This is a genomic window from Primorskyibacter sedentarius (assembly GCF_004342065.1).
GTDB lineage: Bacteria > Pseudomonadota > Alphaproteobacteria > Rhodobacterales > Rhodobacteraceae > Primorskyibacter > Primorskyibacter sedentarius.
This window is the reverse complement of sequence record NZ_SLZU01000008.1, coordinates 114,792-172,462: the sequence shown is the minus strand read 5'-3', so window position 1 is coordinate 172,462 and position 57,671 is coordinate 114,792. Positions and strand designations below refer to the sequence as shown.

Below are 57,671 nucleotides of genomic sequence, written 5' to 3'. Positions count from 1 at the left end.
CCGGCGATACGATGAGCCCGCAGGTCCGGGGCTTTCTTGACGGCGTCGGGCGACCATTCATTGAAAAACCCATCGCGCCTTCGGACCTTCGCAGGTTGACCAGCAGGATGCTCAACATGAAGGTCCAGCCATGAGCGACCATATCATTATCTGTGATGATGAGGCAGAGATCCGCGAGATGCTGGCGGAATACCTTGTCAAACGTGGCTTCGAAGTCCAGATGGCGGGCAATGCGGTTGAACTCCGCACGCTGCTTGAGGCCAATAAGACCGACCTCATCCTTCTCGACATCAACATGCCCGGTGAAGACGGGCTTTCGGTCCTGCGGTCCTTGCAGGGGCCGGACCGGCCGTTTGTGATCATGCTCACCGCCGTCGGTGACGTGGTCGACCGGATCGTGGGGCTGGAGATGGGTGCTGACGACTATCTGGGCAAGCCGGTTGACCTGCGAGAGCTTGCGTCTCGGATCAAGGCCGTCCTGCGCAGGCGCGAGGTTGCCGCCGCCCCGCAGCCACCGCGTGAACGCTTTCGTTTTGGCAAGACTTTGCTGGACCTCGATGCGGCAAAGCTGCTGGACGAGGACGGGGCCGAGCTGCCGCTGACATCGATGGAGTTCAACCTGCTGAAGCTTTTTGCGCGCAACAAGGGGCGTGTGCTGAACCGGGATCAAATACTTGAGGGCGCGCATGACCGGTCGTGGGATCCGTTCGACCGCTCCATAGACATCCGAATCTCGCGGATCCGCAAGAAGATCGAAGTGAACCCCCAGAACCCAGAGGTGATCCGCACCGTGCGCGGCGTCGGATATATCTACGATCCCGACTGAAACAATCGAAACACCGTCCCTGCCCTGACGACATCGCATTGATACGGGAGCGGCAGATACCGGTGGCATCAACCGCAACAATGGATGCCCCCGATGACCCTTCCAAACGATACAGCTGCGCTGATCCATGAAAGCTGGGCAGTTCTTGCACGCGACCCGGATGCGCTCACCGCCGGGTTCTACGAAGAGCTTTTCCGCATCGCACCCCACTTCCGTTCGATGTTCGCAGGAACCGACCGGCCGGTGCAACGCAAGAAGCTGGCCGCCGCGCTGGCCCTAATCGTGCGCAATGCTGAAGACCTGGGACCGGTGACCACGTCGCTGCAAGAGATGGGCCGCCGTCATTCCGGCTACGGCGTCAGAGATGACGACTATGCCATCGTCGGTGCTGCGCTGCTGACCACGATTGAACGCCTGCTTGGCCCGATCTTCAACGCCGATGTCCGCGCCGCATGGGCCACCGCCTATGGCGCCGTCGCCGCTGCGATGCAATCGGGCGCCGCAGTTCCGAAACGCAGCGTCGCCTGAAGAGCCACGAGCGAGGCATCCCACCGACATCTTCCCCCTCAAAGGTTGCCCGTATTCTGGGTGGCCTGCCTGAACTCCCTGTCTTTCCGCAGCGCCCGCTTTTCAAAGTCATCCGACAGGCTTGCGGATCATCAATCAAGTTTTCCATTGAAGGAATGAAACCATGAAACCCATCCACGACTCTATCCTGTCCACCATCGGCAATACGCCGGTTATCCGCCTGAACGCCCTTGCACCGGACGGCGTAGAGCTATTCGTCAAGGTCGAAAGCTTCAATCCAGGCGGTTCGGTCAAGGACCGCCTGGCACTTGGAATCATCGAAGCCGCCGAACGCGATGGAACGTTGAAGCCCGGTCAGACCGTAATCGAGGCGACCTCTGGCAACACGGGTATCGGCCTTGCGCTGGTCTGCGCCGCCAAGGGCTATCCTCTGGTCGTCACCATGGCAGAAAGCTTTTCAGTAGAACGGCGCAAGCTGCTCCGGATGCTGGGCGCCAAGGTCGTGCTGACCCCGGCGTCTGAAAAGGGCACGGGCATGCTTGCCAAAGCCGCTGAGTTGGCGGAAACGCACAGCTGGTTCCTTGCGCGCCAGTTCGAGAACGAGGCCGGTCCCGACTTCCACTCCGCCACCACGGCGAAGGAGATCGTGACCAACTTCGCAGATGCGCCGCTTGATTACTTCGTGACGGGATTCGGAACGGGCGGCACGCTCAAGGGCATTGCCCGGGTGCTGAAGGCAACCAGCCCGTCAACCAAAGTGATCGCCGCAGAGCCGGATAACTCGCCGCTGCTCGGTTCGGGCATTGCGCAGGGCTATCAAGCGGACGGATCGCCATCCGCCAGCCATCCTGCCTTCCGTCCGCACCCCATGCAGGGCTGGTCACCTGACTTCATCCCGAAACTGGCAGGCGACGTGATTTCTGCGGGCCATATCGATGCGATACAGCCGGTAAGCGGCGACGATGCCATCCGCTGCGCTCGTGATCTGGCCCGGAAAGAAGGTCTGCTCGTCGGCATCACCGCAGGCGCGACGCTGGCGGCTGCCATCGCGGTCGCAAGGACCGCCCCGAAAGGCGCGCGGATTCTCGCCATGCTCCCGGATACTGGCGAGCGCTACCTCTCAACCCCCTTGTTCGAGGGCATCTCGGAGGAGATGAGCGAAGACGAGAAAGCCATCGCTTCATCAACCCCTCGGTTCCGCTTCGACGCCGCGCCATCAACGCCCGCACCTGCTGCTGCCCCGGTAGCGGCCAGTACTGCGGCGGTTGCCCATGTTGATGCAATTGTCGCAGACAAGGCGCAGCCGGTCGTCCTCTTCGCGATGGAGTGGTGCGAGTTCTGCTGGTCTGTTCACAGGCTCTTTGCCAAGGCCGGTATCGCTTACCGGACGGTGAACCTTGATGGACCGGACTACCGGGATGCTGATTGGGCCGCAGATGTGCGCCGCGCCGTCGGGGAACGATCCGGCGCGCCGACGATCCCGCAAATCTTCATCGCCGCCCGTCACCTTGGTGGCGCGACTGAAACCTTCGACGCCTGCAACGACGGGACTCTTGCGGCACTGCTGACCGAGATTGACCAAAATGCGGACACGGACAGCCTCGGCAATGCCTACGGTTTCCTGCCCAAATGGCTTCACCCACGTGGTGCCGCCGCTGCCCCCAAACCCGCGCCCGATCAGGCCGCCTGAGAACGAGAAAGGATGCCTCCGATGCCTACCAATACACCGCGCTACCGCTGGGTGATCGTCGCGATTTCGGCGCTGATGCTTGCGATCGCCATGGGGCAGCTTGTCAACGGGCTGTCAGCCTTTGTCCTGCCGCTCGAGGCCGAATTCGGCTGGACCCGTGCGGAGATTGCGCTGATCAACACCATTGGGCTGATCGGTCTTGGGCTGGGCGGTATCCTCATGGGCCGCGTTGCCGACCGGATCGGCGCCCGCAGCGTCGTGATCTGCGGGTCAGTTGTGACCGGCGCGGCCGTACTTGCCGCCTCCCAGGCCACCGCCCTGTGGCAGCTGTACGTTCTGTTTTTTGTTGCTGGGGCGTTCGGTGGGGGCGCGCTTTTCGCGCCGCTTCTGGCGCTTGTCGGTGGCTGGTTCAACTCTGGCGCGGGCCTTGCCATAGGCATCGTCGCGGCAGGCCAGGCGGCGGGTCAGGGTGGCCTCCCCCTGCTCTCGACCCTGCTGATCGAAGCGATTGGCTGGCGCGGAGCCTTTGCCACGCTCGGGATCCTCTCGCTCGCCATTCTGGTGCCACTTGCCCTGCTGGTCCGTCAGCCGCCGACTGTGCTTGCCTCCGGAACACGGGCGACCGACGGCGCGCGCACGCTCACTGCCGTATCATCCGTTTTTGTCATGGGAGCCGCAGTGCTGATGTGCTGTTCACTGATGTCCGTCCCGCTGATGCATCTCGTTCCCTTTGCGCAGGGCTGCGGCATCCCCGCGACCGAAGCGAGCGGTATCCTTGTGGTGATGATGTTGGCCGCCATCGCCGGGCGCATTGCTTTCGGGCAGATTGCCGACTGGATCGGAGCGATCCCGGCATACCTGACAGCCTCGGCCTGGCAAACTGCACTGGTGTTCCTGTTCACTCGGTTGCACAGCCTCGACCAGCTCATGGCCTTCGCCCCGATTTACGGCTTCGGCTACGCTGGCGTCATGACCGGAGTGCTTGTGACGATCGGCCGGGTCACGCCTGTCGCCGCGCGCGCGACCTGCACCGGGTTCATCATGGCCTTTGGTTGGGCTGGTCACGGTCTGGGCGGTGCTGTCGGAGGATACCTCTATGACATGACGGCGACCTATGACCTTACATTTGCCGTTGCCGCGCTGACCGGAGTTGTCAATCTGGCAATCATCGGGGCTCTGGGACTGTACTTGTCGCAACGCAGATCACACATCAGATGCGTCGACCTCGTCTCGGTGCAAAACTGATCCGTACGCGACTTCAGTTCCCACGTATCACAGCGACCCGGGCCCGGAGTGGGACCGGGTCTTCAGGTGCAAAACATGCAGAAAAACGCCTTGTTGTGAATAGGTTATGCCAAGTCCATTGGCATGGACGGAAAGAACCCGATTGACACTGCATCAATCTATTCCTTCCGTAGTGTATAATTCCCGCAGGATGTAGGCGTCCGATACGGCGTGGCGACCAGTTGGAGATCTAGTTGAACCCACGAGACAGCCGCGCATATCGGTAGGCACCAACCATTGAACAAGTTCCCAAGAACCGCATGGTGCTGCGCATTGAAAACTGGCGGTACGATCTTTTTTTGACGGCACAGCGCTTTCTCCAAGCCTTAGGCGGCTGCCCGCCCAAAAGTACAAATCAATGCGGGCAAGCATTTTTATCTTGTCCGAAACGGCAGCTAGTTGTCGTGTGATTGAATGAAGCTCACCGGCCCGTACCTTATTATCCTAGCCACTTTGATGACTGACGCCATCGGCATCGGTATCGTGTTTCCGATCCTGCCAGAGCTGATGGACAGAGTTGGCGCGGCCAGCACGGCTGAAGGCGCGTTCTTGGGCGGCATCTTGATGTCGGCTTATGCCGCCGCCATGTTCCTGTTTGGCCCCATCGTGGGCAGCCTTTCGGATGCGTACGGACGCAAACCGATCCTCATCGCGGCATTGGTCACGCTGATGGTGGACTACATCGTCATGGCGTTGGCTCAGACCTATTGGGTGCTTCTGGTGGGCCGCATCCTCGCTGGTATTGCGGGCGCCACATATATCACCGCGACTGCCTATATCGCCGACATGGCCAAACCGGCAGAGCGAGCAGCAGGTTTCGGCATGATTGGCGCGGCCTTCGGCATTGGCTTCGTCCTCGGGCCCGCCATTGGCGGAATCGCGTCAGGCTGGCATGTCACCGCGCCGTTCTGGGTTGCGGCCGCCCTTGCCGCGCTCAACGTGACATTCGGTGCCTTCGTATTGCCAGAATCCCTGAAACCGGAGAACCGGCGCCCCTTCGGCAGGCGCGACATTAACCCGTTCGGAACGATCGCGAAGGCTTTCGCTCTTCCCGGTCTTGCCATCCCACTTGTTTGTATTTTTGCGTTTGAATTCGCCAACATGGTCTATCCGACGCTCTGGGCATTCTGGGGGCGCGAGGTCTTTCGCTGGGACGGCTTCATCATCGGTTTGACACTTTCGGCCTATGGCGTCCTGATCGCGGTGGTGCAGGCCGGGATACTGCCGCAACTCACCAACCGACTGGGCGAGTACCCAACGCTACTGATTGCGGCCTCGGCTGCGGTGATCGCGATGGTTGGGTTCGGGTTTTCTTCGGCGGTCTGGGCCGTCGTGGTCTTTCTGCCGCTTGCGGCGCTGTCGGACATGGCGCCCCCGCTGATGACGGCCTTCGCAGCCAACCGGGTGGGCGAGGATCAACAGGGGCTCGTGCAGGGCGTGATCGCGTCCCTGTCGTCTGTCGCAGCGGTAGCGGCACCGCTGGTCATGACCAGCGTCTTCGAACGGTTTGTCAACACCGCAGGTCTCTATCTGCCTGGCGCACCGTTTCTGGTCGCAGCGCTGCTGGTCGTAGTAATCGTCCCATTGATCTTGCGCCTGCGGCCTTGATCACAGAATCTGTCACCCTCATTCCCATGCTCACCAATGCAATAAGCGTGATGGTACGGCGAGCCAAAAAACCGACCGCGCTTCCGGATGGTCGCAGTTGCAAGCGGCAAGTGTTGAAAGGGGCGCCAGGTCTGTGAACTTCATATCAACATCCGAAATCGAGGAGACGTGTACGAAACTGCCGTTATTCTTAACTGGCTTGACGCATATAATAATCTGGGTAGCGTCCGGCGGGGTCATCTGCCCGCCGAACGCCTTCTCTTGGCCAAACACACTCAGTTGCTCGCCGTCTTGGCGGGAAACTCCATTTGCAGCCGAACACCGTAGCCATCGCTCATTCCGAGCAGGACCTGACGTATCTGGGCCGGTGCATCGACGTAGTCACCGGTGCCGCCGGTGACAGCCCGCACCACCGCCACATCTACATCGGCCAGTTCAGGCCCATGGCTGATCAGCAGATCGCCATCAGTGAACTCGATGATCTGGCGCGTGATAACGATGTTGCCGGTCTCGGTGCGCATGCCGTCGCCCACGAGGAACCCGTCACAGGTCCAGGTGCCGATCACCTTCTCCGGAAAGGCCGGGCCGCCGTCGGCGAGCGTACCTTCGACACCTCCATCGAGCGTGCCCGCAGGGTAGACATAGCCCTGCGTGATAAACGGATTGCCATAGGCGGGCATCCCGTCTTCGAACACCGGCGCTTTGGCAAAGACAAAGCGGCTGATATCCTCGGCCACGTCAAAGGCCGAAAGTGCGCCGCCCGCGTCTGCGGCGAAGGGGGTTACGGCCAGTACTGCAGCCAGCACGATATTGAAGCGTTTCATTGGGTAGTCCTTCTGTGGGTTCGTGTTTGGGTTTGCGGTGTGCGCCTTGCGGCGCGTGTCGCTCGGTGTCGGCCAGCGGATCACGTCGGCCGGTCATCAAATGAAGTTCTGTCTGGCAAATGGGTCGCGGCCTTCTGCCCGGCCCTGATTTACCGAATAGGTAATCAGGCCCTCGCAGCCGATGTCGCGAAGCAGGTGCACCGGAAGGCGAGACAGGTCTATCGCTTCGCGACGGCTGAACCTGTAAGCCCTGTAGCTTTCGAACCAACGCCTGAAAGCCAGCAAGCGGTGTGACGCCGAAACGATGGGCTTGGCTAATGAAATATTCATGTCATGTCCTTTCCTTGAAAGAAGCGCTTGTCTGAGACTGGTTAGTCAGGTCAGGCGCGCCAATTTTTGAGTTTGAGTTTTGAAATCAGAGGCAGCCGCGGCAGCAGCATCGGGACCCGGTTGCGATAGGCTGCGTAATCCTCGCCAAACTCGCGCAGCAGAGCGCGTTCCTCGAACCGCAGGCCGATCAGCATGTAGGCCAGCATAACCCCGGCAAATAGCAGCCCGTCCGCCGTCATCTGCGGTACAGAGAAAACGACGAGCAAGATGCCCAGTTGCAGCGGATGGCGCACGATCCGATAGGGCAGAGGCGTGCGGAACTGGGGCTTTGTTGGCATCTGCCCAGTCACGTTGGACCACGCCTGCCGCAGGCCCGTGAACTCCCAATGATCGAGCGCGAAGGTGGCGATCACTATCAACACAAACCCGCCAAAGAACACGGCAATCAGCGAGTTGGCCAACATGCCTTCGGCGGACCAGATCGTCACCGGGATCGGCTGCCAGAACAGCATGATCACCGCCAACAGGACCGAGGACTGCAACACATAGGTCGCGCGTTCGGCAGCCTCGGGGATGATCCGCGTCCAGCGCCGTTTGAACGCCGGACGCGCCATGACACTGTGCACCAATCCGAACATCGAAATCAGCAGGATGTCGATTGCTGCAGCCTGCGCCCAAGGCGTGTCGGCACCAGAGGTACGTATGGTTCCGATATCCAGCAAAAAGCCCGCCAGCCAAACGGAGACGGCCAGGAACACGACATAGGACTTGATGGCATAAGCCATAATGAGGACACGCGACATGGCGGTCTCCTTGAGATGAGATTTGGGTACGGGGGCGCAGGGCGCCGCCCGTTTTAACGATGGCGATCAGGCCGGCTGTGTAACCGCCTCGCAAATCCGCGCTACGTGCCGATGGTCGGTCCCGCAACATCCCCCGAACACATTGAGGTTCGGCAACATGTGCCGGATTTCGGCGTATTGCGCCCCAAGCTCATGCGGATCGCCATCATCCAAGGTCTCACACTCATCCAGTTCAGCATGTGACATGCGCGAGGCATTGGCGCGAAGGCCATGGATGCGCCGGATCCAGTCGCCGCCAGTCCAAAGCGTGTCGGCCAAGTGATCCGGATGCACGCAGTTGATCATGTAATAGGCGGGCTTCACGGCACAGGCAGCATCGACCTCGGCAATCGCTGCACCCAGCCGCTCACCCGTGGGCAGGCGCCCGTCGGTCTCCAGCGTAAAGCTGATGACGCAAGGCACACCTCGGTCGCCCGCCGCCCGCGCGATGCCGATCGCTTCTGGCACGTTGGTCATCGTCAACGCTGACACCATATCGACGCGCGCATCCGCGAAAACTCCGACCTGAAAACCGTGGTACACCTCGGCCTCCTCGATGCTCATAACCGTCGCGGGGTCATAGCCGTCGCCGCGCGGCCCGATCACACCGTTCACCAGCACGTTCACCCCCGCGCCATGGTCGTGGCGCAGCATATTGGCGAAGGACACGGCGTTACGGTTGATTGCGGCAAGGTCATTGAGATCGTGCCCCAGAAGCCGACCCCAATCGGGATTGGCCCGCCAGGTATTGGTGTCCAGGATATAACCCGCGCCACTGTCGCGCGCGGTCTTGATGAAGGGCACGAAATAGTCCTCCATCGCGTCGCGCCCTTCCTCGGTGTCGAGCATCGGGTAGAAGGCGAAGTGCTCCATGTCGAAGCCCTTGTGAAATAGCATCGACGTCTCAAAACCCGCGTCGGTGACGAACATCCCGTTGCTCTGGTGTGGCAGTTTCTTATGATCGTGGTGTTGCATATTGCTCTCCTGTCTTTTCGATAGAAGCGCTTATGCAATGCAAGCGTGTGAGCCTGCGTTGTAGCGAACGTTTGAATTGCCTAAGTTGAGCGTGTTTATTTCAGCGCGTTGGCGTGGTTTTCATGACCCATCCACTTACGATCACACTTCAAGGCGAATTGACGGTCACAGCCGATGGCCAAACCGTGGCTCTGCCCGCTTCACGCAAGGCGCGCGCGGTGCTGGGCTATCTTGCGGCCACCGGACGCCCGGTGCGGCGTGAACGCCTGTGCGAGATGTTCTGGGATTTGCCCGACGATCCGCGCGGATCGCTGCGATGGGCCCTGAGCAAGCTGCGGCAGGTTGTTGACCATGACGGCACCCGCCGGATCATCGCCGATAGAGAACGCGTGGAGCTTTGCCTCGACGCGACGCAAGTTGCCCTGCGCGATATCTGGGTGCGCTTGTTCGACGATCCTCCGATCATTCCGCCGCCAGAGTTGCGCGCCATGGCCGAACATTTCGAACGCCCGTTCCTTGAAGGTCTCGACGCCGCCGGCACAGAAATCTTCCAAAGCTGGCTGGCATCGGAACGCGACAACGTTCACGTCATGCATCTCAATATCCTGCGCCGCCTTGCGCTTCACCCGGAGATCACGCTGGACGAAGCGGTCAGATGGGCGCGGCTGTGGCAGGACCACGCGCCCCTCCAGACAGATCCGGCGCGCGGGCTGGCTCAGACGCTGGCACGGTCCGGACGACTGGAGGAAGCGCGCGCGTTCGAGAAGGCGTTCACTGATGACATGCTTCAGGCCGGGCTGATCATTGACGGCCCGCTGATGCCCACGGACCTCTCCCCTGAGCTGACTGATGCGCGCAGCCCGGAACCGCGCGAACCCGCGTCTCGCAGGATGCTGCGCAAACAAACCATCGGGTTTTGCCGCACCCCGGACGGCGTGCGTATCGCACATGCCAAAGTTGGGGACGGACCGCCTCTGGTAAAAGCCGCCAATTGGCTGAACCACCTGGAACTGGACTGGAACAGCCCGATCTGGGGCGGCACTTTCGAGGCTTGCGCGGCAGGCCGGACCTTCATCCGCTATGATGAGCGCGGCAACGGCCTGTCGGATTGGGATGTCGACGAGATCAGTTTCGATGCCTTTGTGCGCGATCTTGAAACCGTCGTGGATGCCTATGGGCTGGAACGGTTTCCGTTGTTGGGCATCTCGCAAGGTGCCGCAGTCTGCGTTGAATACGCCGCGCGCCATCCCGGGCGTGTGTCGGGACTGGTCCTCATTGCGGGCTACGCCACCGGATGGCGGATCGGTGCCAGCACCGAAGAGCAGGCCCGCCGCGAAGCTGTCCTGACCCTGACTCGTCACGGCTGGGGCACTTCTAACCCGGCGTATCGACACATCTTTTCGCAAACCTTCATGCCGGATTCCGCGCCTGAGGATCTTGCCTGGTTCGACGAATTCCAACGCCAGTGCACCTCGCCCGAAAACGCAGTCCGGTTTCAGGAAGCCTTCGGCGATATCGACGTGCGTGAAAGCCTGTCCAAGGTGACCGCGCCGACAATCGTCTTCCATGCGCGCAACGATCACCGCATCTCAATCGACCAAGGCCGCGAGCTGGCCATCGGCATCGCAGGGGCGGAATTCGTCCCGCTGGACAGCAAGAACCACATTTTGCTGGGCCACGAACCAGCCTGGCTGGAATGCGTCCAAAAGACGGACGCGTTTCTGGAAGCGATCGCGGATTGACGCGTTCTGGGATACATAGGCGCCAATTCGGAATATGAAATATTATGGTATACTGTACGAAATGTTTGCTTCCTGGGGCCCGACAATGCGTACATTCATTCTCGGATCATGTCTTTCGCTCTCCATGTCCACAGTCGCTGCGCATGAGTTTGGCGACGTGTCTGATATTTCAGCACTCAATGCGCCAGAATTGAATCGACGTTGCGTGGCTTTGATGTCGTTTTTCAGCGGTGGCCTTCGTTTGGACACGGTCGTGTTTGATTTCAATTACCCGGGAGGAACCGGGCCGGATGTGAAGGCTATGATACTCGAAAATCTTGGCGAGGCCTTTCAGTACCATGCCTTTGGCGTGGCGGCCGACCTTCATGCGACCGAGGGTCCAACGCCTGAAGGGGACGATATCGGAGTGCGTATCCGAGCAAAGGTCGATCCCGAAACGGAAATGTACCGGAATGCGCTTGCAGGTGCAGGGCCGAAAGATTCAAGTGGGCTCCTGCCAATGCGACAAGAGGCTGAAGCACGAAAATTGCTGAGCCACGACCTTCAACACTGCTGTTTTGAGTTTGCTGCATCACAGCTGCTCCGTTGAAGTTATAGACTTACGCTGTTGCCCAACACGCAATGCGGACAGCCGAAAAAACCTGCGATCCGCAGTCCCGCCTCAAGACAAGATCCAGATGCGACAGCACCGCGCCCGACATAAACGTCACATCTTGAAGGGTTTCGACCCGCATGGAAGTGACCCAGAACGGTGGACGAGGTAGTTGGTCAAAGACGTTGCAGGCAGAGTTCTTTCTACAGCGCCCTCCTGTCGCGGCGGTTATTGCGCCAATTTTAGTTACTAACCGCCCCGCATTTCAGCGCAATACTATGTCCAATAAGTTTGCATTATCGGGCATGGATGGAGGCCCCTCTTCCCGCTGAGCTGTCGCTTTAGATTCATGGAGCTGTGTCGGGAGACCGGAGTTCGTGAGATTCAAGCATTTCCCTATAAAACGAGTCGGGGTCCATGAGATTCTGTGCCGGAATTTATGAGACTGGATGAGTCGATTTTTGTGAGACTGGCGCTGTCTCGCGTCAGCAAAATATGGGTACGCCCATGATCAGCACATCGCGGATGAAGCCTAGACGCTCGACATTTGGCAATCCGTTCGGCTGCGATTTGGTCTCATGAACTTCGCCACATTATCCTGCCACTCTCAAAGATAGCGACTCAGCCTCAATAATGCCGTTTCTGCAAGCCATTGAAATCACTTGGTATGGAGTCACGGAAATTCTGGAAGTCCGACATCATGAGCGGACTCACCCAAAATCAGCCCTCTCGCCATCGAAGTTTCCACTCCATCGCTGGGCTGGGTTCTTGATCAATCTCTGGACTCGGTCGCTGCAAAAGAGAGTAGCGGACACGTACAACACCTTCCGCATGCATGAGTCATCAACAACTCGAATCCTTCTTCTAGTCTCGCTCGACCAGCAGTTTTCTGAAATCCATCTCTGAACTTAATGTCCAAGACCGAAACAAGAACATGCATTCAATAATATCAGTGTTTCAGTCCAAGAATGGACCAAGAACGACACTTCAAAATTTGCGTTTTTTTTGGAAAATTACGGGGTTGAACGCGGACAAATTGACGGTAGCGCTCTCTGATAGCCCCAATGAGGCGCAACGCGATGCAATGACTCTGCCGCCAGTAGCGACCGGCGTAGACGTCTTTTAACCGCCCCGGGTTTACCGGAGGGTAAAACACTCAAAGGTGTTGTCACGTAAACTCGGCGTCGGTTGTCGGTGTGCCGACATCAGCGTAATTGAAATGCATGATCCAACCCTCCATCAACTACAAACGCCACCGCTTCCCGCCAGAGATCATCGCTCACGCGGCCTGGCTGTACGTCCGTTTCAATCTGAGCCTGCGCGAGGTCGAGGAGATGATGCTGAAACGTGGCATCGATGTTTCCTACGAAACGGTCCGCCGTTGGACCCGCAAGTTCGGATCGCTGATTGCGCACAACTTACGCCCCCGACAGGCCCGCCCCGGAGATGTTTGGAATCTGGATGAAGTCGTGGTGAAGATCGCGGGCCGGTCATTCTGGCTCTGGCGTGCCGTCGATCAGGACGGTGTTGTTTTTGATGAAATCCTCCAGCCCCGGCGGGACAAGCGCGCGGCAAAGCGGCTCTTGGTCAGGCTGATGAAACGCTGGGGCTTCGTGCCCAGACGGATCATCACGGACAAGCTGCTCCTACGGCACAGCGAAGCGAGCTGTCGCCCCCCGCCTTGATCACTGGTCCCACAAAGGGCTCAAAAACCGCGCCGAGAACAGCCATTTGCCGTTGAGGGAAAGAGAACGGACGATGCAGCGTTTCCGATCACCAGGGGGGTTGCAACGCTTCGTCTCCATGCACTCCGAAACCCGCGATTTCTTCTCCGTCCCAGCCCGCCGCCGCGCAGCACTTGTGATCCGTTACCACCGAGTGAAAGCATTCGAGGCATGGAGAATCGCGGCCAACGTCGCTTGATGTGAAATCGGCACACCAACCTGAAGACTGGTTGAGCTAATGTGACAACACCCAAATTGTGGATTTCCTGCCCGATTCTGCGCTATCATCCTCATGAATTTTGAAACGCCTCTACGATTTTTCTGGCCTTTACGTCCACATTTCGCTTCTGAAATTTTGGGAAAACAAAGCATTGATACCGCCGTTCACACGAGTATGCAGCGCCGCTGGTTTGATCATCATAATGGGAATTGCGACCGGATCGGCAGCGGCCCAAAGCTGTGTTCCGCGTGATTTCCTGCAAGAGCCCCTGCCCACAAATCCGGTTCTGCCCCTATGGAAAGAAGCGATCAGCCTAGCCTATCCAAATCTCACGATACAGCACGGAGAGGAAATCCTGATCGTCCATCGCGGCCAGACCATTGTTGCGGAATCCCCCACGGCGCGCCCTGCCAACGTGATGATCGCGGCACCTACCGTGGGCGACCAATTCTCCATACCCTATCCCCTGTCGCGCAACCTCGATTTGCGTCTGGCGCCGTTTCACGATCCTGGCCGGGCGCGGAATGCCCGCTTCCTCGACCTCCTTTACGGCGCCTCGCCGGGTGAGGTTGAACCGGATCTACAGATGGTCAACGCAGGCTCGGTTCGGTTCCGTGTAACCCGCAGGCACAGCGTGTCCTGTCAACTTTTCTCGGCCCTGGCCGATCTGAACCTTGGCGATGACGCGATCGCACCCCTCTTTTCCGAAGTAGGCGGCGGATACAACTGGAGACGTATTACTGGCACTGACAGGCTGAGCCCGCATTCCTATGGCATTGCCTTCGACGTGAACGCCTCGCTCGGTGGCTATTGGCGCTGGACCGGTGCAACCGAAGGTGCCGTGGGCGCCTACCAGAACAATATACCTTGGCAGATGGTCGAGGCGTTGGAGCGCCGCGGCTTCATCTGGGGCGGGAAATGGCACCATTTCGACGGCATGCATTTCGAATATCGCCCTGACCTTATTCTCTACAGCAGATTGATCGAAGGAGACGGAAAATGACTGACCGAAAGTGGCTGACCGCGCTCGTGGCGATATTTGCGACACTGGCATCTTCGGCCGTCTCTCAGACCTTGATCGAGACCTATGGCGCAGAGATCGGCGTAGTGGATCGGCGCAATTCGTCAGGGGTGGGCCTGTATGATCCGATCGCGATCCTGACCCAGGATCGCGCGAACGTTCACCGTTTCGGGAAGCGTCAGTCCGGGGACACAATCGACCAGATATTTGGCAGCCGCGAGATGCGCGCACAGATGCCGTCCCTCCTGGCGCGGGGCAGTATTTCACCAGCGGCCGAAGCCGCACTTCGATCAGGTACTGGCACACGATTGGAGGTTAAGATCTGGGGACAAGGCGGCGTGCCGACCTGGCTGACCGTGGACTTGGCCAGAGCGTCATCGACCGCCACCGCCGACCCCATCCTAAGTCCGTCGGAACTGGGGCAGGCAGCGCGCAGGATCCAGTCCGCATTGAACGCGCGGGGTTTCGACTCAGGCCCGGTGGATGGGCAGCCGGGCCAGCGCACGAGGACGGCCATAGCAGCCTTTCAGAGCAGCGTCGGCACCTCCCCGACAGGCCAGCTTACGCAGTCAGAGTTAGCGATGCTGACAGGCGAGGCCGCAGGCACCGGTCCCAGCTTTGATTGCCGACGTGCCGGAACCGCGACCGAAATCGCGATTTGTTCGGACCCGACGCTCTCCACGCTCGACCGTTCCTTGGCGGGGGCATGGAAGGCAGCCGGGCGACCAGCAGACCAGGCGGTCTGGCTCCGCTCCCGGAATGCCTGCGGCGCCGATGTGGCATGCCTCACCCAAACCATGCGCGCGCGCGTGTTCGCTCTGGGAGGAACGCCAGAGCCGACGTTTCCGCAAGGACAAGCTGGCGGGGCAGGGCAGATGGCCCCGAACGGGTCTGGTGAACGCGCACCCGGCTATGCGATCACGGCAGCTGCCGAGATTCCGGCAGGCCCGCGTGCCCATTTCGATCAGGGCCAACTTGTCGACGCGCCCGAAGGGCTTGCACGCCGACTTGCCTTACTGGAGATCAAGCGCGATCCATCGGTGCTGAACGATACAAACGCGCTGGACGCGATCCGACGGCTGCAGAACGCCGAAACGGACCCGGCTGATCGCGCCTTCAATGCGATGAACGTGATCGAGAAGGAGGATTCCCACGCTTCTCTACGCGCAGCCTTGTTGGCCGAAGCAGAAGCCGTGCGCCCCATCACACCCGAAGATCCGCTCGAAGTGACGCTTTACGCCCATTCGCGGCCGGGGGATTTTGTTGAAGGGACCGGTTTGCAGCTTATCGGCGGCTCTTTGCAAATGATCCTCACCGCGCGCCCCTACCCTGTCGGGTCCATCGTCGTGACATTACCGGGCGAGATTTCGGGCCACCTCCCGATGAAACGTTCAGAGGCCGCGAGCTTCATCGACCGTGTCGCCGAAGAACGGGTGAACGGACGGCAGCCGCGCACCGTGATCTGGGGTCAGATAACTCGGATTGGCCGTGACGAAAGCGTGGAAAGTTTCGCAAACCCGACAACGCCGCGCGGAACACCCGCAACCTTTGAAGCCCAGCGTGCAGAGCTGCATTTCGTGGCGCAAGACAGCTCGCGGCGTTCGATCCTGCCGCTCGAGCCGGGGGGCGACCCGGTGCATCGCTGGCCGTTGGAAGGTAACGGCAACCAGATTGTTGGCAATCAAAGTGCGCTCATGCTGGCGCAGTCACTCGGCCTGCCAACCGTTGGCGATGCGATCGATGTCTCTCTACCTTTTCCGCACCGCAAAGATCCCGCATGGAGCCAGTTCAACGCACTCGCCTGGCTTGGCCAGAATCCTGACGCCCCGCGCAAAGGGGATACGTTCATCGGTGTGGCGGCGGGTTTACTGTCCGAGGACGATCACCGCAGCTTCTTCGGCGGGCCCCGCTACGGGCAGACGGACGTGGTCGGAATGGTGACGGGTACGCGCAGAGTTTCCGACCCATTTCCAGACGAATTTGCCCGGCGCGATGCCAAGCGTGTATTCTTCGAACGGTACTACGATCCAATTCTTGCCCGGGCGCCAATCTGGCCGGTCCAGGTCCGCCACAGCGTAGTGCTGACGCTTGGCCCGTATGATTTCGACACTGAGAGTTTCCCGCTTCAGGAGATGCAAACCGGACTGCCTGCTAGGCACTTCCGCGTCGTGAACCTGCCGGGGGATGGCCGCAATGGAGGGCTCGCCTCGGCCGAGCGTTTTGGAAATCTGCCCGAACAGATCCGAGTACCACCAGAGCAAGCGAGGTTGCTTCGTCAAATGGCTCAGGACCGCCAGGTACAGCTCGTCTGGTGGGCAGATTTCGATTACTCGGTGGACACGATGGCGATTGAGCAAGCCTTCGGCAGTCGCCAAGGTAGCCCACTGCGTACCGGACAGGGAACGTTGCGGCGTGTCGGCATCTTCGCAGGGCCGACGCTCGACTGGGAAGTGCTGTCATTTCCTCTCGAAGACCTGCTTATCCCTACACCCGAAGCGCCAATAGCACCGGTGATGCCCACCGCATCCGCATTTGCGCAAGACATTGCAGAGGCCGAAACGTCAGATGACATCTCTATCGCGGGCCACGCTGCCCGACTCCTTGGCGAGGGCGGTTTCGAACAGATTGCGAAACTGATGCCTGATGTACAGCGAGCCAATGAATTCGAGGCGCCTGTCGCTGCAGAAACCGCGATGGAGCAACTGCGTGCGGGGGCAGAAAAACCACTCGTCATCCGTAGCCGCATCACTCTGGACACCTATGACCTTGAGACGGGCACCTTTGCATTTCGGAGCGAAGGAATGACCCTCTCGGTACGTCAGGGCGGTCTGCAAGTCGCACTCAGCCTGGTCGGTCCGAATGCTTTCTTACCGCTCGAGATGGAACAAGCGACGGCGCGATTCATTGCCGAACAGAGATCGCGTACCATCATGGCCCTTGCAGAACTTACGCCCGAAACGGCGCAGCTGATGAAAGTACGTGGGCTACAGGTGTCGCTTCTCGCCCGTCCAGAGCGGATCGTTTTCTACACTCTGGATGAAAATGACCTGCCGCAGATTCTTGCCGAACGACATTTTGGCGAGGCGAACGAAGCGGCGCAGGCCCGGATGTCGCGCCGTTACGATGCCGCCGATTTCGAAGGGCTAGACCAGATCCGCCTCACGGTTACGCCCCATATCGTCGACCTGATAGCCCTGCAGGGTGGAATAGAACCTACCGAAAACGCGCTGCACGAAATGGTCGCCGCCGCGTGGGCAGAGCGCGATGCGGGCCTGCCAGGCCCTGGCCTGTTCGAAGCAGAGCAACCCCGGCCAGACCCAGTATGGGTAACGCGGCACGAAAAGACGATCCGGTCCTGGTTCGACGCAAAAGCTGCAACGCTTGGGCAGAACTTCAAAGTGCGGATCACGGCCAGTCCCGACGGCACTTGCGGTGTCTACGGCGACGTAGTCGGCCGTCTCAGCGCCGAGGTGATGAAAGCCGTCCCATCTTTGCGAGAGGATCAGAACAATCTCTCACGCCGTTTCAGCGAGCAGGGCGGACCTTTCAAGCTTCCGCGTCGATACGCGCTTATGCGTACCCGCCCCCATCCCAGGGAGGATCGGTGCAACAGTGCAATGACCATCCTTGTGCTTGCGGACGCGTTTCACGAAGGCCACCAAGGCACGCGTGGGATTGCGACGCATATAGATTTCACCCTCGGCTCGGCAGAACCTTTCGAAGCCCCAGGCAGAGCACAGGGCCTCGTCGTGAGGGGACAGGCAACGGCGACCCGGACAGAGGCCGTCGGCGGCGCCATTGGACCTGTACTGACGATCGCCGCCAAGACAGCTCCTGCTGCAACGCCAGCGGGGGACAGCGAGACTCCGAATGACCAGATCGCAACGGATCAGGCGCTTATTTCGCCCTCACAGGTGGCGCAGCAACCAGAGAGCACGGCAGACTGGCCAGAGGTCACACTTGAAGATGTCAGCCCTGCCCGAAACGATCTTCTGGGCATCGCACCGGGACAGAGCATGCGAGAGGCGATCGAAACGCTTTCTGCGCTTGATGGGATCGAAGCCGAGTACGAAACCGCGACTCCGCTCGCGACGACTGCTCCCGCCGCACAACGCGCGCTTGGGTATCAGCGTGTCTACGTGCGCCGCGGAGGGTCAGAGGCGCTGACCATTGCCTCCTGGAGTCCGAACGGCGAGGTGGTCGCGATCATGCGGCGCATGGTTCTGGCGGAAGGTAAAATGCCCTATGACCGCATCCTGTCTGCCTTGATTGAGAAATACGGCACGTCCGATTTCGTCACCCCCGGGTCAGAAATGCGGGGCTGGGGAGCCCCGAAAGAAACCTGTTATATCATGCCGATCGGGTTGCAAGCCTTGCCGCGGCTTGTCCCCGCGGATGGCGGCACGACACAATTTTTGCAGCGCGAGGGATCGGCGCATCAGAGGGGCATGCCGATTTTTTCCGAGAGAATCGCAGAGATGTATCTCGGCTGCGGAAAAACGCTGAGCTACCTGGAAGAACGCCGTGTTACGGGCGGGGCGTCAGGGTTCAACGTGGTGTTGATGGACTTTGATCGGCTTGAGCGTGCGCGCGATGCACTATCCCCCGAAGAGGACGCGGCTGCGGATTTCGAGATCGAGTTTTGACCCCGATTTCCAAGCATTTGATAATGAGGCGGTTGATCTGTCCTTCAGCTTGGCCATTGCTCCAGAGAAGATCAATGGCATTCTTCAAGGCCTCGAGGTCTCGCTGCAAAATGCCGGCAAACCGCACGATTTCTACAAGTTCTGCTTCAATTGCATCGTCGATCCACTGCTCCAGCAAGCAGGTCCGGGGGTGTTGTCACGTAAACTCGGCGTCGGTTGTCGGTTTGCCGACATCAGCGTAATTGAAATGCATGACCCAACCCTTCATCAGCTACAAACGCCACCGCTTCCCGCCAGAGATCATCGCTCACGCGGTCTGGCTGTACGTCCGTTTCAATCTGAGCCTGCGCGAGGTCGAGGAGATGATGCTGAAACGTGGCATCGATGTTTCCTACGAAACGGTCCGCCGTTGGACCCGCAAGTTCGGATCGCTGATTGCGCACAACTTACGCCCCCGACAGGCCCGCCCCGGCGATGTTTGGCATCTGGATGAAGTCGTGGTGAAGATCGCGGGCCGGTCATTCTGGCTCTGGCGTGCCGTCGATCAGGACGGTGTTGTTTTTGATGAAATCCTCCAGCCCCGGCGGGACAAGCGCGCGGCAAAGCGGCTCTTGGTCAGGCTGATGAAACGCTGGGGCTTCGTGCCCAGACGGATCATCACGAACAAGCTTCGCTCCTACGGCGCAGCGAAGCGAGATGTCGCCCCCGGCCTTGATCACTGGTCCCACAAAGGGTTCAACAACCGCGCCGAGAACAGCCATTTGCCGTTGAGGAAAAAAGAACGGACGATGCAGCGTTTGCGATCACCAGGGGGATTGCAACGCTTCGTCTCCATGCACTCCGCAACCCGCAATTTCTTCTCCGCCCCAGCCCGCCGCCGCGCAGCACTTGTGATCCGTTACCATCAATTGAAAGCATTCGAGGTATGGAAAATCGCGGCCAACGTCGCTTGATGTGAAATCGGCACACCAACCTGAAGACTGGTTGAGTTGTGTAACAACAACCGTCGCGGATATAGGGTTTCAGCAGCTCGAACCCGGCCTCGAACGTGGTTTGTTCGGCTTCATAAAGATTGCCGGTGTCCCAGACATAGCCGAATTCCGGATGGTTGACGGCCTGCAACAGATCAAGGCAGGCCTTGCTTGTATCGGCCCAGGTGCCGGGCAGGTTTTCAAGCTGCACATCAAAACCGCGCGCCTCGGCCGAAGCGACAATCTCACCCAACAGATCGACCACACGGCCGAACTCTGCAGGGTCGTCTGCGCCGCGTTTGGGTGCGAAGGTGATCAACGTATGCGTGCCGATCTTTTCGGCCATATCCATCGTCATCGACCATAGCTGGTTCTTGTGGATCGCGGCCAGATCGCTGTCGACCGTCAGGCCGATGAAGATCCCCGGCGAGGCTGCGGAATAGGTGATGCCATATGTGTCGCGCGCCGATTTCAGGATGTCCCAGGCACCGCCCGTGAGCAGTGGAAAGCGCTTACCCTCGACGGTGCGCGCCTCAAACGTGGTGATGCCATGCGCCAGCGCGGTGCGGATGATGGTGTCAAGGCTGCCCGGTTCGGTCAGGGGCGCGACTTCGTTGGTAACGGCGGCAAGTTTCATCGGGCGGGGAAGCTTTCTATGTGGAGTGCACAACCAGAACCCCGTCGCGAATCAATAGGCGGGTATGGTCGGTCACAAGGGCGTGTTCGGCACCAGTCTGGCTGCCCGGCCCGGGTTTATGAAATACTGTCAGGACATGCCGTCATAGCCGACCACGATGCCAAAGACCGGGCCCGGAACGCGGTCTACAAGGCGCGTAGCCGCTGAAAATATGGGTTTCTTCGTCTCAGGAGCTGGCCGAAATTTGGCATGTCGTCCCCCGTCAGACGCGCGATTAACGAATCTTGCTTTTCTATGACATCAGTGTCATGATATCGGTGTCATCAGTACCGGGGGGGATGCATGGCGACCATTTACGACGTTGCAAAGAAGGCAGGCGTGTCACCCAAGACTGTGTCGCGGGTGCTGAATGGCGACGCTCCGGTCAACAAGAACACCCGGGCGGCAGTGACACGGGCAATCAGCGATCTGGACTATGTGCCATCACAGGCGGCGCGGACGATGCGGTCCAAGAAGTCGGGGCTGATCGGTCTTATCACCGGTGCCATCTCGCATGCGCCGGAACCTGCCGCACCAACCGGGCTGCCGGATCTTCTCATCGTTCAGGCCATTCAGAAAGAGCTCGCATCACAGGGCAAGATCCTGATGATCGCCGACACGGGCGACACGTCCGAAACTGTCCCACTTCTGGCCCGGACCTTTGCGCAACATCGCGTTGATGGGCTGATCTACGTGGCGGACCACCACAGGGAAGTGGATATCAAACTTTCGGATGTTGGCTGCCCGACCATTCTGGTCAATTGCTTTGACAAGTCGGGCACGCTGTGTGTGCTACCCGACGATCGCGCCGGGATGGAGTCGCTGGTCACGCGGCTTATTCAGGCCGGACACGAACGCATCGGCTTTCTGTCACTGGATCCAGAAATGTCGGCGGCGCAGCTGCGGCTTGAAGGCTATCAGGCCGCGCATGCGGCATCGGGATTGTCCAGCGACCCGGCCTTGATCGCACATGTGCATGCAAGTGCCTCCGATGAAAGTCAAATCATCCTGTCCGCAGCGCTTGAAAAGCTTCTGTCGGTCGCGTCCCCGCCGACAGTGATCTGCTGCGGCAATGACGTGATGGCAATGCGGGTATACGGCCTGCTGAACAGCCGGGGCCTGCGGGTCCCGGACGACATTTCCATCGCGGGCTTCGACGATCATCGCGCGATATCCGAGGTGCTGACCCCGCAGCTGACCACTGTCGAGCTGCCCTACGTTGCGATGGGGCGCTTTGCGGCGCAACTGATGCTCGACGTAACCGCAGACAACACGCTGCAACCAAGAAATCCGAACCTGGTTCGTGGAACGGTCGCGTGGCGATCTTCGGTGACCAAACTCTGAATTGACACTCTTTGATCTCTAGGGAGGAGACAAACATGAAACTTACAAAGACCCTGCTTGGCGCGTTGGCTGCCTCCACGGCACTGGCCGGAGCGGCTGCTGCGCAGACAGAAATGAAGCTGTGGTATCACGGTGCCGGCAATGATGTGGAAAGCGGACTGCTGAACACCGTCATCGAGGAATTCAATTCGGCACAATCCGATTACAGCGTTGTTGTCGAAAGCTTCCCGCAGCAAAGCTACAACGAGTCGGTCGTGGCCTCTGCCCTTGCCGGCAACCTGCCGTGCATTCTGGACGTTGACGGCCCGGTGATGCCAAACTGGGCATGGGCGGGATATCTGCAACCGCTGCCCATCAGCCAAGAGGCAATCGAAGGCCACCTCGACTCGACCATTGGCCGCTACGATGACGAGATCTACTCGGTAGGGCTCTGGGACGCTGCCGTGGCACTTTATGCGCGCCAGTCAACGCTGGACGAGCTTGGCCTGCGCACCCCGACGCTGGAAGAGCCCTGGAGCAAGGATGAGCTGATGGCCGCACTCGACGCGGCCAAGGCCTCTGGCAACTATGATTACGCGCTTGACCTTGGCACGGCATGGACCGGCGAATGGTATCCATATGCCTTCTCCCCGTTCATGCAGAGCTTTGGCGGCGACATCGTTGACCGGTCCACCTATGCCAGCGCAGACGGCGTCATCAACAGTGACGAGGCCATCGAGTTCGGCGAATGGTGGCAGTCTCTCTTTGAGGAGGGCTACGCGCCCGGCACCAGCCAAGACCCTGCGGATCGCGATGTCGGCTTCATCGAAGGCAAATACGCCTTTTCATGGAACGGCAACTGGGCTGCGGCGGCCACGCTTGACGCAGGTGTGGACGATGTCGTCTTCCTGCCGGCACCTGACTTCGGCACTGGCCCGAAAATCGGTGCAGGGTCGTGGCAGTTTGGCGTATCCAGCGCCTGCGAGACACCCGAGGGAGCCGCAGCCTTTGTCGAACACGCGTTGCAAGACAAATACATGGCAGCATTCTCCGACGGTATCGGCCTTATTCCGGGGACCAAGGAAGCCGCCCAGATGACCGTGAAATACGCCGATGGTGGCCCGCTGGCCGTGTTCTTCGATCTGTCCGAGAAGCAGGCCCTGGTGCGTCCCGTCACACCGGGCTACGTGGTCGCGGCCAAGGTCTTTGAAAAGGCGCTGGCCGATATCGCCAATGGCGCAGACGTCGCCGACACGCTTGATGCCGCCGCCGACGAGATCGAAAAAGACATCGAAAGCAATCAGGGCTACGGCCACTAAGCAGACCTGAAAAAGGGGGCTGCGGATCTTCGCGGCCCCCCGAGATGTCGAGGGAAGCACATGTCCAGCAAATTGACCCGTTCCAACAAGGCCGGATGGCTTTTTGCCATGCCGGGGTTCTCGCTCCTGTTCCTGTTTATCATCGTACCGTTCTTTTTCGCCTTCTACCTGTCGCTCACCAATCAACGGCTGGTGTCGCCCAACGAGGCGCAGTTTGTCGGGCTCGAGAATTACCGCAATCTTCTGAGCGTCGCCGTGGTGACACTGGAGCCGGAAACCGACGACGCCGGCCAGATCGTCCGCGACGAGGATGGCGAGATCGAATATCCCCGCGTCCGCACCATCACCCGCAGCGATGAGTTTCCACAATATCGCGGGATGGGCGAGTGGTTCAGATGGCATTGGGGTGACACTGCCAAGGTGGTGATTGCCTCCGACGTGCTGTTCATGAAAGCGCTGGTCAACACGCTGACCTTTGCGCTGTTCATCGTGCCGCTACAGGGTGGCGGCGCGCTGTTACTGGCCTTGCTGATCAACCAGAAATTACGCGGGATAAACGTGTTCCGAACGGTCTACTTCATGCCGGTGGTGATTTCGATCGTGGTGATCTCACTGCTCTGGCGCTTTATCTATTCCGGTAATGACGGGCTGTTGAACAATATCCTGGAGGTGCTGACCCTCGGGGCCTTCACACCGATAGACTGGCTCGGGCGAACGGATACGGCACTGGGATCGATCATCGCGATGTCGGCCTGGCAGGGTATGGGCTTTCACATGGTGATCTGGCTAGCCGGGCTTCAGGCGATCTCGCCCACGCTTTATGAGGCCGCCGCCATCGAAGGCGCCAGCAAATGGCAAACCTTCCGATACGTGACCTGGCCGGGGCTTCGCAACACGGCCGTCCTGGTGCTGATCGTCATCACCATGCAAAGCTTTGCGGTCTTCGCTCAGGTCGACGTGATGACCAATGGCGGCCCGCTCGACTCGACGCAAACGCTGGTCTTCCAGACCGTCGAACGCGGCTATGGCAAGCAGGACATTTCCGGTGGTGCGACGATCTCGGTCATCCTCTTCCTCATGGTCCTGACAATTTCCGCCGTTCAGGGCTTTCTGACACGGGAGCGCAAATAATGGCATCTGTTACTTCTGACAATCGCGGGCTGCGGCTCGCGACACGCTATGCCGTCCTTGTGCTGGTTGGGTTCGTCTTCCTGTTCCCGCTGGTGTTCATGGTGGTGTCCAGCCTCAAGCCGGACCAGCAATTGCTTGCAGACACGTCCAGCATCCGCGCCTTCCTGCCCGTGGGCGACATCAGCCTCGACAACTACGTCAAGGCGTTCGAGCGTGCCCCGATCGGGCGGTTCATGATGAACTCTGTCTTCGTCACGGTCGTGACCGTGGGGGCGTCGATTCTGCTGTGCTCTCTTGCGGCTTTCAGCTTTGTCTTTCTTGAATGGAAGGGCCGCAATATCCTGCTGACGGTGATCGTGGCGACACTGATCATCCCGTTTGAAACCATCGCGGTTCCGCTTTTGCTGTTCGTGTCAAAGCTGCCGTGGATCGGGCTGGACGGGCTGGAGATCGGGTGGCTCAACACCTACCGGGTGCAGATCATCCCGTGGATGGTGGATGCGCTGACGATCTTCCTCTTCGTGCAGTTCTTCAAGGATCTGCCGCGAGAGCTGATCGAGGCTGCACGCGTCGAAGGGGCCAGCTGGCTTCTGATCTACCGCAAGATTGTCATGCCGCTCTCGGGCCCGGTGATTGCCACCGCGGCGATCCTGAAATCGCTGACAATGTACAACAATCAATATCTGTGGCCACTGATCGTGGTCCAGGACGAAGCACACAGACCCGTGATGGTCGGGCTCGGCTATTTCTTCCAGCTGCAGATCGCCTGGGGGGAGGTCATGGCCTACCTGACACTTATCTCGGTCCCTGTGATCGCATTTTATCTTGTTCTGCAACGCGCGTTCATCTCGTCGATTGCATCGACCGGCGTGAAGGGGTGAAATCACATGACACTGAAACTTGAAAATGACTGGGTCTGGGACAGCTGGTATGCCCATGACGGAAACAGGTGGCACGGCTACTTCCTGAAGGCGCCCAAAAGCCTGGGCGACCCGGATTTGCGCCACTTCAACGCGACCCAGGGCCATGCCGTGTCGGACGATCTTGTCAGATGGGATTATCTGGGCACCTGTTTCGCGCCAGCAGAGGGTCCAGCCTGGGATGACTATACCACCTGGACTGGGTCCGTCGTGCAGGACGATGATGGTCTCTGGCACCTGTTCTACACCGGTACGTCTCGCGCCGAAAAAGGCATGTATCAGCGCATCGGCCACGCCACCTCGCCGGATATGCACAGCTGGGAACGCGTTGGCGACGGGCTTTGCCTTGATATGTCCGGGCCGCATACGGACAAGTATGAAAGCGAGCATGTCAAAGGCTTCTGGCACGACCGGGCGATGCGCGACCCTTGGGTCATGCGCGATCCCGACGGCGACGGCTGGCTGATGTTCTTCACTGCTCGCGTGCCCGGTCAGGCAGAAGCGAACGAGGGCGGATGCGTCGGCTTTGCCACCTCGCCCGACCTTGTGACCTGGTCGCTCCAACCGCCTGTCTATGCCGGGCGGCTGGGACAGCTCGAAGTACCGCAGGTCTTCAGGCAGGGTGACAAATGGTACTGCCTGTTCTGCACCGCCGACGAGCATTTCTCGGAAGCGCTGGCCAAGGATTATCCCGGCGAACCGGTGACCGGCAGCCATTATCTGATCGGCGATAGCCCGCGCGGGCCCTGGCAGCTTGCAAAGGGGCCGTTTCTGGACGCGTCGCAACCCTGCCAGCGCTATGCCGCACGCATGCTGCAAACGGAATCCGGGCTGATGATCATCGGCGCCCGATACGTTTTGCCTGACGGGCAGTTCGGCGGGTTCCTCACCGATCCCGACCCAGTGGTACAACTCAACGACGGTACGCTGCGGATAGCGAAGTCGTCGATGGCAGCGGAGTAAGAACGATGGCCACATTGAAACTGAGTAACGTCAAGAAATCCTACGGTGCCGTCGACGTGATCAAAGGGGTCGACCTGGAGATCGAACATGGTGAATTCGTGGTCTTTGTAGGCCCGTCCGGCTGCGGTAAATCCACGCTGTTGCGGATGATTTCCGGGCTGGAAGACATCACCTCCGGCACGCTTGAAATCGGCGGCGAGGTGGTCAACGACAAGCCGCCGAAAGAGCGCGGCATCGCCATGGTGTTCCAGTCCTACGCCATTTTCCCGCACATGACGGTGCGCGAGAACGTCCAATTCGGATTGACCATCGCGGGCGCCTCCAAGCAGGAGAAGGAAGAGAAGGTGGCCGAAGCCGCGCGGGTACTGCAGATGGAGCATCTGCTCGACCGGCGTCCCTCGCAGCTCTCTGGCGGTCAGCGCCAGCGTGTCGCCATTGGCCGCGCGATCGTGCGCAAACCCAAGGTCTTCTTGTTCGACGAACCGCTGTCGAACCTGGATGCGGCGCTGCGTATGGACATGCGGATGGAGATCGGGCGCCTGCACGATACGCTTGATGCCACGATGATCTACGTCACCCACGATCAGGTCGAAGCGATGACGCTGGCCGACAAGATCGTGGTGCTGAAAGATGGTCTGGTGATGCAGGTCGGCACCCCGATGGAGCTGTTCCACGAACCAGCCAACCTGTTCGTCGCGGGCTTCCTTGGCGCCCCGTCGATGAACTTTCTCGACGTCGATGTGACAGAGCGCGACGGGACGTTTGCGAAGGTCGCCAACGCCGCGCTCGACCCTATCACTGTGGCCCATAAGGGGCGGATCGACGGGCCGGGCAAAGGTGTCCTTGGCATCCGGCCCCAGCATGTCAGCGCGGTCGAACCCGGCAGTGGCATGCTGCATGGCAAGGTGAACATGACCGAACGGCTTGGCACCGAAACCGTGGCCAACATGACGCTGCAGGACGGCTCCACGTTCATCGCGACTTTCGATGAGGACAAGATTTTCCAACAAGGCGAAAGCATCGATCTGGTATTCTCACCAGAGCAGGCGCACCTGTTTGCACCGGGCGAAATGAAAAGCGCCGCACATTGAAACGGTACGGGAACTCTCTGGCCCGTCCGGCACCCGCAAAGGCCCGAGCGCAGCGAAGGCGTGGCGGCGTTCCGGTGATCCAGCGTTTTCCCGAAACCCGCCCGTCGGCGGGTCGTCCGCACAACCAAGCCTAATGGAGACATCCCAGTGCTTTCGATCACCCAGCAACTCAAGGCCGCAGAAAGCTATGTATTCGCAACGCTGGCCGAAGCTGGCGTTGATTGGGACAACGCCGACGCCCGGGCGTTTCGCACCCGCTTCGATGCGGAGTTTCCACGTCTTTTCAACCTCTTCGCGAAGCTTTACGGCGAACATGAAGACTGTCTGGACCATCTGGCAACGCTGATCGGCCAGTCTCTGGCATGCTGGCAGGCGCGGCCCGATGATCTGAAAGGCTTGGATCTGTCACGCGAGGCGCAGCCGGATTGGTTCCAATCGAACAAGATGCTCGGCGCCTTCTGTTATGTCGACCGTTACGCGGACGATCTGATCAGGTTGAAAGACCACGTCCCCTACTTCACGGATCTGGGCATCACCTATCTGCACCTGATGCCCCTGTTTGATTGCCCTGCGGAGAATTCCGACGGTGGCTATGCTGTGTCCAGCTACAGGGATGTGCGATCCGATCTTGGCACGATGGAGGACCTGCGCGATCTGGCCAAGACCCTGCGCGAGGCCGGTATCTCTCTGGTCGTTGATTTCGTTTTCAACCACACATCCAACGAACATGAATGGGCCAGGAAAGCGGCGCAGGGCGATCCGGAATTCTCTGACTATTACTGGATCTTCGAAGACCGGCGGATGCCGGACGCCTATGAACGGACAGTGCGCGAAGTGTTTCCGGACGACCACCCCGGCGCCTTTGTGCAGATGGAAGACGGTCGGTGGATCTGGACGACATTCCATTCGTTTCAATGGGATCTCAACTACTCGAACCCGGCGGTGTTCCGCGCGATGTCGCAGGAAATGCTGTCGCTGGCCAATCAGGGCGTTGATCTGATCCGGATGGACGCGGTCGCCTTCATCTGGAAGCGGCTGGGGACGAGTTGCGAGAGCCTTCCCGAGGCGCATCTGCTGTTGCAGGCCTTCAACAGCGTTTGTCGCATGGCGGCGCCGTCGCTGCTGTTCAAGTCCGAAGCGATTGTCCACCCGGACGAGGTGGTGTCCTACATCGACCCGAAGGAATGCCCGATATCCTACAACCCGCTGCTGATGGCGCTGGGTTGGGAGGCGCTGGCAACCCGCAAGGTCGAGCTGATCAATCAGGCGATTGCGCGGCGCCAACCCATCCACCCGGAATGTGCATGGGTGAACTATGTACGCAGCCATGATGACATAGGCTGGACCTTTGCCGATGAGGACGCGGCAGAATTCGGCATCGTCGGTTTCGAACATCGCCGGTTCCTGAACGCGTTTTACACCAACCGGTTCGACGGCAGTTTCGCCCGCGGCGAACCGTTTCAGTTCAATCCGAAAACCGGCGATTGCCGCGTTTGCGGCACGACGGCCTCCCTGACCGGGATAGAAGCGGGCGATCCGGGCGGCATTGACCGGATGATCCTGCTTTACAGCATTGCCTTCTCGGCCGGAGGCATTCCGCTCATTTCGCTGGGCGATGAAGTGGGCCAGCTGAACGACCATTCCTACAAGGACCATCCCGGACAGGCAGGCGACCAGCGCTGGGTCGGCCGCCCCATGCGTCCGGACGGCCTTTATGATCAGCGCGATGATCACACGACGACCGCAGGCAAGATATTCGCAAGAATGAAACAGTTGATCGACGCAAGGCGGTCAGCACCGGGACTGTCGGGCAATGCCATCAGATCATTCAACACGCAAAACCCGCACGTGCTTGGATATGTCCGCAACGGCGAGGGACAGGAAATCTATGTGCTCGCCAACTTTGCCGATACCCCACAGAACCTGGACCCGCAGCGGTTTCTTGAGACGATGCCGCGCATGACCGACCTTATCACCGGCGAGGCGTTTCACGTGCGCACGGGTGTATCACTTGGCCCCCACCAGACAGTGTGGCTCGCCTAGCTTAGATTGAAGGTGCGAATGTCAACGAAGCGGACTGCTTGCGTCCTTTGACCATTGGCCAGGCCTCTGAGTTTGACGAAGACTGAGTTTAATCCTCGGCACGCGTCCACCCCCCCGCTGGCGATTGCGGAGCTATCTGCCCAGAGGGCAGCCCGCTGCCGTCGATCCTCTCTGGCGCAGTGATCCATGGATCGAACGCCGCTCACTGCACTGCGCCCGATTGGGGAATGAATGGAAGCGCTATTCCCCAGAGGCCGTGAATCGCCGCTCTCAGCCAACTTGCCTTTCAACAATGCATTGCTGAGGACCAGTCTCAGTGAAATGCGCGTGGCACGCATCGATGAAATGGCGCACCAGACGGCGCGGGCGGCTTCTATCGTAGCCAATCGCAAGCGTTAATGGCGGCAGCGGGCCCGAGATGGGCAAGCCTGCCAGCTCCGCCCCGCAATAGCTGGTCAAGGTCATCGGCCGCATGTTGAGCACGGCACAGCCATGGCCTGCGCTCACGAGGCTCCGCACCATTTCTGTCGAGTTTGCATAGGCCGCAACCGAGATGTCGGCGTGCCTGTCAAACAGGCCCAGGTAATAGTTTGCCGCAAAGGGGCGTTGCAGGACCACAAGCGGTACCCTCACGACTTGCGCCATCGTCACATCTCCGCTGCGGCAAGCGGGTGGTCACGGGGCAGCAGGCAATAGGCCGGGGCCTTTATCAGAACGTCAAACTCAACCGTTGAGCGCACATTTTCGCTGACAAACAGGATGACATCGTAAAGCCCGTTCAGCAGACCGTCCTGTGCGGCGTCATTGTCGCATTCATCAAGATGCAGCGTGACCGCGCCGCTGCTGTGGACAAAGCTTGACAGGATCGACGGCAAGAAGGCAGGCGCAATCGGTGCGTAAAACCCGATGCGGAACGTACCGCTCAACGCCTCCTTCAGGTCAGCCCCCTCGGCGACGACCGATCGGTAGTCATCAAGTAGACGCTCGAACTTCTGCGCAACCTGTCGCCCGCTGGCATTGGCCCTGATCCCGCGAGACCGTTGCCGGGTAATCAGCGTCAGATCAAAGGATGCCTCAACCTGATCGATTGCAGCCGAGACGCTGCGTGATTTGCGATACCTCGGCATGACGTCTGCCAGCCCCCTCCACATCGAACGACACCCCAGCCAGACCGGGCAGTAGACACGTCAAATCCATCACCCAAGCGGAAATCAGCCTTTGGTTGCAGGTGGTCTCAGAACGCACGTTATAGTAATGGACGCGCCGGGAATCCGGGCGCATTATCGACCTCGGTGACAAAGTTGACGGGCAGCGGACACGTTGCCCGTTGGTAGTTGAAAGCAACATAACCATACGGCCGCAATTTCGGTGGTCGTAAGACAAGGAGCCCTCGATATGCCAGTTTCCGCGCAATTGAATGACCAATGGTGGGTGAACGACCAGACCCCGGACAACCCGTTTGGAAAAGGCGAAGATTACGAAGATTTCCTCGACTACCTGGGGGCGTTGAACCGCAGCCTGACGCCCGAGATCGCGGCCCAACCCCTAAGGATCAATGTTCAGGAACTCAATGATCATCCCGACTATCAGGAAGCGGCCGTTGGCGCCTTGCAGATGTGGGCATCGGTCACGCCGCTGGAATTTGAAATCGTCTACGAGACACCGTGGGATCGCAACACGGACTGGATGCGGATTGTCAGCCCCGAACTGGGCGAAAGTAGCGATGGCAGCGCATTTTCAAGCAATCGCTACGTCAGCATCGGCCAGCGGTTCCATGACACCGAACCCAACCTGACGGATATCGGCGGTTATGTTTTCGACTCCTTCATTCACGAATTCGGCCACGAGTTTGGCCTGAACCATCCCGGCCTTTACAATTACAGCGGGCCAGGTGGCGTACAGATCAACTATCTCAACAATGCGACCTGGACCTACGACCGCCAGCAATACAGCGTCATGTCCTATTTCGATGGGATTGATGTCGGTGAAGACACGCGCTGGTCGGCGGCAACCCCGCTTATGGCCGATATCGAAGCCGTGATCCGGCGGTTTTTCTCGACCGTCGACGAAAACGGCGTGCGCAGCTACCAGACCATCAACCTCATGACAGGTGACAATGTCTACGGCTTTGACAGCACGGAATACGGCTACGAGTTGACGTCCTGGGGCATGCAGCACGATATCGGTTTCGTAATCCACGACACCGGCGGGACCGACACGATCAACTTCTCCGGCTCCACCTCGGGAACGATCCTGGACCTGCGCGCCGGACACTTCTCCAGCGTCAACGGCCACAGCAACAACGTGTCGATCTTTGCGGGCCACAACGCCGACGCAACCGAATATTACATCGAGAACGGAATCGGCAGCGCCTATGACGACGTCCTGATCGGCAATGACGGGAACAACGTTCTGGACGGCCGCAGTGGCGGCGACCGGATGGCCGGCAATGGCGGCGACGATATCTACTTTGTTGATTCCATTGATGATATCGTGCGCGAGGAAGCGGATGGCGGGGAGGACACCGTCATCGTACTGTCGAGCGATCTGATCATCGACAGCATCGCAAACGTCGAATACATCATCTATGTCGATCAGTCGGAGAACCCGCCCGCGACGGTCGGCAGCGGACCGTTGCCCAGTATCGGCGACACCACGTTGACCAGCATCACTTTCGGCGACATGGACAGCAACATCCTCGAAGGCGGGGCCGGCAGCAATACCATCTTTGGTCTGGGCGGCGATGACCTTGTCATCGGGGGCCGTGACACGCTCGCCAGCCGCGATATCAACAACACGATCGCCATCGCGGATCTGGAAGATCAGACCGAAAGCGACGACGCCGGTGATACGCTCTACGGTGGCCGGGGCCGTGATACGATCCTGGGCGGCGCCGGGAATGACATTCTGGATGGCGGCGCGGGCAACGACATGCTGAGCGGTCAGGCCGGCATTGACATCTTCAGGGGCGGGTCCGGCATCGACACGGTCGATTACAGCCGCGAAAGCCCGTTCCAGCTGCTCGTCAATCTAGAAACGAATGTCGCCAGCGGGGGCACTGCGTCCGGCGATACGTTCTACAGTATCGAGAATCTGATCGGGTCCGATGACCGTATCGACCGCTTCATCGGCACCTCCGATGCAAACCATTTCTGGGGCCGTGGCGGTGGCGACGTGTTCAATGGCCGTGGTGGCGATGACATTCTGGATGGCGGCGCAGATGGCGACATTCTGTATGGGGAGGACGGCAACGACACGCTTATCGGTGGCAGCGGTCAGGACTATCTGGATGGCGGCGACGGCATTGATACCGTCAAATACTCTGGCAGCACCGATGCCGTCACGGTCGATCTTGCCAATGGCACGGCCAGCGGTGGCGATGCCGATGGCCCGGTCCAGATCGTCGGGCGCGGCACGGTCATTCGCCACGATATTCTGGTTGATATCGAAAACGCCGTGGGCTCGTTTTACGACGATCACCTTATCGGCACGGACGAGGTCAACGTTCTGTCCGGGTGGCACGGTGACGACACCCTGACAGGCGGGGGCGGTGCCGACACGCTGAACGGCGGTACGGGCAGCGACACGGCGGATTACGCAAACGCAACCAGCGGCGTCCAGCTTGACATGCGCGGCGATGGCGCCGGGGGGGCCAGGTTCAACTCTATCGAAAATCTCGCCGGGTCGGGGTTCGATGACATGTTGAACGGCAACGGCGCCGCCAATGTTCTGACCGGTCAGGGGGGTGCCGACAAGATCAAGGGTGGCGGCGGGGATGACATCCTGCTTGGCGATTTCGCCTATCAGGGGGAACCCCTTCCAACGCCGGGTCTGGGGACCGGTTATGCCACGCTTGGACCGGATGCGACGAATAATTCCATCGCAAACGCCTTCGATATCTCGAACAACTTCAGTCTTGAGGAAGACCCGGACATCTTCGATTCAACAACCGTCCTTCACACGACCGTCAATGCCACCGGCAATGGTCTGGGTGGATATTACAGAATTGATCTGGCGGCCGGGACATTCCTGTCGATCGACATTGATGGCATAGCCGATCCGAATGTCCATGACAGCTGGGTCAGATTGCTTGACAGCGATGGCAATATCGTTGCCGAAAACGACGATGGTGGCGGTGATCCCGGCTCCACCAGCAATCGCGATTCCAGCGTGGCCTTCGCCATCGAGGAAACCGGAACCTACTATATTCTGGAAGGCAGTTGGTCGCCAACCGCGCCGGGCAGCGGCTGGGCCGAAACCGTACCTGTCGGGTCGACATACGAGTTGAACGTCTCGGTCGATTTCCCGCCCGAGCCCGTGCAGCCGGGCATCGCCGGGTCCGACACGTTGGGTGGCAATCAGGGCAATGACCTGCTGGATGGGGGGCTCGCCGCAGACAGGCTGACGGGGGGCGCAGGAGAGGACGCTTTCCGCTTCTCTACAGCGCTTGGCGACGGCAATATCGACCTGATCACCGATTTCTCTGTCGATGAAGACCTGATCCTGCTGGACAGTCTCATCTTCGAGGAGGTCGGCGACCAGGGTGTGCTGTCCTTCGATGTCTTCTACAGCAGTTCGTGGGGTGTCGCGCGTGATGCCGATGACCGCATCATCTATGACACCGATGATGGCACGCTGTCATATGATGTCGATGGCTCCGGGGATGCAGACTCCGTGCAGTTTGCCCAACTCGGCACAGAGCTGAACCTTACGGCGTTCAACTTCTTTATCATCTAGCACAATCAGAGGAAGGGGCGCAGTCCGCCGTCCCTTCCTCATGAGACGGGGGCGCGCAGCAACACTGGGACGCATTGCGCATGTCTGCCGAATTTGATCGTCTGCTTGGCGAATGCGAGCAAGCCCTGCCAGACCCAGGCAGAGATCAAAACCGGCTTGGGTGTGTCGCCGGTTGCAAAAACGTTTCCGTGACCTGCGGCCCCTTATCCCGCCGCCTCTTTCTGGTCGGATGGCCTTTCTACCGGGCCGTAAAGCGCCGAGGATTTCTTGCTGTACCACGCCCATAACCAGTTCCCGTAATCGTAATGCCACCATTCGCTGGGCAGGTTGGTGAATCCGGCGTGCTGCATTGCCGCCAACAGATGCTCCCTGCGTTCCGCGGGCGCCGCAGGCACCGGCGCTGCGGTCCAGCTCTTTTCGCTGGCCTCGTCAAATGCGCCCCCCATATCCAGGATCGTGCCCTCCTCGTCCGACAAGGTCACATCAATCGCACCACCCGTGATGTGAGGGCTGGGGCGAACCGGATCGTCCGATGCCCGTGCCGCGTATAAAAGCGTCTTGCGATCAATCTCTGCCTCGGTAAGGGAAGGGTCTTCCAGCTCGATCTGTCGTCGGACATTGTCAAAAAGAAACTGCTGCACGCGCTTCGGGCGCCAGCCATCCAGGAGGACAAGCCGGTAGCCGCGCGGCAATGCCTCTGCCGCCCGGACGAGCCTGTCATAGACACCTTTGCGCACCCAGATCTCTGGCAATGCACCCGCCAACCCGTTCTGAAAGTCGACGGGCTGGGCGGTCCAGTGTTCGCAGGTGATGGCTGGAACAAGCGGCTCCTCGCTTGTCCCGGCCGAGATATATTGGGCAACGCCCCAATCCAACGCTGTCTGTTTCTCTGTCAGCATCTCACATCAACCTTGAGGGCAGCCAAGTGGTCAGTCCGGGTATCAGGATAATGACCAACAGCACACCTAGCGCGACCGCGATGAACGGCCAGATCGCAACAAAAAGACGTGTGATATCAACTTTCCCGACAGCAGCAGCCACGAAGATGCAGGCCCCCAAGGGCGGTGTGATCAGCGCGATGGTGATGTTGAGAGTCATCACGATGCCCAGATGGACCGGATCAACGCCCGCAATCTGCGCCACGGGCAGGATAATCGGCGTCAGCAGAAACAGCGCCGACACTTCTTCCATGAACATGCCGGTGATGAAGGTGACGCCGGAAATGGCGATCAGGGTCAGTGTGGGACTGTTGGCAAAGGGTTCCAGAACGCCCACGAAGGCCTGCGGTGCATTGGCAAATGCCAGCTGCCAGGACACGATTGACGAAATCGCGATGATAACGAACACCGCCGAGGTCAGGATGGAGGTTTCTCGCAGCGCGATCCAGGCATTCCGAACGCTCAGGTTTCTGGTCCACAAGCCCCAGATCAAGACATACGCGACGGTCAGAGCCCCGGATTCAGTCGGAGTCACGATGCCCAGCACGATCCCGGCGACAATGATGACAGGGGCGATCAGCGCCGGGAGTGCTGCGTATGCGGCGCAGGCGATCTCTCTGAGTTTGGCACGTCGTTGGTTTTTCTCGACATTGTAAATGCGCGCGTAAACGACATTCATTCCCATGAAAGCGAGGCCAAGGGCGATTCCCGGCAAGACGCCACCCAGAAACAGGCTGCCGACGGAGGTCCCCGTCAGGCTGGCGTAAAGGATCATGAAAATCGATGGCGGCACGATCGGGCCGATCAGCGAGCTTGCAGCGGTAAGCCCCGCCGCATAGGTGCCGGGAAACCCGGCCTGACGCATGCCCGGGATCAGCAAGGTTCCAAGCGCCGAGGTATCGGCAACGGCAGACCCGTTCACACCGGCGAAAAACACGCTTGCGGTGACGTTCACATGGCCAAGCCCACCGCGAAAATGGCCGACCAGACGATCCGCCAAGGCCAGCAGGCGGGGGGTCATCTGACCGTTGTTCATCAGGTTGCCCGCAAGAATGAACAACGGGATCGCCATGAGCGAGAAGACATCAATGCCGCCAAATGCCTGTTGCGGCATTATCCGGGCCATCTGATCAAAGCCTACGAAGGAAAAGCCCACAACGGCGGTCGCCATCAGGCTTAGGAAAAGGGGCAGACCCAGTACGACATGGATCAGCATCACCGCCAGCATTGTCAAAATCATAGGTCATGCTCCACTGTCGCTTGCGGCAATGGCCTGGGGCCGTTCAAAAGCGCCATCAGGAACAGCAGACCGAACCCGATCGGCATAAGCGCAACAGGCAAGGATCGGGACACTTGCAAGCCGGGTGTCTGAAAGAAGCCGACCTTGCCCACATATTGATACGAAAACCAGGTCATCGCCCCGGCCAGGGCCAATGTCAGCAGCCATTGGTACAAGATGATTACCTTTCGCAGCCCTTCCGGCACGCGGGTTTCCAGAACCGAAACCCGCATATGCGCGCCATCCACCCAGACAGCCCCGATACCGATCATCGCAGCGCCGATGATCACATAGCGTGCCAGCTCGTCAAACCAGATGGGCGAGGAGCCGAAGAAATACCGTGCCCCGACGCCGTAAAGGATGAACAAGGCCACCCAGGCAATCAGGATAGCTGACACGCCCAGGGTAAGGCGTGCCAACCAGGTTTGCACCGTGGCGATCATTGCTGCAGAAGCTCGGATTTCCCAAGATCCGCAAATGCCGCGTCGATGAAGGATTGATCGATGTTCTGTTCACCCAACCATGCGATGAAGCTCGGCTGACCGATGGCCTGAAACTCGGCCAGTTGCTCGGGCGTGGGGTCAATGACTTCCATGCCGTTTTCCTTCAGCCATTCAACACGGTTTTCGACATTGGCCTGCACACTGTCGCGCGTCAAAGCGTTGGCCTGGGCAATCGCGTCTTCCAGAACCTTGCGGTCAGCTTCAGAGAGCGAGGCAAGCCATGCGCCGTTGCCCACCAGAAACTGCATGGAATACTGCACGTTGGCGCGGGTCATGTATTTCTGCACTTCGTTGAGAGAGCCCAGAATGATGTAGAGCGGCGGGTTCATCTGGCCCTCAACCACACCGGTTTGCAGCGCAGCATATACTTCGGTCCACGGAACCGGCGTGCCAGAGGCGCCCATCGCCTCGTAAAGAGCAACCTGAGACGGGTCCATCGCGCGAAATTTCATGCCCGCGAAATCCGCAGGCGAGTGGATCGGCTTGTCCGTGCTTGTAAAGGCCAGAAATCCGCCCTCTTCCACGACGGCCAGAATTTCAGAGCCACCGGTCCGGTCACTGAACGCCTCTTCGACCATCTTCCAGTAGGCACCTTCATCAAAGAAGGTGCGGGCCTCTTCGGGGGTGGAGAACATGAACGGCGTGTTCGACACGTAGCTTTCGGGATCAACCGGCGCCAGTCCGGCAAAGCTTGCAACATTCAGCGAAGGCGTCGCCAGCGTGTTTTCCATACGCTCCTGTTCGCTGCCCAGCTGGGATTTCGGGAAAAGCTCGATCTCGATATCAGAGTTTTCTTCGACGATCTTTTCAAGCGTTTCAGCAAAGAAGTGGACGGCGTTCTTTTCCGCGTCCGGGGCCCCGTTATAGCCCAGTTTGATGGCCTCTGCCTGTGCTGCAAAAGCCGTGCCTGCAAGCAGCGCCGTGGCTGCCAGAACTTTCAGTTTCACGTTAAATTACTCCCTGAACTTTTCACTTTTCGTCTATGAGGATGTGACGCGAACAGGGCGACCCCGGGTGCCTGACAAGGCAAGTGACTGCCGGATATCGCGATTCGCCATGACGTACTTCCAGCATAGTTGCAGACCGCCAAACGGGCGGCAACGTGACGGGTGGAAGACGGGTGGAGCCGGTGCAGGAAACTGACACATTTGTAGAAGCCATGACACGGGCGGAAGACCGTCTCACGCAAAAGGAAAAGCGTATTTCTGCGTATTTTCTGGCCCGGCCAGAAGCGATTTTCATCGAAACCAATTCGGACATCGCCCGCAAGCTGAATATCAGCCCGATGACGCTGACGCGTTTTTACCGCAAGCTTGGCTTCAACGATTCAGCGGACGCCCGCAGCAAGGCGATCCAGAATGCCTACGGACCGACAAGCGACCGTATTGATCAGCGGTTCGAGACAAGCTTTTCCAGCGACAAATCCGAATTTTTCCAAGCCAGCCTTGAACTCAGTCATGCCTCGATCGACGCGGCGTTTTCGCTTCGCGAAAGCGAGCTTTGGGGCGAGGTCGTAGAGCGTGTCTCGCAGTCTGATGCCGTCCATGTCACCGGGTTTCAGACGATGTATTACCTTGCCGATGGCTTCAGTCGCAGGCTGGCCTATCTGCGGGACCGCGTCCATCTGGTAGACGGTATAGACGGCGTCTATGCCGGGCTTTTGCCCGCTCCTGGCGAGAAGGTCCTGCTCATCATGATGGACGTGTTCCGTTACGGCGCGCATGGTCCGATCTTGGCCAGGCTTGCCCGCGAGCGCGGCATGGATGTCGTTATTTTTGCAGATGAATTCTGCGACTGGGCCAACGGGATCACGCCTTTCGTGCTGCGCTATCCGGCAGAGACACAGTTCATTCTCTCGATGCCGCAAGGCATTTCGACGGACTTGAACCTGCTGTTGCAGGACGTCAGCGGCAAGCTTGGGGAGCGGGCGAAAGAACGTGTGCGAAAGCTCTCTGAAGCTCAGGATCATTTCGGCTTGTTTCTGGATTAGCGCTGAACCAACACGGGCGCTCCTTATATGTTTCAATCAATGCGGTGACAGGTGGCATCGATGCGCGCCACGTTTGCGCGGGCGGGCATGAAGACGCCAGACTTGGCCGATTGCCGCAGAGATTTCTAACGCCATATCCGGGATGATTTCGCAAAGACCAACAAGATGGGAAACGACCCAATGAATTCGTCACCAACAGCCTGCCAACGACGTCAAAGCAGTTCGCAGCGCAGAGATATTGATCGCGTTTCAAATATCGATATTATCCCGTAAGGAGGCGGCAATGAATACATTTGAACGGGCCGTGGACGCGCCCGCAGGGTCTGCGACCCAACAGGCATATGAAAGATTGCGCAGCATGATCGTGACCGGCTACCTCAAGCCGGGCGAGAAGCTGAAGATCGATGGGCTGCGCAAGCGGCTGGATATCGGTGCGTCGCCGATCCGCGAAGCACTGAGCCTTTTGACCTCTGACAACCTTGTCGAGCGGATTGACCAGCGCGGATTTCGCACCGCCGAGGTCAGTGCCGCGAATTTCGAAGAAATCCTGCGTCTGCGCAGCGTTCTTGAAGAGCTGGCACTGCGCGAGAGTATCGCGCATCACACCGAAGACTGGGAAGAGGCCGCCGTGCTGTCGCATCACCGGATGCTGCGGGCACAGCGCGCGGGCAGCGAGGATTTCGAGGCTCTGCACAAGGCATTTCACATGACGCTGCTGGCCAATTCGCCGTCGCCGATCCTGCTGAAATTCTGCTCGCAGCTGTACGATCTGAACATCCGCTACCGCTACCTCGCAGGCAAGGCGCTGTCATATCAAAAGCGTGACGTTGCCGAAGAACACGAAGGCATTCTTGCCGCTGCCATCGCCCATGACGCCGATACCGCCAGCGCGCGGCTGCTGGATCACTACCGGCTGACAGGGGAGTTCCTGTCCGGGCTTTTGGACAATGGCGGGCTGAAATAGCGGCCCCTTCGCCACTTGCACGGCAGGTCACCCACGACCTGATGTTCTTCTGACAGCTCTGTCCCCGTGTTGCCCCCGACCACCGCAACAATCTGGACCTTCGCGATGCAGTGCGCGACTGCGCGCTTACGGTGCCGCGTTTACCGGAACGCCTTCCGCAACGAGTGAGAGCAGCGGTTTCAACCGAGGGGCGCGGTGGGCTTGCGCGTCACCGCACCCCTCAACCCAGAATGGCGAGGCTTAGCGCCGGGAAACGGATCAGCAGCACCAGCACGATCAGCATGACAAAGGCAAAGGGCAGCGCGCCCAGAAAGACGTCCTTGAGCGTGATCCGGTCGTCATCAAGCGTTGCCTTGATGACAAAACAACTAAGCCCCAAAGGAGGGGTGAGCAGCCCGATCTCGGCCGCCACCACCGCGACAATGCCGAACCAGACGAGGCTGAGGCCCATCGTCTCGATCAAGGGCAGGAACAGCGGCACCACGATCAGGATGATCGAGGCGGTATCAAGGATGGTGCCAAGAAACAGCATCAGCACCACCAGCAGCACCATGATCCAGAAGAACGAGAACTCGTTGTCGGCAAGGATCGCCTGCAACTCGTTGGGCAGCCCTGCGAGGCCCAGCATGCGCGCATACATCGAAGCGGCGGTGATCAGGAACAGGATCGCGGCGGTGATATGGCCGGTCTCGATCACCGTTTCCCAAAAGCTCTTCCAGTTGATTCGGCGACGCAGCGCCGCGATGATGATGCCCAGAAGCGACCCAGCCGCACCTGCCTCTACCGGCGTTGTCCAGCCGGTATAGATACCGCCCAGCACCACCACGATCAGCAGCGAGATCGGCCCGATCTTGACCGCGATCTCGCCCCATCCCATCATAGTTGTCTGTTCCACCTCGCACCCGCCGACAAAGCCCGGTGTGAAGCGGGCCATGAACCAGATCGCCGCGACATAGGCGAATGCCAGCAACAGCCCCGGCACGACCCCGGCAAGGAACATCTCGCCCACCGATTGCTCGGCCACGAAGGAGTAGATGATAAGCATGGCCGAAGGCGGGATGATCATGCCCAGCACGCTCGACCCCGCGACCACCCCGACGGCAAAGCGCGGGTTGTAATCGAATTTCAGCATCTCCGGCACAGACATCTTGGAAAACACCGAGGCGCTGGCGATGGACGATCCCGTCACGGCGGCAAAGACCGCGTTGGCCCCCACGGTCGCCATGCCTATGCCGCCGGTGATGCGGCGGAATCCCTGGTTCATCACCGAATAGATATCCGCCCCCAGCCCCGCCTTGGAAACGATCAGCCCCATGAAGGTAAACAGCGGGATCGTGGCAAAGGTGTATTCCATCGCGCTGTCGCCAATGGCGATTTTCAGCAGCGCGAAGGACAGATCGATATTGTCGCGCATGATCCAGATGGCGACAAAGCTCACCATCCCCAGGGCGATGGGGATATAGACCCCAAGATAGATCAGCACGATGATCGCGACGATCGAGATTAGGCCGATTTCGACAGGGGTCATGAACCGCTTTCCAATTCAGGGTGGCCGTCGATCAGCGGCCGCGCGATATGCAGCAGGAAATGCACCATGCTGAGCGCCGCCCCGAAGACGATGACCAGCTTGACCGGCCACCACGGCGCGGTGAACACGCCCGGCACGCCGAAGTAATCCCGGGTTTCCCACATCTCGAGGAATTCGGGCCACATCGCATAGACCACCAGCCCCATGAAGACCGCGCTGAGCAGATCGATTGCCCGGCTCAGCAGCTTTCCCTTGGCCGGCGCGCGCGCGCTGACCAGTCCAAGAAACCCGTCCGACCGGGTCAGCCGCCCGACGCGGATCACGTCGGGCAGTTGCAGAAACACGATCAGCACCATGGTGAACTGCACCACCTCAACCGCCCCCATGAAGGGCCGGTTGAAAAGGCCGCGCGCAATGATGTCGTAGTTGACCACTGCCATCAGCAGCACCACGACAAAGGTGCCCAGAACATTCGCGGCCATCGCGATGCCATCGGCAATTCGTTGCAGGATATCACGCATGGCGCGCTTTCCGGTCCCGGCGCGTCAGTTCATGGCCGCGTCGTCGGCCCAGTCGCGCATCGGCTCGAAACCGGCATCCTTCAGCTTGGCCATGTAGGCCTTCAGCATCTCGGTGCCCGGCTGGCCTGCATCGTCCAGACCCTTGGCCCATTCCTGCGCGATATTGGGCATGGCATCCGCCCAGGCCTTGCGCTGCTCGGCCGAAAGTTCGGTGATCGTGCCGCCCGCAGCGACATAGGCATCACGGCTTTCCTGCGCACGGTCCATGGCGATCCCCGCCACGTGATCGCGGTAGAGCACGGCAACCTCTTGCAGAGCCTCTTTCACCTCTTCTGGCAGGCCGTCCCAGTAGTCCTTGTTCACGGTGATGGTCTTGGAGTTCACCGCGCCAAGATCGGCCCGAAGCATATAGGGCGCCACTTCAGAGATCTTGAAGGTTGCCGCCGCTTCCGGCCAGAGCAGCGCGTGATCGACCAGACCGGTCTGCACCATGTTGTAGAAGTCGGTCAAACCGCCACGCACGCCTGCCGCACCTTCGATGCCTTCAAGGTAGCGCAGGTTCATGCCCGCCCCGGCGACCTTGTCACCTTCCAGATCGGCAACGGAGCTCACGGGCTCACGCGAGAAAACCTGATAGGTGTCAAGCACCACACCGGTCGCAAGGTACACCTGGTTCTGCTCTTCGAATTCGGCCTGCATGGCCGGGAATTCCTTGGCGATCTCGTCAACGGCCTTGGCCACCGCACGGGCATCGGCCGCGACAAAGGGTGTGGCCGCAGCAATAGCCTGGCTTGGCAGTTTCGAGTTGTGGAAGATGGTGGTCACGATGCCAATGTCACCCAGCCCCAGCTTGATGCCCTCCAGCACGCCGCGCGGCTTGACGATGGTGCCGCCATAGTTCTCCTGCCAGTCCATCTTGTAATTTCCGGTCTCGGCCAGCCGCTTGTCGACCTCCGGGATGAAGAAATTGGTGAATTCCTGAACCCAGAGCGCACGTGCGGGATAGCCGTCGATGACCCCCGCCCGGATGGTCTCTGTCGCCAGGGCCGGTCCGGCCAGAACGCCCAATGCGAGGCCAAGCCCCGCGCCTTTCAAAGTCTTCAGCATGTCTACTCCTCCCTGAGTATGTGCCGGGTGTCAGGCCTTGCGCCACGTGATGTGCAACTCCGTCCCGGCCTTTTCGAACATTTTCGAGATCGCGCAGAACTTCGCGGTCTCTTGCGCCACTTTTTGCAGATCTTCGTCTGTGCACGGTCCGTGGGACGCAACGTCCAGCCGGATCGCGGTAAAGGGCACATCCACCTCTTCGACCAGAAGCACCCCACGTCGGTCGAAATCGACCTCCATCGCGAAATCCAGATTGCCGATATCCACGCCCAGCTTGTGCGCGCATTTGTGCCCGATCACATTGGTGCAACCGATCAGGGCCGCATAGGCGGTCGCGGTGGGCGACGGGCCTTCATTGGTGCCGCCCCGTGCGACGGGTTCGTCGATCACCACCGTGTTGCCATCAATGTCCAGCTCGGAACGGGAATGGCTCGTGCCCTTGCCCGCCAGCTTGATCGTCATCTTGGTCTTTTGCCTGATTGCCATTTGGCCTCACATGATTTCGCAGATGTCGTCGAAGTCGAACCGCGGCAGTTTCTGGAACAACGCAGTTTCATCGGCGTAGCCCATATTGATCAGGAAATTCGACTTCCAGCCGTTTTCCGAGAAGAACTCTTCGTCGACGATCTCGTTGGAAAAGCCCGACATCGCGCCCACGTCCAGCCCCAGCGCCCGCGCGGCAATCATCATGTAGCCACCCTGCAATGTCGAATTGCGGAACGCGGTGTCGTGGGCGTATTTTTCCCTGCCGTCGAACAGCGGCTTGCGGTCTTCATGCGGAAACAGGAAGTCCAGCCGCTGCCAGTATAGCGGGTCCCAGGCGACAATTGCCGTCACCGGGGCCTGCCGCATCTTGTCGATGTTCTTGGCCTTCAGCGATTTGGCCAGCCGGTCCTTGGCGGCGTCGCTCTGGATGAAGATGAACCGGGCCGGGCAGGTGTTCATGCTGGTGGGGCCAGCGATGGTGATCTCGTAGATTTCGCGCAGCAGCGCCTCGCTCACCGGCGTGTCAGTCCAGGCGTAATGCGAACGCGCATCACGCAGGATCAGGTCGATGGCATCGTTGTCCAGCCGGTCAACGCGGTCGCGCAGGGCACGGACGGCCTTCTGCGCCTCTGCCCGGCGGATATCTGGAGTTCGGTTCATCACATCGCTGCTTTCTGCATCGTTTCGGCCTCGTCGACGATCGGGCTGGCACAGATGCCGATGCCTTCGATCTCGACCTCCACCACCTCGCCGGGTCTGAGCCAACGGGGGTTGGGCTTCTTGGCATGTCCCACACCCGGCGGCGTGCCAAGCGCGATGTGATCGCCCGGCTGCAACGTCGAATATTCCGAGATGATCGAGATGGCGCTCGCCGCCGACCAGATCATATTGCCGGTGTTGGAGCTTTGCAGGATCTCGCTGCCCACGCGGCTTTCGATCTTCAGCCCCGAAGCACCCTCGGGCACCTCGTTCGGGGTCACCACATAGGGTCCGATTGCACCGGTCTGATCGAAGTTCTTGCCCGGCGTCCATTGATGCGTCTTGCGCTGGTAGTCGCGCACCGATCCGTCGTTGAAGACGGTATAGCCAAACACATGGTCCAGCGCGTCCGCCTCAGAGATATGCCGCCCGCCCTTGCCGATGATGACCATCAGTTCGGCCTCGTAATCCAGCCGCTCCGAGCAGGTCGGGCGCACCATCGGCTGGCCCGCCGCCATGATCGACTGCCGCCCGCGCATGAACAGCGCCGGGTAGTCGGGGATCTCATAACCACCTTCCTTGATGTGGTCGGTGTAGTTCAGGCCTAGGCAGATGATCGTCGGGGGGGCTGTGACCGGAAGCGCGGGGGTGATATCCGCGACGTTGACCATCTTCTCCCCGGCCGCCGCCTCTTCCGCCCGCGCCATCAGGTCCGGCGCGGCGGTCAGGGCCGCCAGATCGGTGCCAATATCCGGCACGGCGTCGGTCAGGTTGACCGCCATGTCCCCTTGGACTGCGAAGACGCTTTGTGCTCCGGCTAAGGTTCCTACCAGAAGACGCATCGATTCCTCCAACTTGATTTCAAAGGATTTTGCCGATAAATAAATCTCAGGTCAAATAAAATCGATGTTTTTTGAAAATCCGGAGATCGATGCAAATGCCCAAGTGGGAAGACTACAAGTCCGAGGCCAGGTCACGCGGAGCGCTCGCGCTGGAACTTTTTGTCGTACAATCGACCCCGGCGGGGGATCCGGCCGCCACCAAGGCCGCCCTTCCCGACCACCTTGCCTATCAGGCCGAGCAGGAAAGGGCGGGCAAGCTGGCCTTTGCCGGGCCGATGTCGGACGAAACCGGCGAGATGATGGAGGGCATGGGCCTCATCGTCTACCGCGCGCCCTCCTTCGAAGAGGCCCGCGCACTGGCCGAGGCCGACCCGATGCATGCCTGCGGCGCGCGCACATTCACCCTGCGCCGATGGCTGGTCAACGAAGGGTCAATGACGCTTTCCGTCGGCCTGTCGACCAACTCCGTGGCTCTTTCCTGAGGGGGCAAGCGCCGCGCTTCGGACCCAGAGGCATACTTCGTGCCGAAAACACCTTGGATGCCGAACCCGCACGGGTTGGCCTTCATGGGCTGGCCCTGCAGCCGCACCGCATTTTCTTCCGGGGGTTTGGTCGGCAAAGCTTTCCCGTCGCGCCGAAGGCTTTGGCCAAAACCGACACGATGCGGGCTTTCGCTGCGTCGCTCATAATATCGATTTTATTTGACAGAGAATTTCTATATCGATAAATATTTGAAATGCAACAGGGAGTTTGTCATGCGGTTTCTGGTCGGGCACTTGGAAGGCAGGCAAGCCGTTTATCTGGTACGCGGGGACAAAGCTGTCGATGTGTCGGCACGGTTTCCGGGGGTTGGCGTTGACCTTTCGGCCTTGCTCAAATCGCCGGACCTGATGGCCGCCATCCGGGAGGCAAGCGATCTTTACGCCTCGGTGGATGTGGCTGCGATAACCCCGGCCCTGCCGGTGGAGCGGCCCGGCACCATCATCTGCCTAGGCCTGAACTACACCGACCACATCAAGGAAGGCGGATATGACATCCCCGACTACCCGGCGCTATTCATGCGCGGGCGGCAGTCGGTCATGGCGGCGGGCCAGCCGATGGTACGGCCGACCTGCTCGGAACGGCTGGATTACGAGGCCGAACTGATGGTCATCATCGGCAAGGGCGGGCGGCATATCTCTGAGGCGGACGCGCTGGACCATGTGTTTGGCTATACCGTTTTCAACGACGGATCGGTGCGCGACTACCAGCGCAAGACGCATCAATGGACGCCGGGCAAGAACTTCGATCAGACCGGTGCAATCGGCCCGGTCGTGGTCACGCCGGAGGAGCTGCCCGAAGGCGCCGCCGGGTTGAAGATCGAAAGCCGCGTGGGCAGCGAGATCCTGCAAAGCTCCAACACCGGCAACATGATCTGGTCGGTGGCGCAAACGATCGCCACGATATCGGAATACACCACGCTGGAGCCGGGAGACTTCATTGCCATGGGCACGCCTCCAGGCGTCGGACATGCCAAGAAGCCCGACCCCCGTTGGCTGCGCCCGGGTGAAGTTGTAGATGTGGAGATTGAGCGGATCGGAATATGTTCCAGCCCGATCGTGGACGAGGCCGATTTGCACAAAGTGGCAGCCGAATGATCTCATCCGTGCAGGGCAAAGCCGATACCCCGCGGGCGCCGCGCCCATGATCCTCTCGATCGCACCCGGGGCCCCGCCCGCGGCCCGCCTCTGCAACCTTGCCTTGCCATCCTGAACCAAAGGAGCAACCGCCAATGCGCAATGTCACCAAGGACAACATCACCGACGCCTTTCAGGGCTACATGGGCAAGGACACCGATCCTCGCCTGAAAGAGGTTCTGATGTCGCTGACCCGCCACCTGCATGCCTTTGTCAAAGAGGTCAACCTGACCCATGCCGAATGGGAAAAAGGCATCGAGATGCTGGAATGGGCGGGCGAGATTTCCGACAAGGAGCGTCACGAAATGGTCCTGCTCAGCGACCTCTTGGGTGTCTCCTCGCTGGTCGACATGGTCAACACGGTGCCCGGTGGCACCTCGTCATCGGTGCTGGGGCCGTTCCATGTCTCGGGCGCGCCGCCGATCCCGCTGGGCTACGACATGAAGCGGCATTACCAGGGCAATGTGCTGCTGGCTACGGGTGTCGTGCGTGATATGGACGGCAATCCGATCGAAGGTGCCGCCATCGACATCTGGCAGACCGCGCCCAACGGGCTCTATTCCAGTCAGGACGAGGAACAGGACACCTATTCCTTCCACGGCATCCAGACGGTAGGCGCCGACGGGCGGTATGCCTTCACCACCGTCAAACCGGTCAGCTACGAGGTGCCCACCGACGGGCCGGGCGGCGCGTTGCTGGACGCCACCGGGCGTCACGCCTGGCGGCCCAGCCATCTGCATTTCATCGTCAAGGCCCAAGGATACCGCACGCTGGTGTCCGAGGTTTTCGCCGCCGATGATCCCTATCTGGATCAGGACGCCGTGTTCGGCGTGCGCGAAGATCTGGTGATGCATTACGAGGACATGCCAGCAGGCACATTCCCGGATCAGGGCTTCGATCTGTCCGGCAAGGTCGAGGGTGACTGGCTGCGCGTCCAATTCGATCTGACCCTCGTGCGGGAAACCGCATAGGGCCTGTCTGCGGTCGCCGGCGTGCCTTCTGCCATAAGTTCCGCAGGGCGGTCAGCCACGGCGCGACGTTAAAAAAGGTGCCGCCGGTTGTGGCGGCACTCTTCGGCTTTTCACTGTTCACAGTCTCGGGGCCAACAACGGCACATCCCGGTGGTCGGGTACGGCGCGCTGTCGGCCCTGACGTCGCTTACTCGCCGCGAATGACCCACTGCTTGAAGCTTGGTTCCAGATCCTCACAGGCGGCCAGAAGCAGATCGCGTGACTGGAAGGGGCCCGCATCGTCAATGACCGGCGCGACCGTCACGCATTGCGCTGCATCATCGGCCAGATGGATCTCCATGCTGGCCTCGTCATAGGCAAAATGCTGCGTCTGGTCCGCCTCGTCACACGCGATCAACCCGAACGGGTTTTCCGCACTGTCCGGCGCATTATAGGCCATGCACATGCCCGCGTAGGTCGCGGATTCGATCATGCCGGTGTCGGGCGCAAAGGAAAACAGCACGTCATCGCCGGTCGGCTTGCAGGAATGCGCGTGCAGTTGGTCGCCCAGGCCGCGACCTTCCGTGTCGATGCACCAGCCAAGCATGGCCTCTTCGTCAAGGTTGTCCGCAAGGTGGATGACTGGCCCGACGGTCTGGATGACCGGCGCGTCGGCCAGCAGGGTTTGAGGGAGTGCCACGCCAAATGACGCGGCAATGACGGCGGCGTAAACGGAGGGTTTTCTTGTCATCGGTCAGTCCTTTCAGGGAAGGTTGCGGGTGTCATAGGTATCAACTCTGCGCGCCGTGCTGGAGCTGCCAGTAGCCCCCCTGCAACGCCACAAGCTCTTCATGAGTACCGGTTTCGCGCACGGTCCCGGCTTCCATATAGACGATCATGTCCGCGTCGCGGATGGTCGAAAAGCGATGCGCAATCACAAAACTCGTGCGGCCCTGACGCAAGTCGGCCATCGCCTTCTGGATCAATGTTTCGGTGCGGGTGTCGACCGAGCTTGTCGCCTCGTCCAGAACCAGTATCGGCGCGTCGAGCAGGAAAGCCCGCGCGATCGTCATCAGCTGGCGCTGCCCCTGCGAAAGACTGCCGCCGCCATTTTCAAGCACCGTGTCATAACCGTCCGAAAGGGTGCGCACGAAATCATCAACATGGCAGCGTCTTGCAGCGGCGATAACCTGCTCGCGGGTCGCATCCGGGCGGCCATAGGCGATATTGTCATGAACCGTGCCGGTAAAGAGCCACGTATCCTGCAACACCATCGCGATGGCATGGCGCAGATCGCTGCGCGCCAGCGTGGCGATATCCTTGCCATCCAGACGAATGGCCCCGCTGTCGATCCCGTAAAACCGGACCAGCAGGTTGACCAGCGTCGTCTTGCCAGCGCCCGTCGGCCCGACAATAGCCAGCATCTGGCCCGGCCTCGCCTCAAAGCTGACATCCTCGAACAGGGGCTGGTCCGGGCTGTAGCGAAAGCCGACATGCTCGAACTGAACATGGCCCGCGACCGGCATGGCAAGCTGTGTCTCCGACGCCGGATCGTCGGACATTTCAGGGGCGTCGAGCAATTCGAACACCCGCTCTGCCGAGGCCAGCGCAGATTGCACCTGCGCGGCCATGCTGCCCAGCTGCGATATCGGCTGCCCGATCTGGCGGATGTACTGGATGAAGGCTTGCACCTCTCCAAGGCTCAGCCCACCCGACAGCACCCGGATCGCCCCGAAAACGACCACCGCGATATAGGCCAGGTTGTTCACGAACATCATCGTCGGCTGGATCAGGCTGGCCAGGATCTGCGCGCGCAGGCTGACATTGGCCAAAGCACCGTTCTGTTCGGCAAATTGCTGGTCGACCCGGTCGCGCGCGCCATAGACCCGGATCAGGGTCTGGCCGGTGAATGTCTCTTCCACGAGGGCGTTCAGCTGCCCTGTTTCGCGCCATTGTTCGGCATATTTCGGCTGCGCGGCGCGGGTAATCACGCGCGTCACCCCAAGCGAAATGGCGATGCCGCCTAACGCCACGGCTGCAAGCGGTACCGACAGCACAAGCATCATCGCCAGCACGCCGATAACCGTCAAAAGCATCAACATCGCCTGACTGGCGACCTGCTGCAGGTTCTGCACCATGTTGTCGATATCATTGGTGAAGCGCGAAAGGACCTCTCCGTCCGGCTGCGCATCGAACCAGCGGAGCGGCACGCGGGCCAGCTTGGCCTGTGCGGCCTTGCGCAGATCGCGCCCCATGTTCTGCACCAGATCGTTGATCAGCCAGGCCTGCAAGAGGTTGAGGCTGGAGGCCATCAGATAAATCGCGCCCACGATCAGAAGCTGCCGCACGAGGGCCGACATCGTGAAGTCGTCACTGACCAGAAGATCGGTCGCGTGGCCCAGCTGCCAGGGCCCGATAGAGCTTCCGATCACGCTGCCCACGCTTAGCAGCAAAGAGATAACCAGCGTCGTCCGGTTGTTGCCAAATGCCTCCCAGATCCGCCGCATCGCGTCTCGCGCGTCCTTGGGTTTTGCCCCGGCGATGGCCCCTCCCGGCGCTTTGGGGCCGGAACTGGCGGCACCGTCTGGCAACCGCTTGACCGTATCGAGCTGCACAGCTTTGTTCGCGCTCATGCCGCGTCCTCCTCGGGCTGGGCCTGCGAACGGACTGTTTCGGCGTAGACCGGGCATTCCTGCATCAGCGTGTCGTGCGGGCCAAGCCCGACCATGCGTCCCTTGTCGACAACCAGTATCCGGTCGGCATCGCGGATCGACGCCACCCGCTGACTGACGATCACGGTGGCGGCTTCGCGCACGGCGCCGCGCAGGGCGGTCCGCAATTTGTGGTCCGTCACCTGGTCCAGCGCGGAAAAGCTGTCGTCAAACAGAAACAGCTCTGCATCGCAGGCAAGCGCCCGCGCGATGGCAAGCCTCTGGCGCTGACCGCCGGAAAAATTCCCGCCCCCCTGCGCCACCGGCGACAATAGCCCCTCGGGCAGGGCCCGCACAAAATCGACGGCTTGCGCCACCTCCAATGCGCGCCAAAGCGCGGCCTCGTCCGCCTCGGGGTTTCCAAGCCGCAGCGTATCGGCAATGGTTCCCGAAAAAAGATAGGATTTCTGCGGGACATAGCCGATGCGCGATGACAGATCCGTCTGCGCAATGTCGCGCAGATCAACCCCGCCCAGCGTGATGCGCCCGGTGCTTGGATCATCAAGCCGCGCAATCAGGTTGAGGATGGTGGATTTCCCCGACCCCGTCGCCCCGATCACGCCCAGAACCTCCCCCGGACCAAGGTCAAAGGTGATGTCCTCGATCACCATCGCCTCGGCCCCCGGATAGCCGAACCCGACATCCTGAAAGCACAGATGCAGCCCGGCGCTACGCGGCGGCAGGGGCTTGGGCGCGGAGGGCGGGCCGACATCGACCGGGGTTCGAAGCAGGTTCGTGATCCGCCGCGCACTGACAAGCGCACGCGGCAGCATGACGATCATCATGCCCATCATCATCACGGAAATCAGGATCAGCGCGACATAAGACAGAAAGGCAATGAGCGCGCCAATCTCCAGCTCTGCGGCGCGCACACGGCTGGCCCCGGCCCAGATCAGCGCGACAGAGGTCAGCTGCATCGCAGCCGTCAAGGACGGCGTCATTGTCGCCATCAACCGCCCGGAACGGAGCGCGGTCCCGGTGAGGTCCGTATTGGCGGCGCCGAAACGTGTGCTTTCCCGTGCTTCCTGCAAATAGGCGCGGATGACCCGGATACCCTGAACCTGTTCGCGCAGGATGCTGTTCACGCCATCAAGCTGTTTCTGCATCCGCTGGAACAGCGGGATGGCCCTGATCGTCAGGACGCCGATGATCAGGGCAAGGATCGGGACCGAGAACAGCAGGAGCTGTGACAGCTGCACGTCCTGACGCACCGCCATGATCGACCCGCCGATCCCCATGATCGGGGCAATGACGATCACCGTCAGCCCCATGTTCAGCATCGTCTGAACCTGAAGCACATCGTTGGTGCACCGCGTGATAAGCGACCCGACGGTGAAACCCTGCACCTGCGACAGTGCAAGGCTGTGCACCTTGGCAAACACATCGGCACGAAGGCTTTCGGCAATCCGGTAGGCCACTCTTGCGCCGATAAACACCGCCGTGGCGCTCAGAACAAGCTGAACCCCGGCAGCAATGCCCATAAGAGCGCCAAAATGACGGATGGCCGAAACGTCTTCGCCGCTTATCCCGGTATCGATGATATCGGCGCTGAAGCTGGGCAAGAGCAGCGAGGCCGTCACCTGCCCCACCTGGCACAGCAACAGGGCGAGAAGCGCCCATTTGTACCGCAGAACTCTTTCACGCCAGCCCGGCGCACCCGGATTGCGATGCCCCTCGCGGGGTGTGTCTGTCACGTCAAACATGCCGATAAGCACCCAGTTGCGTGCCCGATTGCAGGTGTCACAACCGACAATCGGGCGTGAAGGCCCGGCCCCGCGCGTCGCGCAAGGGCCGAGAGGTCAGCCCTTGAACCGTTGTTGAAAGTCGCGGATACGGGCGGCATTGACGCCCTGATCGCTGCGACCGACCCGGGACACGCCCCGCATGTTCACACGGCTGCCCGCATCCAGAGGCGACACGACAACCACCACGTCATCTGCGAAGTAAAAGACAGAGGTGCGTGCGGTCGCCTCGAAACGGTGGCGATCCGCGTCTGCGGCCACGATCTCCCAGCCCATCTCCTGCGCAACCTCCAAGGCACGCTCATAGGCGGCATCTGCGGACAGGTCTGTGTCAAGCGGCGCGATATCGGGATAGGCGGCGGCCTGTGCCTCGGCCAGTTCCGGCCCGCCGTATTCCAGCGGATTTCTGGCGCCTGCGCGGGTTTCATCCAGCACTTCAAAGGCCGGCGGGGTGACCGTATCGGTGGAAATATCGTGGATCGGTGCCGCGCGCGGCTGCGGGTTGAGCGTCCCCGCGATCAAAGGCACCAGACAGGCCACACCAATCAGCGCGGCAACACCGCCAGCCACGGCCCCAACGGTTTCCTTGCGCAGAAGGTGGATGACCAGCGCAAGCACACCCAGACCAGCAAGGAACCAGCCCAGCGGGTTGAGATAGGTCCGGTAAAGCCCGAACCCCGTGATCGGCTCCCACAGGCCCAAACGCGCGCCAGACAGCATCAGTGCCACGAAGGCAGCGCCGATCAACGCAACGACAAGTGCGATTTTTCCAAGATGTTTCATCAGTTTCATAGGCCTTTCACTACCCGAATTCGTTTTGCCGCCTGCCTGGAACGCTCCGCGCAGGCGCCTGTCAGTTGCCGACTTGCCCTGTCGCGGCGGAACCCGCCCCAGTGGCGATTTTCAATGTTGCCCAGGCCTGCGCCGCGTCATTGACGGCAGAGGCCGCCGAAATCCGTGCAGAGGCGGTGTTTCGATCCGTCTCAAGCAGATCCAGAAGCGTGATGGCACCGCTGCGATAGTTCTGCTGTGCCAATGCCAGAGCATGTCCGTAATCGTCTGCCGCCTTTTTCAACAGGCCGGCCCGTTGCCGGGAACGGGACAGGTTGGATTGGGCGACCTGAACATCCTCGACCGCAGACACCACAGCGCCCCGCCATGCAAGCTCTGCCTGTCTCGCGACAGAGATCTGCGCATCGCGGCTTGCCCGCAATTGCCCTTGCTTGAACACGGGCAGCGACAGTTGCGGGCCAAAGGTCCAGCTGTCCACGCCATCGGCGCGCGCCACCGTGCCCGTCAGCGACAGGGACGGGTAAAGCGCTGCCTCTGCCACGCCAACAGCGGCCACGGCGGCGGCAAGATCGGCTTCGGCGCTGCGCACATCCGGACGGTTGCGCAACAGGTCAGCAGGCACGCCGGTGCGGGCGCTGCCGGGCGTGGACAGCTGCGGCGCGCCCTTTTGCAACTGCGACTGGATCGGGCCTGCGGGCTCGTTCAGCAGGGTTGCGATCGCATAGACATTTGCGTCAAACAGCGCGCCATATTGCGGCAGGCTTGCCCGCGCCGTGGACAGCAGTGCCTGCGCCTCGGCAACCTCGTATTCCGTCGCCGCGCCTGCCTCATACTGGCTGCGGGTAATCCCGACCGTTTCTTCGCGCGTCTTGATCGTTGCGCGGGTCAGGGCCAGCACCTCCTGATAGTAACGCGCATCGGAATAGGCCGACAGCAGCTCGGCCAGCCAGGCCAGACGTACGGTTTCGGCCTCGGCCCGCGCGGCGGTCAGCGACGCTGCCGCAGCCTCGCGTTCGCGCCGGATCCCCCCGAAGAGATCAAGCACCAGCGCCGCCCCCAGTGATCCACTGTCGGTGGTGACCGTCCCGTCAATCACATCGCCACCGGTCGTGCTGCGCTGTGCAGACAGCGAACCATCGGCGGCGGAATTGACACCGGTCTGGCGCAGATTTGCCTGCGCCTGCCGGATCGCCTCGGTCGCGGCCATCACGTCAAGGTTCTGCGCCAGTCCGCGCGACACAAGCCCGGTCAGCACCGCATCCTTGTAGTCCAGCCACCATTTCTGCGTGGCAACCGCGCCGACAGACTCGGCGCTGCCCTCGACAAATCGGGTCTGCAGGGCGACTTCGGGGCGTTGATACTCCGTGCCGACCGCACAGCCGGCCACAAGCAGGCCCAGCAAGAGGAATTGGGGTTTCACAGGAAGGCTTCCTTCCGGATGCGGAATATTTCCGTGGTTCTGATGACAGCGACATAGAAGACCGGCACCATCACGATCCCGATGACCGCTGAAAAGATGATCCCGCCCAGCATGCCGGTGCCGATGGATTTCTGGGCATTGGCCCCCGCCCCCGAGGCCAGCACCAGCGGCAGGATGCCAAAGCCGAAGGCCAGCGAGGTCATGAGGATCGGGCGAAGCCGCTGCCGCGCCGCCGTGGTCGTGGCCTCCATCAGGCTTTGGCCCTTGACGCGCAGCGCTTCTGCGAATTCGACGATCAGGATGGCGTTTCTTGCCGCCAGACCGATTGTCGTCAGCAGGCCCACCTTGAAATAGACGTCATTCGCCTGCCCGAAATACCAGGTTGTCACCAGCGCGCCCAGAATGCCCACCGGAACCGACAGCATGACCGCGAAAGGCACCGCCCAGCTTTCATACAATGCGGCAAGGCAAAGAAAGACCACCAGCGCCGAGATCGCGTAAAGGATGGCCTCCTGATCGCCGGACAGGCGCTCCTGATAGCTGAGCCCGGTCCAGGCCGCGGCGTAAGAGCCGTCGAGTTCGGCGGTAAGCTCTTCCATCAGGTCCATCGCGTCGCCCGAACTGATGCCGCTTGCCGCCTCGCCCGAGATTTCCAGCGCGCGGGTGCCGCCGTAACGGGCCAGCTTCGGCGTGATCATCTCCCATTCCTGGCTCATGAAGGCCGAGAGCGGCACCATCTCTGCCGAGGAATTGCGCACATACCAGTGATCGATATCCGAAGGCTGCATGCGCCAGTCAGCACCACTCTGAACGATCACCTCGCGCAGGTCGTTGCCAAGCGGGAAGTCGTTCACGTACGAGCCCGAAAAGACCGTGGACAACATGGTGTTCACATCCGACAGCGACACGCCCAGCGCCTCGGCCCGCTGCTGATCGATCCGCAGTTTAAGCGCGGGTTCGGTCGCCGCATCATTGCCGCGCAGGTTTGTCACCCGCCCGTCCTGATTGCCCAGCGCCACCAGTTGATCGGCCGCATAGCTCAGCGCGTCCTGCCCTGCGCCGGACTGACCGACCAGATACATGGCAAAGCCCGACGTGGTGCCCAGACCCTGAATGGCGGGCGGTTGCAGCACGAAGATGCTGCCAAGCCGCGACTGGAAGAACCGGCCATTCGCGCGCCCCAACAGGTCGGCGGCATCGTCATCCGGGCGCTCTTCGTAATCTTTCAGCCGGATGAACAGCACGCCGTATTGCTGCCCGGACCCGCTAAAGCTGAACCCGACATTGGCGAACACCCCATCCACGACATCGGCTTCTTCGGTCAGCAGATAGTCTTCGATCTGCTCGATCGTGTATTGCGTCTGCTGAACGGTAGAGCCTTGCGGCAGCTCGACCATTGCCATCAGAACGCCCTGATCCTCTGTCGGAAGGAAAGAGCTTGGCAGGCGATCATAGACCCAGTAGGCGCCGAAACCCACCAGCCCCAGCACAACGATCATGCGGAACGGCCGCAATGCGAGCCGCCCGACAGTGGCGCCATAGCCGCCCGTCAGCCGGTCAAGCCCGGCGTTGAACCAGCGCAGCGGCGCCACCGGGGCCTTGCCGTGACCGGGTTTAAGAAGCTGCGCGCACATGGCAGGCGTCAGGATCAGCGCCACGAACAGCGACAGCACCATGGCCGAGATGATCGTGACCGAGAACTGCTTGTAGATCACCCCGGTCGATCCGGACAGGAAGGCCATCGGCAGGAACACCGCCGACAGAACCATCACGATCCCGATCAGCGCGGTCGAAATCTCGCCCATGCTCTTTTCGGTGGCGGCCTTTGCATCCAGACCCACTTCTTCCATGACGCGCTCGACATTCTCGACCACGACGATGGCGTCATCGACCAGCAGGCCAATGGCCAGCACCAGCGCGAACATCGTCAGCGTGTTGATCGACATGCCAAAGGCCGAAAGCACGCCAAACGTGCCCAGCAGCACGACCGGCACGGCGATCGTCGGAATAAGCGTCGCGCGCCAGCTTTGCAGGAACAGGAAGATAACAAGGAAAACCAGCACGATGGCCTCGATCAGCGTCTCGTAAACCTGATCGATGGATTCCTCGACGAACGGCGAGGTGTCATAGGGGTATTCAATGCTCACCCCCTCGGGCAAGGCCCCTGACAGCCCGTCCATCACCGCGCGCACCCGCTCTGCGGTGTCGACGGCATTGGCTCCGGTGGACAGGTTGACGGCAAAGCCGGCAGCCGGGTGGCCATTGTAGCGGCTGACGCTGCCGTAATCTTCTTCGGCCAACTCTACCGTCGCCACATCGCCCAGATAGATCGCCGATCCATCAGCGTCGGTTTTCAGCAGGATGGACTGGAAATCCTCTACCGATCCAAGCTGCGACTGTGCCGACAGGGACACCGTGAATTGCTGGCCCTTGGTGACCGGTTGATCGCCCAGACTGCCAACGGTGACATTGGTGTTCTGCTGCGACACGGCCGAGGTCACATCGGCAGCGGTCAGCTGATATTGATACAGACGTTCCGGGTTCAGCCAGATCCGCATCGCGTATTCGGTGCCAAAGAGGTTGATCGACCCAACCCCATCAGTACGCTGTACCGCGTCCTGAATGGTGCTGCTCAGGATATCCCCCAGTTCGAGCGAGGAGTAAGCGTCATTCTCGCTGACAAGGGCCCCGACCATCAGGATCGAGCTGGTCGAGCGGGTGACGGACACCCCCCGGCTGGTGACAGCGTCGGGCAGTTGTGATTCAACCAGCTGCAGCTTGTTCTGCACCTGCACCTGCGCCATGTCGGGGTCGATGCTGTCATCAAAGGTCAGCGAAACACTGGCCGCCCCTTCGCTGGAGGACGAGGTCATGTAGGTCAGGCCATCCAGCCCGGTCAGCCCGTCCTCGATGACGGCAGTGACCGAGTTTTCGACCGTTTCAGCCGAGGCGCCAGAGTAGGACGCGGTGATCCGCACCGTTGTCGGGGCGATGTCGGGATATTGCGAGATCGGCAGGCTGGTCATGCTGTAGGCACCCAGCAGCATGGTCGCGATGGCAAGCACCCAGGCGAAAACCGGGCGGTGAATGAAGAAGGCGGCCATGGATCAGTCCTCCGTGGCGGGGGTTTCGGCATCGCGCACGACGCCGTCTTCATCAATGGTCGCCGCGACGGGCGTCACGGCCTGACCGGCCCGCAATGACGACAGCCCGTCCACGATCAGCTGGTCGCCATCGCTTAACCCTTCGCGCACGATCCACGCGTTGTCATAGGTGCCGTCATCTTCCAGCGTGATCTGCCGGGCGGTGCCGTCCTCGCCCACGACATACGCCGTCAGCTTGCCGGAATTTTCCCGCGTGGCGGCCAGTTGCGGCACCAGATAGGCCTGGATGGAGCCGATAACGACCTCGCCCCGCACGAACATGCCCGGAATGACCACATGCTGGGGATTGTCGAACTTGAACCGGATGGTCACCGTCCCCGTCGAGGAGGAAAC

The 57,671-nt window shown here is 60.3% G+C and carries 45 protein-coding genes and 4 pseudogenes (2 of these 49 cut by a window edge); 26 read left to right on the top strand and 23 right to left on the bottom strand.

The window, feature by feature from the left end; genetic code table 11:
* From EDD52_RS12755 to EDD52_RS12730, 7 genes and pseudogenes are all read left to right on the top strand, one after another.
* Nucleotides 1-134 carry the 3' portion of a hybrid sensor histidine kinase/response regulator gene (locus EDD52_RS12755; RefSeq protein ID WP_132245519.1) on the top strand. 1,762 nt of this gene lie to the left of the window's left edge, so only the last 134 of its 1,896 coding nucleotides appear in the window; its start codon lies off the left edge, out of view; its stop codon occupies nt 132-134.
* Nucleotides 131-826 (top strand): response regulator, encoded by a 696-nt coding sequence (locus tag EDD52_RS12750; RefSeq protein ID WP_132245517.1) that lies wholly within the window; start codon nt 131-133, stop codon nt 824-826. The genes EDD52_RS12755 and EDD52_RS12750 overlap by 4 nt, the downstream gene beginning before the upstream one ends.
* 93 nt (nt 827-919) lie before the next feature.
* Nucleotides 920-1,354 (top strand): globin domain-containing protein, encoded by a 435-nt coding sequence (locus EDD52_RS12745; protein WP_165907538.1) that lies wholly within the window; start codon nt 920-922, stop codon nt 1,352-1,354.
* Nucleotides 1,355-1,517: 163 nt separating this feature from the next.
* Nucleotides 1,518-2,555, top strand: a pseudogene (cysK, locus tag EDD52_RS12740) (cysteine synthase A); the annotation flags it as partial.
* Nucleotides 2,529-3,044, top strand: coding sequence for a glutaredoxin family protein (locus EDD52_RS24010; protein WP_279389268.1), 516 nt, complete (start codon nt 2,529-2,531; stop codon nt 3,042-3,044). The pseudogene cysK and the gene EDD52_RS24010, both read left to right, overlap by 27 nt.
* A gap of 21 nt (nt 3,045-3,065) precedes the next feature.
* Entirely contained in the window at nt 3,066-4,289 is a 1,224-nt protein-coding gene (locus tag EDD52_RS12735) for an MFS transporter (protein ID WP_165907537.1), read from the top strand.
* A 453-nt stretch (nt 4,290-4,742) separates the two neighbouring features.
* Nucleotides 4,743-5,936, top strand: coding sequence for an MFS transporter (locus EDD52_RS12730; protein WP_132245509.1), 1,194 nt, complete (start codon nt 4,743-4,745; stop codon nt 5,934-5,936).
* A gap of 275 nt (nt 5,937-6,211) precedes the next feature.
* On the opposite strand, the gene EDD52_RS12725 is transcribed toward EDD52_RS12730, so the two are convergent.
* The 4 genes from EDD52_RS12725 to EDD52_RS12710 all read right to left on the bottom strand — a co-directional run bounded on the left by EDD52_RS12725 (nt 6,212) and on the right by EDD52_RS12710 (nt 8,907).
* Entirely contained in the window at nt 6,212-6,760 is a 549-nt protein-coding gene (locus EDD52_RS12725; protein WP_207906021.1) for a hypothetical protein, read from the bottom strand.
* A gap of 96 nt (nt 6,761-6,856) precedes the next feature.
* Complete coding sequence (locus tag EDD52_RS12720; protein ID WP_132245507.1) at nt 6,857-7,090, bottom strand: hypothetical protein; 234 nt, start codon at nt 7,088-7,090, stop codon at nt 6,857-6,859.
* 50 nt (nt 7,091-7,140) lie between these two features.
* Nucleotides 7,141-7,893, bottom strand: coding sequence for a methyltransferase family protein (locus EDD52_RS12715; RefSeq protein ID WP_132245505.1), 753 nt, complete (start codon nt 7,891-7,893; stop codon nt 7,141-7,143).
* A 66-nt stretch (nt 7,894-7,959) separates the two neighbouring features.
* Nucleotides 7,960-8,907 carry a homocysteine S-methyltransferase family protein gene (locus EDD52_RS12710; protein ID WP_132245503.1) on the bottom strand — a complete coding sequence of 316 codons (948 nt, stop codon included), beginning with the start codon at nt 8,905-8,907 and terminating at the stop codon, nt 7,960-7,962.
* A 122-nt stretch (nt 8,908-9,029) separates the two neighbouring features.
* Between EDD52_RS12710 and EDD52_RS12705 the strand changes: the two genes are divergently transcribed.
* The 6 genes and pseudogenes from EDD52_RS12705 to EDD52_RS12670 all read left to right on the top strand — a co-directional run bounded on the left by EDD52_RS12705 (nt 9,030) and on the right by EDD52_RS12670 (nt 19,805).
* A complete protein-coding gene (locus EDD52_RS12705) occupies nt 9,030-10,649 on the top strand; it encodes a bifunctional AfsR/SARP family transcriptional regulator/alpha/beta hydrolase (protein WP_132245501.1) in 1,620 nt (539 codons plus the stop codon).
* Between the two features lie 85 nt (nt 10,650-10,734).
* Nucleotides 10,735-11,238: a hypothetical protein gene (locus EDD52_RS12700; RefSeq protein ID WP_132245499.1), complete on the top strand. Its 504-nt coding sequence runs from the start codon at nt 10,735-10,737 to the stop codon at nt 11,236-11,238.
* 1,226 nt (nt 11,239-12,464) lie between these two features.
* Nucleotides 12,465-13,164 (top strand): annotated as a pseudogene (locus EDD52_RS12690) (IS6 family transposase).
* Between the two features lie 223 nt (nt 13,165-13,387).
* Entirely contained in the window at nt 13,388-14,188 is an 801-nt protein-coding gene (locus EDD52_RS12685; protein ID WP_132245497.1) for a M15 family metallopeptidase, read from the top strand.
* Nucleotides 14,185-18,852: a peptidoglycan-binding protein gene (locus tag EDD52_RS24005; RefSeq protein WP_243651926.1), complete on the top strand. Its 4,668-nt coding sequence runs from the start codon at nt 14,185-14,187 to the stop codon at nt 18,850-18,852. Before EDD52_RS12685 ends, EDD52_RS24005 begins: the two co-directional genes overlap by 4 nt.
* 251 nt (nt 18,853-19,103) lie before the next feature.
* Entirely contained in the window at nt 19,104-19,805 is a 702-nt protein-coding gene (locus tag EDD52_RS12670) for an IS6 family transposase (RefSeq protein WP_132245495.1), read from the top strand.
* An 88-nt stretch (nt 19,806-19,893) separates the two neighbouring features.
* Here the strand turns inward: EDD52_RS12670 and EDD52_RS24000 are convergent.
* Nucleotides 19,894-20,460: pseudogene (locus tag EDD52_RS24000) on the bottom strand (sugar phosphate isomerase/epimerase family protein); the annotation flags it as partial.
* A 342-nt stretch (nt 20,461-20,802) separates the two neighbouring features.
* Here EDD52_RS24000 and EDD52_RS12660 point away from each other — a divergent pair.
* From EDD52_RS12660 to EDD52_RS12630, 7 genes are all read left to right on the top strand, one after another.
* Nucleotides 20,803-21,843: a LacI family DNA-binding transcriptional regulator gene (locus EDD52_RS12660; protein ID WP_132245491.1), complete on the top strand. Its 1,041-nt coding sequence runs from the start codon at nt 20,803-20,805 to the stop codon at nt 21,841-21,843.
* Nucleotides 21,844-21,878: 35 nt separating this feature from the next.
* Nucleotides 21,879-23,141, top strand: a complete 1,263-nt coding sequence (locus tag EDD52_RS12655; protein ID WP_132245489.1) for a sugar ABC transporter substrate-binding protein — start codon at nt 21,879-21,881, stop codon at nt 23,139-23,141.
* 60 nt (nt 23,142-23,201) lie between these two features.
* The gene (locus EDD52_RS12650; RefSeq protein WP_132245487.1) at nt 23,202-24,272 is read left to right on the top strand and encodes a carbohydrate ABC transporter permease; all 1,071 of its coding nucleotides are present in this window, start codon (nt 23,202-23,204) and stop codon (nt 24,270-24,272) included.
* A complete protein-coding gene (locus EDD52_RS12645; RefSeq protein ID WP_132245485.1) occupies nt 24,272-25,153 on the top strand; it encodes a carbohydrate ABC transporter permease in 882 nt (293 codons plus the stop codon). Before EDD52_RS12650 ends, EDD52_RS12645 begins: the two co-directional genes overlap by 1 nt.
* A gap of 6 nt (nt 25,154-25,159) precedes the next feature.
* Nucleotides 25,160-26,155 (top strand): glycoside hydrolase family protein, encoded by a 996-nt coding sequence (locus tag EDD52_RS12640; protein ID WP_132245483.1) that lies wholly within the window; start codon nt 25,160-25,162, stop codon nt 26,153-26,155.
* A gap of 5 nt (nt 26,156-26,160) precedes the next feature.
* A complete protein-coding gene (locus EDD52_RS12635) occupies nt 26,161-27,246 on the top strand; it encodes an ABC transporter ATP-binding protein (RefSeq protein ID WP_132245481.1) in 1,086 nt (361 codons plus the stop codon).
* A gap of 147 nt (nt 27,247-27,393) precedes the next feature.
* Nucleotides 27,394-29,289 (top strand): alpha-amylase family glycosyl hydrolase, encoded by a 1,896-nt coding sequence (locus EDD52_RS12630; protein ID WP_207906020.1) that lies wholly within the window; start codon nt 27,394-27,396, stop codon nt 29,287-29,289.
* Between the two features lie 270 nt (nt 29,290-29,559).
* Here EDD52_RS12630 and EDD52_RS23995 read toward each other — a convergent pair.
* Nucleotides 29,560-30,416 (bottom strand): annotated as a pseudogene (locus EDD52_RS23995) (LysR substrate-binding domain-containing protein).
* Between the two features lie 268 nt (nt 30,417-30,684).
* Here EDD52_RS23995 and EDD52_RS12615 point away from each other — a divergent pair.
* Nucleotides 30,685-34,026 carry a M10 family metallopeptidase C-terminal domain-containing protein gene (locus EDD52_RS12615; protein ID WP_132245475.1) on the top strand — a complete coding sequence of 1,114 codons (3,342 nt, stop codon included), beginning with the start codon at nt 30,685-30,687 and terminating at the stop codon, nt 34,024-34,026.
* A 203-nt stretch (nt 34,027-34,229) separates the two neighbouring features.
* Here EDD52_RS12615 and EDD52_RS12610 read toward each other — a convergent pair whose 3' ends face one another.
* The 4 genes from EDD52_RS12610 to dctP are packed head-to-tail and all read right to left on the bottom strand — an operon-like array spanning nt 34,230 to nt 37,693.
* On the bottom strand, nt 34,230-34,925 hold the full coding sequence (locus tag EDD52_RS12610; RefSeq protein ID WP_132245473.1) for a M15 family metallopeptidase: 696 nt from the start codon (nt 34,923-34,925) through the stop codon (nt 34,230-34,232).
* A gap of 1 nt (nt 34,926) precedes the next feature.
* Nucleotides 34,927-36,204, bottom strand: a complete 1,278-nt coding sequence (locus EDD52_RS12605) for a TRAP transporter large permease (protein WP_132245471.1) — start codon at nt 36,202-36,204, stop codon at nt 34,927-34,929.
* The gene (locus EDD52_RS12600) at nt 36,201-36,662 is read right to left on the bottom strand and encodes a TRAP transporter small permease (protein ID WP_207906019.1); all 462 of its coding nucleotides are present in this window, start codon (nt 36,660-36,662) and stop codon (nt 36,201-36,203) included. The genes EDD52_RS12605 and EDD52_RS12600 overlap by 4 nt, the downstream gene beginning before the upstream one ends.
* A 20-nt stretch (nt 36,663-36,682) precedes the next feature.
* Nucleotides 36,683-37,693 carry a TRAP transporter substrate-binding protein DctP gene (dctP, locus tag EDD52_RS12595; RefSeq protein ID WP_207906018.1) on the bottom strand — a complete coding sequence of 337 codons (1,011 nt, stop codon included), beginning with the start codon at nt 37,691-37,693 and terminating at the stop codon, nt 36,683-36,685.
* 155 nt (nt 37,694-37,848) lie between these two features.
* On the opposite strand from dctP, the gene EDD52_RS12590 reads away from it, so the two are divergent.
* Both EDD52_RS12590 and EDD52_RS12585 read left to right on the top strand, forming a co-directional pair.
* Nucleotides 37,849-38,736, top strand: coding sequence for a MurR/RpiR family transcriptional regulator (locus tag EDD52_RS12590; RefSeq protein ID WP_132245467.1), 888 nt, complete (start codon nt 37,849-37,851; stop codon nt 38,734-38,736).
* A 283-nt stretch (nt 38,737-39,019) separates the two neighbouring features.
* Entirely contained in the window at nt 39,020-39,700 is a 681-nt protein-coding gene (locus EDD52_RS12585) for a GntR family transcriptional regulator (protein WP_132245465.1), read from the top strand.
* Nucleotides 39,701-39,920: 220 nt separating this feature from the next.
* Here the strand turns inward: EDD52_RS12585 and EDD52_RS12580 are convergent, their stop codons facing one another.
* From EDD52_RS12580 to EDD52_RS12555, 6 genes are read right to left on the bottom strand one after another with little or no spacing between them, the layout of a single operon-like run.
* Nucleotides 39,921-41,228, bottom strand: coding sequence for a TRAP transporter large permease (locus EDD52_RS12580; protein ID WP_132245463.1), 1,308 nt, complete (start codon nt 41,226-41,228; stop codon nt 39,921-39,923).
* Entirely contained in the window at nt 41,225-41,749 is a 525-nt protein-coding gene (locus tag EDD52_RS12575; RefSeq protein ID WP_132245461.1) for a TRAP transporter small permease subunit, read from the bottom strand. The genes EDD52_RS12580 and EDD52_RS12575 overlap by 4 nt, the downstream gene beginning before the upstream one ends.
* Before the next feature lie 24 nt (nt 41,750-41,773).
* Complete coding sequence (locus EDD52_RS12570; RefSeq protein WP_132245459.1) at nt 41,774-42,856, bottom strand: C4-dicarboxylate TRAP transporter substrate-binding protein; 1,083 nt, start codon at nt 42,854-42,856, stop codon at nt 41,774-41,776.
* A 30-nt stretch (nt 42,857-42,886) separates the two neighbouring features.
* On the bottom strand, nt 42,887-43,342 hold the full coding sequence (locus tag EDD52_RS12565; RefSeq protein WP_132245457.1) for an OsmC family protein: 456 nt from the start codon (nt 43,340-43,342) through the stop codon (nt 42,887-42,889).
* Between the two features lie 6 nt (nt 43,343-43,348).
* On the bottom strand, nt 43,349-44,002 hold the full coding sequence (locus EDD52_RS12560; RefSeq protein ID WP_132245455.1) for a malonic semialdehyde reductase: 654 nt from the start codon (nt 44,000-44,002) through the stop codon (nt 43,349-43,351).
* On the bottom strand, nt 44,002-44,883 hold the full coding sequence (locus EDD52_RS12555; RefSeq protein ID WP_132245453.1) for a fumarylacetoacetate hydrolase family protein: 882 nt from the start codon (nt 44,881-44,883) through the stop codon (nt 44,002-44,004). Before EDD52_RS12555 ends, EDD52_RS12560 begins: the two co-directional genes overlap by 1 nt.
* A gap of 95 nt (nt 44,884-44,978) precedes the next feature.
* Between EDD52_RS12555 and EDD52_RS12550 the strand changes: the two genes are divergently transcribed.
* From EDD52_RS12550 to EDD52_RS12540, 3 genes are all read left to right on the top strand, one after another.
* On the top strand, nt 44,979-45,365 hold the full coding sequence (locus tag EDD52_RS12550) for a YciI family protein (RefSeq protein WP_132245451.1): 387 nt from the start codon (nt 44,979-44,981) through the stop codon (nt 45,363-45,365).
* A 273-nt stretch (nt 45,366-45,638) separates the two neighbouring features.
* On the top strand, nt 45,639-46,520 hold the full coding sequence (locus EDD52_RS12545; protein WP_132245449.1) for a fumarylacetoacetate hydrolase family protein: 882 nt from the start codon (nt 45,639-45,641) through the stop codon (nt 46,518-46,520).
* A 134-nt stretch (nt 46,521-46,654) separates the two neighbouring features.
* Nucleotides 46,655-47,530: a dioxygenase family protein gene (locus EDD52_RS12540; RefSeq protein ID WP_132245447.1), complete on the top strand. Its 876-nt coding sequence runs from the start codon at nt 46,655-46,657 to the stop codon at nt 47,528-47,530.
* A gap of 187 nt (nt 47,531-47,717) precedes the next feature.
* Here EDD52_RS12540 and EDD52_RS12535 read toward each other — a convergent pair whose 3' ends face one another.
* The 7 genes from EDD52_RS12535 to EDD52_RS12505 all read right to left on the bottom strand — a co-directional run.
* Nucleotides 47,718-48,260 (bottom strand): RICIN domain-containing protein, encoded by a 543-nt coding sequence (locus tag EDD52_RS12535; protein WP_132245445.1) that lies wholly within the window; start codon nt 48,258-48,260, stop codon nt 47,718-47,720.
* A gap of 40 nt (nt 48,261-48,300) precedes the next feature.
* Complete coding sequence (locus tag EDD52_RS12530) at nt 48,301-50,142, bottom strand: ABC transporter ATP-binding protein (protein WP_165907535.1); 1,842 nt, start codon at nt 50,140-50,142, stop codon at nt 48,301-48,303.
* Complete coding sequence (locus EDD52_RS12525) at nt 50,139-51,923, bottom strand: ABC transporter ATP-binding protein (RefSeq protein ID WP_132245441.1); 1,785 nt, start codon at nt 51,921-51,923, stop codon at nt 50,139-50,141. Before EDD52_RS12525 ends, EDD52_RS12530 begins: the two co-directional genes overlap by 4 nt.
* Before the next feature lie 96 nt (nt 51,924-52,019).
* Nucleotides 52,020-52,754, bottom strand: a complete 735-nt coding sequence (locus EDD52_RS12520; RefSeq protein WP_132245439.1) for a DUF1499 domain-containing protein — start codon at nt 52,752-52,754, stop codon at nt 52,020-52,022.
* 61 nt (nt 52,755-52,815) lie between these two features.
* Nucleotides 52,816-54,174 carry an efflux transporter outer membrane subunit gene (locus EDD52_RS12515; RefSeq protein WP_132245437.1) on the bottom strand — a complete coding sequence of 453 codons (1,359 nt, stop codon included), beginning with the start codon at nt 54,172-54,174 and terminating at the stop codon, nt 52,816-52,818.
* Nucleotides 54,171-57,278, bottom strand: a complete 3,108-nt coding sequence (locus EDD52_RS12510; protein ID WP_132245435.1) for an efflux RND transporter permease subunit — start codon at nt 57,276-57,278, stop codon at nt 54,171-54,173. The genes EDD52_RS12515 and EDD52_RS12510 overlap by 4 nt, the downstream gene beginning before the upstream one ends.
* A gap of 3 nt (nt 57,279-57,281) precedes the next feature.
* A protein-coding gene (locus EDD52_RS12505) for an efflux RND transporter periplasmic adaptor subunit (RefSeq protein WP_132245433.1) crosses the window boundary here: on the bottom strand, nt 57,282-57,671 show its end. It continues 789 nt past the right edge of the window; the window shows 390 of its 1,179 coding nt (coding positions 790-1,179); the start codon falls outside the window, past its right edge — the gene reads right to left on this strand; its stop codon occupies nt 57,282-57,284.

Coding starts and splice junctions, on each gene's coding strand:
- EDD52_RS12570 (WP_132245459.1), bottom strand. CDS start 42,856: ATGCTGAAGACTTTGAAAGGCGCGGGGCTTGGCCTCGCATTGGGCGTT.
- EDD52_RS12605 (WP_132245471.1), bottom strand. CDS start 36,204: ATGATTTTGACAATGCTGGCGGTGATGCTGATCCATGTCGTACTGGGT.
- EDD52_RS12615 (WP_132245475.1), top strand. CDS start 30,685: ATGCCAGTTTCCGCGCAATTGAATGACCAATGGTGGGTGAACGACCAG.
- EDD52_RS12705 (WP_132245501.1), top strand. CDS start 9,030: ATGACCCATCCACTTACGATCACACTTCAAGGCGAATTGACGGTCACA.
- EDD52_RS12710 (WP_132245503.1), bottom strand. CDS start 8,907: ATGCAACACCACGATCATAAGAAACTGCCACACCAGAGCAACGGGATG.
- EDD52_RS12735 (WP_165907537.1), top strand. CDS start 3,066: ATGCCTACCAATACACCGCGCTACCGCTGGGTGATCGTCGCGATTTCG.
- EDD52_RS12655 (WP_132245489.1), top strand. CDS start 21,879: ATGAAACTTACAAAGACCCTGCTTGGCGCGTTGGCTGCCTCCACGGCA.
- EDD52_RS12670 (WP_132245495.1), top strand. CDS start 19,104: ATGACCCAACCCTTCATCAGCTACAAACGCCACCGCTTCCCGCCAGAG.
- EDD52_RS12730 (WP_132245509.1), top strand. CDS start 4,743: ATGAAGCTCACCGGCCCGTACCTTATTATCCTAGCCACTTTGATGACT.
- EDD52_RS12580 (WP_132245463.1), bottom strand. CDS start 41,228: ATGACCCCTGTCGAAATCGGCCTAATCTCGATCGTCGCGATCATCGTG.
- EDD52_RS12750 (WP_132245517.1), top strand. CDS start 131: ATGAGCGACCATATCATTATCTGTGATGATGAGGCAGAGATCCGCGAG.
- EDD52_RS12575 (WP_132245461.1), bottom strand. CDS start 41,749: ATGCGTGATATCCTGCAACGAATTGCCGATGGCATCGCGATGGCCGCG.
- EDD52_RS12715 (WP_132245505.1), bottom strand. CDS start 7,893: ATGTCGCGTGTCCTCATTATGGCTTATGCCATCAAGTCCTATGTCGTG.
- EDD52_RS12745 (WP_165907538.1), top strand. CDS start 920: ATGACCCTTCCAAACGATACAGCTGCGCTGATCCATGAAAGCTGGGCA.
- EDD52_RS12525 (WP_132245441.1), bottom strand. CDS start 51,923: ATGTTTGACGTGACAGACACACCCCGCGAGGGGCATCGCAATCCGGGT.
- EDD52_RS12585 (WP_132245465.1), top strand. CDS start 39,020: ATGAATACATTTGAACGGGCCGTGGACGCGCCCGCAGGGTCTGCGACC.
- EDD52_RS12550 (WP_132245451.1), top strand. CDS start 44,979: ATGCCCAAGTGGGAAGACTACAAGTCCGAGGCCAGGTCACGCGGAGCG.
- EDD52_RS12700 (WP_132245499.1), top strand. CDS start 10,735: ATGCGTACATTCATTCTCGGATCATGTCTTTCGCTCTCCATGTCCACA.
- EDD52_RS12530 (WP_165907535.1), bottom strand. CDS start 50,142: ATGAGCGCGAACAAAGCTGTGCAGCTCGATACGGTCAAGCGGTTGCCA.
- EDD52_RS12560 (WP_132245455.1), bottom strand. CDS start 44,002: ATGAACCGAACTCCAGATATCCGCCGGGCAGAGGCGCAGAAGGCCGTC.
- EDD52_RS12565 (WP_132245457.1), bottom strand. CDS start 43,342: ATGGCAATCAGGCAAAAGACCAAGATGACGATCAAGCTGGCGGGCAAG.
- EDD52_RS12725 (WP_207906021.1), bottom strand. CDS start 6,760: ATGAAACGCTTCAATATCGTGCTGGCTGCAGTACTGGCCGTAACCCCC.
- EDD52_RS24005 (WP_243651926.1), top strand. CDS start 14,185: ATGACTGACCGAAAGTGGCTGACCGCGCTCGTGGCGATATTTGCGACA.
- EDD52_RS12685 (WP_132245497.1), top strand. CDS start 13,388: ATGGGAATTGCGACCGGATCGGCAGCGGCCCAAAGCTGTGTTCCGCGT.
- EDD52_RS12660 (WP_132245491.1), top strand. CDS start 20,803: ATGGCGACCATTTACGACGTTGCAAAGAAGGCAGGCGTGTCACCCAAG.
- EDD52_RS12640 (WP_132245483.1), top strand. CDS start 25,160: ATGACACTGAAACTTGAAAATGACTGGGTCTGGGACAGCTGGTATGCC.
- EDD52_RS12510 (WP_132245435.1), bottom strand. CDS start 57,278: ATGGCCGCCTTCTTCATTCACCGCCCGGTTTTCGCCTGGGTGCTTGCC.
- EDD52_RS12650 (WP_132245487.1), top strand. CDS start 23,202: ATGTCCAGCAAATTGACCCGTTCCAACAAGGCCGGATGGCTTTTTGCC.
- EDD52_RS12645 (WP_132245485.1), top strand. CDS start 24,272: ATGGCATCTGTTACTTCTGACAATCGCGGGCTGCGGCTCGCGACACGC.
- EDD52_RS12535 (WP_132245445.1), bottom strand. CDS start 48,260: ATGACAAGAAAACCCTCCGTTTACGCCGCCGTCATTGCCGCGTCATTT.
- EDD52_RS12610 (WP_132245473.1), bottom strand. CDS start 34,925: ATGCTGACAGAGAAACAGACAGCGTTGGATTGGGGCGTTGCCCAATAT.
- EDD52_RS12555 (WP_132245453.1), bottom strand. CDS start 44,883: ATGCGTCTTCTGGTAGGAACCTTAGCCGGAGCACAAAGCGTCTTCGCA.
- EDD52_RS12540 (WP_132245447.1), top strand. CDS start 46,655: ATGCGCAATGTCACCAAGGACAACATCACCGACGCCTTTCAGGGCTAC.
- EDD52_RS12520 (WP_132245439.1), bottom strand. CDS start 52,754: ATGAAACTGATGAAACATCTTGGAAAAATCGCACTTGTCGTTGCGTTG.
- EDD52_RS12545 (WP_132245449.1), top strand. CDS start 45,639: ATGCGGTTTCTGGTCGGGCACTTGGAAGGCAGGCAAGCCGTTTATCTG.
- EDD52_RS12720 (WP_132245507.1), bottom strand. CDS start 7,090: ATGAATATTTCATTAGCCAAGCCCATCGTTTCGGCGTCACACCGCTTG.
- EDD52_RS12635 (WP_132245481.1), top strand. CDS start 26,161: ATGGCCACATTGAAACTGAGTAACGTCAAGAAATCCTACGGTGCCGTC.